Genomic DNA, 56,508 nt, shown 5'->3' on the forward strand with positions numbered 1-56,508 from the left:
ATCGGGTGTGATCGGGCGTGATCGTCAGGCGAGCTGGGCGGCTTGGAGGCGGGCGTACGCTCCGGAAGCCGCGACCAGCGACGAGTGGGAGCCGACTTCCTCGATGACGCCGTCCTTCATGACGACGATGCGGTCGGCGGTGCGAATGGTCGACAGCCGGTGGGCGACGACGAACACCGTGCGCCCGTGGACCAGTCGTTCCAGCGCCGATTGGATCAGCGCCTCCGTGTGCGCGTCGAGGGCGGACGTGGCCTCGTCGAGGATGAGGACGCGCGGATCGCGGATGAGCGCGCGGGCGATGGCCAGCCGCTGGCGCTGGCCGCCGGACAGGCGGGCGCCGCGTTCGCCGACCACGGTGTCCAGGCCGTCGGGGAGGCGCTCGACGAACTCCCAGGCGTTGGCGTCGACGAGGGCCTGGCGCAGGCGCTCGGGCGGTACGCCGTCCAGCCCGTACGCGACGTTCTCGGCGATGCTGCCCTCGAAGAGGATGGGCTCCTGCGGGACGATGGACAGGAAGCGCCGGTAGGTACGCAGGTCCAGGCCGGCCATGTCGGCCCCGTCGAGCAGGATGCGGCCGCGGGCCGGGCGCAGGAAGCCGTTGACGAGGTTGAGGACGGTGGACTTGCCGGCACCGGACGCGCCGACGAGCGCGATCGTCTCCCCGGGGCTGACGTCGAGGGTGAAATCGCGTACGCCGTAGGAGTAGCCGACGTTCTCGAAGCGGAACGCTCCCCGCACCGCGGTGACGGGCGCCTTGCCGGCGTTGTCCTCCAGATCGGGTTCCTGGAGCACTTCGCCGACCGAGCGGACCGATTCGAGGCCGCGTACGATCACCGGGCCGAGGCTCATCAGGGTGGTCATCGAGCCGGTGAGGGTGCCGAAGAACGCGCTCAGCATGACGACGTCGCCGGCGGTGATCGGCACCCAGCCGTAGTACGCGGTGAGGGCCGCACCCGCGAGGCAGCCGACGCCCAGCACGTTGAGCAGGGTCCAGGCGAGCGCACCGAACCGGCCGTTGAGGATGTCGAGCCGCAGGCCGGCCGTCATCACGCGGGCCAGGGTGCCGTCGACCCGGCGCAGCGCGTCGCGTTCCAGCCCGTGCGCGCGGGTGATCGGGATCAGGGTCGTCATCTCGCTGATCCGCGAGGACAGCTTCTCGACCTCCCGGCGGAAGCTCTCGTTGTCCGTACGCATCCGGGTACGCAGGCGTACCACGAGGATCGCGGCGACCGGGACGACGACGAGGAAGACGGGCAGGAACGCCGGTGCCCGGAAACCGATGATGACCAGGCCGCCGACGAGCATCGTGGTCGCGGCCAGCCCGGTGTCGCCGGCCTGCTGCACCATCTGCTCGACGTTCTCGACGTCCCGGATCACCTTCGACTGCAGCACTCCCGCGTTCGTCCGCGCGTGGTAGCCGATCGACAGCTGCTGCATCCGGTGGCAGAGGGCCGAGCGCAGCCGGGTGCCCATCCGGCGTACGGAGCCGGACAGGCAGCGGACGAACAGGATGTGGAACGGGTAGTTGAGGCTCAGCAGGACGACCAGCAGCCCGGCGTTGAGCCACAGCTGCGCGACCGGCTTGTGCTGCACGACGACGTCGATGATGTTGGCCGTGACCAGCGGCAGCATCCAGGTCGGGCTGTGCTTGACGATGAAGGCGCCGACGCCGCCCAGCAACCGCCAGCGGTCCTCGCGAAGCAGGTAGCCGACGGTCCGCAGGGGATTCTCGCCACGGTAACGATGATCAAGGGGGTTCGAGGCGACCACGAACGCCCAGCCTAATCGGGTACCCCGCCGGCTGTTGTGCGCGGCCGATACCTAACACTACGATGCATAACGCTTCTAGGTATTCGTCGAAGGGGAGCTTGCCGATGGCCGACGACGGCATCGTGGTCAGCGGACTGACCAAGCTGTACAAGAACGTGCGCGCGGTCGACGACCTGTCGTTCACCGTCAGCCCCGGCCGGGTCACCGGCTTCCTGGGGCCCAACGGCGCGGGGAAGACGACCACGCTGCGCATGGTGCTCAACCTGGTCCGCCCCACGGCGGGAACCGCGACCATCGGCGGGCGGCGCTACGCCGACTTCGCCGACCCCAGCCGGGAGGTCGGCGCGATCCTCGAAGCCTCGGGCGCGCACCGCGGCCGCACCGGGCGCAACCACCTGCGCATGCTCTGCGACGCGGCGGGGATTCCGGCCGGCCGGGCCGACGACGTGCTGGCCATGGTCGGCCTGACACCGGCCGCGAACCGCAAGTTCAAGGGCTACTCGCTCGGCATGCGCCAGCGCCTGGGCATCGCCGCGGCGCTCCTCGGCGATCCCGACGTCCTCATCCTGGACGAGCCCGCCAACGGCCTCGACCCCGAGGGCATCCGCTGGATGCGGGAGCTGCTCAAGTCGCTGGCCGACGAGGGCCGCACGGTCCTCGTGTCGAGCCACCTGCTGTCCGAGATGGAACTGCTCGCCGACGACGTCGTCATCATCGCGGCCGGCAAGCTGGTCCGGCAGGGTCCGATGGCCGAGATCGTCGACGCGACCGGCGGCGCGCAGCTGCGCGTACGCACACCGCGCCCGGACGAGCTCCTCGCCGAGCTGGGCACCGCGGTCACGGTGACGCGGACGGCGGACGGGGCGCTGCGGATCGTGGGCGCGGACGGGCCGGCGGTCGGGGCGGCGGCGATGCGGGCCGGCGCCGAGATCCACGAGCTGACCGTGGAGCGGCCCGACCTCGAGAACGTGTTCCTCCAGCTGACGGCCGGAAAGGCGGACATCCGATGAGCACCACCGTCCAGGCACCCCCGGCCACCGGCCGCCCGGTGATCCCGCACGTCGGCGTACCGGGGCTGCGGCTCGTGCGCAGCGAGATCAGGAAGATCACCACCACCAACGCGTGGTGGCTGTTCGGCATCGCCTCGTTGGCGTTCACCGCCTTCGCCCTGCTGATCAATACGGCGCAGGCGTCGGACGACATCTCCCATGCGCGGGACACCGCCGAGGTGTTCAAGCCGGGCCGCGGCCTGAGCCCGGCCGAGATCGCCGAGGCGAAAGCCGCCTTCGCGCAGCAGCACGACCTTCATCTCCAGGTGGTCAACGCGGCCGGCAACATCTTCACCAGCGGCCAGTTCTTCGGCCTGCTGCTCGTGATGCTGCTGGGCGTCCTGGTCATCACGAACGAGTTCCAGTACCAGACGGCGACCGCGACCTTCATCATGACGCCGCGGCGTACCCGGGTGGTGTTCGGCAAGCTGATCGCCGTCCTCGGCCTCGGGATCGTCTTCTGGCTGGTGGCCCGGATCGTCTCGCTCGTGGTCGGACTGCTGTTCTTCCACAACCTCGGCCTGACGAACGCGCTGGGCGAGTGGCCGGTCCAGCGGGCGATCATCTTCAACCTGATCGCGTACCTGCTGTGGGCGCTGCTCGGCTTCGGGCTCGGCACACTGCTGCGCAGCCAGATCGGCTCGGTCGTCACCTCGATGATCGTCTACCTCGTGGGCTTCGTGGGGGCGATCGGCGTGTTCGGCTTCATCCGGGCCCACCTGATCCACGGGGACTGGGTGCTGACGTCCGCGGTGAGCGTCCCGACGATCGCGTCGGAGGTCATGGTCACGCCGGAGAAGCTGTATCCGCAGGCCGCGCCGTGGTGGGTCGGCGCGCTCGTCATGCTCGGGTGGTCGGTGGCGGCCGGTGCCGTCGGCATCGTGCTCAACCGCCGCCGCGACATCAGCTGACCCGCCCGGTCGCACCGCGGTCAGCCCCGCAGCGGCACGACCAGATAGGCGAGGCCGGCCGGATCGTCCGTGGCCGCGAAGGAGGTCGGGGCGATGCCGGGCTGGAGGGCGACCGCCACCTCGCCGTCGAACGCCCGCAGCCCGTCCTGGAGATAGTGCGCCTGGTAGGAGGCGGTCAGCCGGTCGCCCTGGACGTCGGCCTTGACCTCTTCGCGCGACTCCCCGGCCTCCTCCGAGCCCGCCCGGACCACCACCACGCCGTCGGTCGCCTCCAGCGTCACCGCGGTCGCGAACGCCGCCGCCCGGGCGACGGCGGCGAGCAGGGCCGGCGCGTCGACGGTCAGCGTACACAGTGGAGAGACGGTCAGCAGGCGGTCGATCTGGGCGTCCGGGAACGGCAGCGCCAGCGACGAGGTGGCCAGGCCGCCGTCGGGCCAGTCCAGCCCGAAGGCGCCGCCGGAGGCCCGCAGCGTCACCGGACCGGCGGCGGGAACGCTCCGCACCGCGTCGGCGAGGATCCCGGCCGGCACCAGCACGTCGATCCCCGGCCCCGTGTACGCGACGGCCGCCGAGGCCATCCGGAACCGGTCGGTCGCCACCAGGCGCAGTACGCCGTCCGCCGACCGCAGCCGCACACCGGTGAAGATCGGCAGCCCGTCCCGGGAGGCGGCACCGCAGACGGCGAGGGCGGCCGGCCGCAACCGCTCGGCCGGGACCGTCCCGGCGGCGGCCGGCCAGCCGGGCGCGGGTGCCGGGGCGGGAACGATCGGGAGCGCGAAGCGGCCGGACGGCGTACGCACGGCCAGCCGGGAGCCCTCGACGGACAGCCGCACCTCGGGCGCCTCGACCCCGGCCAGGACGGTCGCGAAGGATCGGCGGGGCACGGCGGCGGCACCGGTCGCGTGCACCTGGGCCGCAACCGAGCCGCGGACGCGCAGGTCACCGTCGCCGGCAGCCAGTTCCAGTCCGGTGCCGGCCGACAGGTGCAGCGGCGCCGCGGACCGCCCGGGCAGCAGCCGGTCGGTACGCGACGCGACACGGGCGAGGGCGGCGGTGGCCACGACGAGGTCCATGCCGCGGACCCTAGCCACCGCCTACGACACTATCGCCAGATCCCGCGGCGAGTTGTTGAACCGGGCGCCGCCGGTCTCCGTCACCGTGACGATGTCCTCGATGCGTACGCCGAACCGCCCGCTCAGGTACACGCCCGGCTCGATCGAGAAGCACATGCCGGGCACGAGCGGCCGCTCCTCGCCTTCGACGATGTAGGGCGGCTCGTGCGTACTCATGCCGATGCCGTGGCCGGTCCGGTGGATGAAGTGGTCGCCGAAGCCCGCGTCGCGGATCACCGCCCGGGCGACGCGGTCGATCTCCTGGCTCGGTACGCCCGGCCGGACCGCCTCGAACGCGGCCTGCTGGGCCCGGCGTACGACGGCGTGCACCTCGGCCACCTCGGCGGACGGCTCCCCGACCGACACCGTACGCGTGGTGTCCGATCCGTAGCCCTGGTAGGAGCCGCCGAAGTCGAGGACGATCGCGTCCCCCTCGGCGATGACCCGGTCGCCGGGCCGGTGGTGCGGGTTGGCGCCGTTGGGCCCGGAGCACACGAGCGTGAAGTCCACCGAGGAGTGCCCGTGCTCGACGAGCGCCCGCCCGAGATCGGCGGCGACCTGCAGTTCGGTGCGGCCCGCGAAGCGTACGCCCAGGATGTCGGCGAACGCGGCGTCGGCGGCGGCCCCCGCGGCGGCGAGGCGCGCGAGCTCGGCGTCGTCCTTGACCGCGCGGAGCATGGGCAGGGCCCGGGTCATCGACGTGTACGCGACGCCCGGCGCCGCGGCCTGCAGCCCGAGCAGGTGCAGCGACCAGGCCGAGTCGGAGATCGCGAAGCCGCCGGTGCCCGGCAGGATCTGCGCGGCGACGGCGTAGGGATCGCGGCCGTCGGGCCAGTCGACGAGCCGCAGCTGCGAGCCGCCGGGGCATTTCTCGGCGTCCGGGCGTTCGAGCCGCGGGACGACGAGGACGGGTTCGGCGCCGGTGGAGACGATGAGCGCGGTGAGCCGCTCGTTGATCGGCGGCTCGTACCCGCACAGGTAGGCGAGGTCCGGGCCGGGCGTGACGATCAGCCCGTCCAGGCCGGCGCCGGCCGCCGCGCGGGCGACCCTCTCCATGCGCAGCGCGAAGTCGTCGGCGGTGAACGGCGCGCCCATGCGGACCTCCCGTGGTCGTCAGCAGGCACTGTCGTCAGCAGGAGCTGTCGTCAGCAGGCGCCGAACCCCGTCTCGAACAGGCGCCGGACATCCACAGCGTAGCCCGCCACCTCCTTCTTCACCGTCTGTCCGTCGTGCAGGAACAGGAAGGCCCGGTCGCCGTTCTCGACGAGGATGCCCGGATACGTGTGGCTGCCGGCCGGCGGGCTCAGCTCGACCTCGTTCGCGTAGGCGGTCCGCACCGCGCCGACCGCGCTGCCCTCGGCGATGCCCTCCGGCGTGTGCAGCGGCGCGTGGGCCCACAGCAGGACCAGCTTGCCGTCCCGGAAGACCGGCCCGGCCCCGGCCACGTCGGCGAACGGCTGGTTGCAGCCCTGCTGTGGGCTCAGCCCATGCCGCGCGACGAGGTCGGCCTTCGCGGTGCCGAACGTGATGCCGTCCACGCCGTCGAAGGTCACGGTCCGCTCGTCCAGCGGGGCGGCGGCCGCCGCGGCGCGCGGCCGGTCCCGGCCGTCGCCCAGCAGCAGCCCCGCCACCACGGCGAGCGCCGCGAGGCAGCTCATTGCCGCCGTCGCCGCGATCGTGCCCCGTCCGTGCGTGTCGCGCATCGTCGTCTTCCCCCGTCCGCGACCCCCCGTTGGGCCCGCGCAAGGCCACCACCTTACATAACGTGACGACTCATGTCGCAAGAGTGACGACCGAATCCGCGTGCTACCTACCCGGAAAGACGGGAAAGCGCCGTCTGGGCGATATGCTGCGCCGCCGCCGCCAGCACCGCCGGCTGTCCACCGGGAACATCCAGCCGTACGCCGAGGACGAGGTTGCCGTCGCGTACCCAGATCATGGCCAGGCCGGTCGGGGCGGTGAAACCGGTCGCGGCCTCGCCGAGCGCCGGAATCGCCGCCGTGTCGACGTTCGCGGGCGGGTGGGCGGTCGTGTCGGCGTACCGGGCGGTGGCGGCGTCGGCCCGGGCGAAGACGAGGGCGCTGACGGTCAGCCGCACCCCGTCCGCGTGCCGGTCGCAGGTGTACGCGACGTAGCCCGTCTTGTCGCTGTGGTCGCCGGCCGGTGGCGCCTGTGAACCGCCGAACGGGTCGGCGAGGGTGAAGTCGACGGCCGCGCACAGGTTGCCGCGTACCGAGTGGACACGGGGATCGCTCTCGGATCCGGGGCTCGCCGGCGCGCTGGTTCCAGGGCTCGGCGTGGCGTTCGCCTGGCTGCTCGGGGCGGTCGAGTCGATGGTCGCGGGGCTGGGGCTCGTTCCGGCCGCGGTCACCCCGGGATGGCGGACCACCAGGACGATCACGAGGAACCCGGCGGCCAGCCCCGCGGCGGCCACCAGCGCGACGCCGAGCTTGCGACGCGTACCGAGGTCGGGCATCGGGGCACCTCCCGGCGATCCGGCCGCCCGCGCCCTCCACGGAGGACGCGGGCGGTACTTCGGGATCAGTGTGTCAGTTGTTGCTGAGGAACGTCGATGCCAGCGACTGGCCGAGCGTCACGGCGTTCGTGTGGTTCTCGATCGGCGAGACCCGCTGCGAACCCTGGAACACGATGTAGGTGACCCCGGAATCGGTGCCGCCGTTGCTCGGGTCCGGGTTGATGCCCAGGTCGCTCGCCGTCTTGTAACTCGACTCGCCGATGATCGCCGTGGGTCCGGTGTCACCGACCACCGCGTACTCCACCTGGTTGTTGTAGATGACGGCCACCACGGTGCCGCAGCCGATCGAGTAGTTGCGGTAGTCCCAGATGCTGCTGGCGCTCGGCACCACCACGTACGGCAGGTTCGCCGCGTTCAGCGGGCTGTCGCCCGAGGTGTGGCAGAAGGTGTCCGCCTGGAAGCAGCAGTCGGTGTTCTCGTTGCACTGCGTCGTGCGTACGCCGTCGCAGTCGATGTCCATGTCGCCCTTCCAGAACACCGCTCCGGTCTTCTGGCAGACGGCGACGGTGGCGGTCGCGACGTCCTCGTCCGTCTTGTACTTGCCGTTGGAGATCTGGTTGCAGGTGCTCACCTTGGCCAGCAGCTGCGCGGCCGTCGGGGCGCCGCCGCCACCGCCGCCCGCGGTGAGGTTGATCCGGTCGAGGTTGGGGCCGCCGTTGGCGGTCGTCGCGGTCGCCCGGATCGTGTTCGACCCGGCGTTGAGCGTGGCGGTCACCGTCGCCGTGGCCCACGTGTCCCAGGTGGACGTGGAGTTGAACGCGACGCTCGTCGCCACGTTCACGCCGTTGACCGCGATGGTCATCGGCCGGTTGACGGTGGTGCCGTTGGCGTAGCGCAGCACGATGTTCGTGCTGCCGGCGTTCGCCGCCGACACCGCGAACTGCACGTAGCTGCCGGTCGCGTTGTCGTAGTTGACGAACCCGGTCCCGGTGAACCCGGTGTGGTTGGACTCCACCACGCCCTGGGAGATCGCGGCGTCCTCGGCCTGGTACTCGGTGGCCGGGGGCGGCGTACTCGCGACCTCGAAGTCGACGTAGTCGAGATTGGCGTTGCCGTCGGCGGTGGTCGCGGTGACCCGGATCGTGTTCGACCCGGCGTTCACGGTCGCCGTGATCGTGTCGGTGGTCCAGGTGTCCCAGCTGCCCGTGCCGTTGAAGGCGTGGGCGGCCGACACCGTGGTCCCGTTCACGGCGATGTCCGCGGCCCGGTTGGCCGCGGTCCCGTTGGCGTAGCGGATGGCGATCGTGGCGCTGCCCGCCGTGGCCGCGTCGACCGTGAACTGCGTGTAGCTTCCGGCGATGTTGGTGCCGTCGACGAAGCCGGTCCCGGAGTATCCGGTGTGGTTGGTAGCGACCGCTCCCTGGGAGATGGTCGCGTTCTCCGCCTCGTAGCGCGTGGGCGCGGCGCTCGCGGGCGAGGCGGGCAGGAGCATGCTGAGCGCCAGGCCGGCCGTCGCCACAGCGGCGGTGACCAGGCGCGGAGCGCGGGGGGATCTCTTGACGAGCACTGACAGCTCCTCCTGTCCGACTGTTAGTAAGCTTGACTTACTGACGTACGCCGATCGATGCTAGACGCCGCCGGATCGGCCGGTCAAGAGGAGTCCACAACGGACGAAAAAGCCGCTCAGCCTTGCTGCGGCGGCGGATTGCCCTGCCCATCGGGCTGGGGCGCGCCGGCCGGTGGGGGCGGCGGGCGGAAGCTCACGTGCACGAGGTCGAACAGCGAGGTGCTGGGCTGGAAGTCGAGCTCGTCGGTGGCCCAGTACACGACGAAGGTGTTCACCGGATGCACGACGACCAGCGCGTCGGCGTGCCGGCGCCGCTCGGCCGAGCCGAACGTGAACTCCCACAGCACCGACGGCGGCCCGTACGTCAGCCGCTTGACGCCGACGCTCTCGTACGCCGGCAGCCGCCCCGTGCCCAGCAGCCGCCGCTCTTCGTCGCGGGCGGCCATGCCCGGATCCTGCTTCGGCGGCCCGGCCGGGTCGACGGCCAGCACCCGGCCGCCCCGGGGATCGGAGAAGCACTGCGTCGAGCCGTCGCTCCAGTGCTTCCAGCCGACCGGCACGGCGATCCAGAAGCCGGTGGGGCCGGCGTACCAGGTCCAGTCGCGGGGCGGCATCCAGTTGCCGGGCGCTCCCGCCATGGACGTCTTCGTCACCAACTCGGTGATCGTCGCCGGCTGCTCGCACCCCAGTACGCCCAGCGGGACCGTCACCGCGGCCGGGCTGTTCGATGTGGACGGCGTACCGGTGGAGCCGAGGTGGTTGGCCGCGACGGCCGCCGTGCTGACGAGGATCGCCGCCACGGCCGTCGTCATGACGATCAGCCGGCGGTGCCGGCGGATCGCCCCGGCCGCGGGGGACGAGCCGGCCGCCACCGACTTCAGGATCCGCTCCACCTCGGCGGGGGCCATCCGCTGGCGGGGGTCGCGCCGCAGCAGGCCCTCGATCACGGGCTTGAGCGCACCGGCCCGGGTCACCGGGTTCGGCGGCTCGGTCGCCAGGGCGGTCAGCGTCTCGACGACCGTCTTGCGGCCATAGGGCGTACGCCCTTCGACCGCCGCGTACAGGGTGGCGCCCAGCGACCACATGTCGGCGTCCGGAGTGGACACACCCCGGCGGGCGCGCTCGGGCGCGAGGTACTGCGGCGTCGCGATCAGGCCCGGCCGGCTGACGGCGTTGTCGGTGTCGAGCGAGGCGAGGCCGAAGTCGGTGAGCACCACCCGGCCGTCGGTGCCGATGAGCACGTTGTGCGGCTTGACGTCGCGGTGCAGTACGCCGGCCGCGTGCGCGGAGCGCAGCGCGTCCAGGACGGCGAGGCCGATGCCCGCCACCCGTTCGGGCGCCAGCGGTCCCTCCTCCTCCAGCACCGCCTGCAGCGAGCGGGACTGCACGTACTCCATGACGATCCACGGCCACTGCTCGGTGTGCACGACGTCGTAGATCTTGACGACGTTCGCGTGGTTGAGCCGGGCCGCGGCCCGCGCCTCGCGCAGGGTCAGCTCCCGCAGCTCGCCGCGCTCGGCCTCGGTCAGCCACTTCGGCGGCACGACCTCCTTGATCGCCACGTCGCGGTGCAGCAGCTCGTCGCGGGCCAGCCAGACCCGGCCCATGCCACCGCTGCCGACGGAGCGCCGCAGCACGTACCGCCCGGCGATCAGGGCCTGCTCAACCGTCATGGCCGCTCTTCGGGGGTGTCGGGGGGTGAGAACTCCACCGTAGACCACTCATGGGCATACCTCAGCCCTGCCCGGACGTTGTTCTGGCCAAGGTCGCGTACACGACAAAGTTGTCCACATAGGAACCCTCCGCCCGGTCGAAGGTCCCCCCGCACGTGATGAGGCGAAGCTGGGCGTCCGGCGTCGGACCGTAGACCGCGTGGGTGGGGAACGCCGTCTTGGCGTACCGGCCGGTGGCGGTGACCACGAACCGCAGCCAGGCGTCGCCGCGCTGCACCTCGACGGCGTCTCCCGCGCGCAGCCGGCTGAGCTCGTAGAAGACGGCCCGGCCCAGCCGCGAGTCGATGTGCCCGGCGATGACCGCGGGCCCCGCGTCACCGGGGACGGTCCCGTCGGCGAACCAGCCGGCCTCGGCGTACTCCACGGGGGCCTGCAGAGCGCCGGTGTGATCCAGGTGCAGGGCCTCCAGCGGGCTGTCCACGCCGATCGCCGCGATGCGCAGGCGCCGCGGCCCGGTCCCGCCCGGCGCGCCCACCGGCAGCTCACCGGGGCGCGCGGGCCCGGCCAGCCAGCCCACGAAGGGCACCTGCCGGGCCAGGCCCGCGCGCACCAGCCCCGCCGCACCCCCCGCGGCGAGAGCGGCCACGGCGGCCAGCGCCGCGACCGCGAGGCGGGCTCGCGACCGCCGGTTCACAATGTCTTCAGGCGTCGCCGGATGCCCCAGGCGGCACCGGCGGCTACCAGCACGAGCAGCGCCGCGCCGCCGTACAGCGGCCACGCGCCGGACCCCGCCAGCCCGCCCGCTCCGGTGGCCACCCCGCCCGCCGGAACCACGCCGTCACGCGTCGCGTCGGTCCGCAGCTCCGTCTTCAGAGCGCCCGCCGCACCGTCCAGGATGAGCAGCGAGTAGACGTTCCCCGCCGCCAGATCCGCCTGTACGCCGGTGTCGGACCGCCCGTTCGCCGGGTGGATGACCAGGTTGAACGTTCCCGGCCGGACGGTCTGGTACGCCGTCGTGGTGGCGAACGCGACGTTGTCGGCGATCGTCTGCCCGTCCGGAAGGGACACACCGAGCACGGGTGCCTGCACGGAGGCCTGGATGACGCGTACCTTGGCCTGGTCGCCCGGGGGCATCGAGAGATCGTCGCGCAGGACGCGCAGACCCAGATCGGCGTACTTGCCGACGCCGGCGACCGTGTACGCGCCGCCCGGCTCGACGGTGACCAGCGTGGTCAGGATGACCGGCGAGCCCGGCGGCTTCGACGGGGCCATCCCGACCTCGTAGCCGCCCACCGGCAGGGCCAGGTACGCCGACATCACGCCGTAGCCGACACCCCGGAAGACCTGCTCCTTCATGGTTCCCGACAGGGCCTTGAGGTGCACGTCGACCTCGGGGGTGTCGGGCGAGAGGTGGGCCAGCCGGACGTAGCCCTTCCCGTCGCCGCCGGCGGCTTCCCGGGCGTGGGCCGGTGCCGCGACCGCCAGGGGCAGCGCTAGGGCGAGGGCCGCCGTGGCGAGCCTGCGCATGTTCACTCGTGCCTCCCCTGGGTTGAGTCCACGCCGAAGGCTGCCGCTCCGCATAGATCAACGCCATTACCCGTTCGGGTGAGGCTGTGTAGCTTGTGAGTGAAAAATGACCGGGTCTTGAGTACCCCGTCAGCTATCTCGCCCTGGTCGTCAGTGTCGCCGGCCGGCCGTCCTGCCAGGCGAATTGCTCCATGGTGGACGGCCGGCCGGTCCGCTCAGTCGACTTCGGCCAGCGCCTGGGCGAACTGGGCTGAGTAGAGCCGCGCGTACGCGCCGCCGGCCGCGATCAGCTCGTCGTGCGTACCCTGCTCGACGATGGCACCGTTCTCCATCACCAGGATGGTGTCGGCGTCGCGGATGGTCGACAGCCGGTGGGCGATGACGAAGCTGGTCCGCCCGGCCCGCAGCGTGTTCATGCCCCGCTGGATCAGCACCTCGGTACGCGTGTCGACCGAACTGGTCGCCTCGTCGAGGATGAGGATCGACGGCTCGGCCAGGAACGCCCGGGCGATCGTCATCAGCTGCTTCTCGCCGACGCTGACGTTCGAGCCCTCCTCGTCGATGACCGTGCCGTAGCCGTCGGCCAGCGTACGGATGAACCGGTCGGCGTGCGCGGCCTCGGCGGCCCCGACGATCTTCTCGTGCGTCGGCTCGTCGGCCCCGTACGCGATGTTCTCCTCGATCGTGCCGCCGAACAGCCAGGTGTCCTGCAGCACCATGCCGATGTTCTCGCGCAGTTCCTCGCGGGACATCTCGGCGATGTCGACGCCGTCGAGGGTGATCCGCCCGGCCGTCACGTCGTAGAACCGCATCAGCAGGTTGACCAGCGTCGTCTTGCCCGCACCGGTCGGGCCGACGATCGCGACGGTGTGTCCCGGCTCGACGGTCAGCGACAGGTTCTCGATCAGCGGCCGGTCCTCGACGTACCGGAACGACACGTTCTCGAAGGCGACCCGGCCGCGTACCTGCGCGGGACGGGCCGGCTCGACCGGGTCCGGGGTCTGCTCGTCGGCGTCGAGCAGCTGGAAGACCCGCTCGGCCGAGGCCACACCGGACTGCAGCAGGTTCGCCATGCTCGCGACCTGGGTCAGCGGCTGGGTGAACTGGCGCGAGTACTGGATGAACGCCTGCACGTCGCCCAGCGACAGCGAACCCGAGGCGACCCGCAGGCCGCCGACGACCGCCACCAGCACGTAGTTCACGTTGCCGATAAAGAACATCGCCGGCTGGATCAGCCCGGAGATGAACTGCGCCCGGAAGGACGAGTTGAACAGCGACTTGTTGTGCCCGGCGAAGGTCTCCTCCGCCTCGTTCTGCCGGCCGAACACCTTGACCAGCGAGTGCCCGGTGAACATCTCCTCGATGTGCCCGTTCAGCTTGCCCGTGGTCGCCCACTGCTTGATGAACTGCGGCTGCGCGCGCTTGCCGATCTTCGCCGTCAGCCAGACCGAGACGGGCACCGTGACCAGCGCGATCACCGCCAGCAGCGGCGAGATCACGAACATCATCACGAGGACGCCGACGATCATCAGCAGCGACGTGATGAGCATGGCCAGCGTCTGCTGGAGCGTCTGGGCGATGTTGTCGGTGTCGTTGGTCGCCCGGCTGAGCACCTCGCCGCGCGGCTGCTGGTCGAAGTAGCTCAGCGGCAGCCGGCCCAGCTTCACCTCGACCTGCTCGCGCAGCCGGTAGATCGTGCGCTGCACGACCGAGGTGGTGAGCCGGCCCTGGATCACGCCGAACAGCCACGAGCACACGTAGATGCCCAGCACCCACAGCAGCACCGTGCCCAGCCGGTGGAAGTCGATGCCCTGGCCGGCTACGACGTCGGGGGTGTTGGCCAGCATGTCGGCGAGCTTGTCCTGGCCGGTCGCGCGCAGCTGGTCGATCGCCTGGGCCTTGGTGACGCCGGCCGGGATCTTCGCGCCGATGATCCCGCCGAAGATGACGTCGGTCGCCTTGCCGAGGATCTTCGGGCCGAGCACCGACATCGACACGCTGGCGATGCCGAAGGCCAGCACGGCCGCGATGACCGCCCGCTCCGGCTTCAGCATGCCGAGCAGCCGCTTCATGGAGCCGGCGAAGTTCATCGGCTTCTCGGCCGGACCGGCGCCCATCATCATCCGGCCGGGGCCGAAGGCGGGGGGCTGCGGACGGCGTACCGGGGCGGCGGCGGGCGCCTCCCCTTCAGGCCGCTCCACCGGAGCTTTCGCGTTGGGGCCGTGGCCGTTCGGACTGGGGCTCTGCCCGTTGGGGGAGCTCACGCGTTCGCCTCCTGCTCCGTCAGCTGGGAGAGCACGATCTCCCGGTAGGTCTCGTTGTCCGACATCAGCTCGGCATGCGTACCGACGCCGACGACCTCGCCCTCGTCGAGGACGATGATCCGGTCCGCGTCGCGGATGGTGCTGACCCGCTGGGCCACGATGACGACGGTCGCGTCGGAGATCTCGGTGGACAGCGCCCCGCGCAGGGCGGCGTCGGTCGAGTAGTCCAGGGCCGAGAACGAGTCGTCGAACAGGTAGATCTCCGGCCGGAGCACGAGGGTACGCGCGATCGCCAGGCGCTGGCGCTGTCCACCGGAGACGTTCGTGCCGCCCTGGGCGATCGGGTAGTCGAGCCCTTCGGGCAGCGCCGCGACGAAGTCCTTGGCCTGCGCCACTTCCAGTGCCCGCCACAGCTCGTCGTCGGTCGCGTCGGGATTGCCGTAGCGCAGGTTCGACGCGACCGTCCCGGAGAACAGGTACGGCTTCTGCGGCACGAACCCGACGGTCTTCGACAGCAGGGCGGGGTCGAGGTCGCGGACGTCGACGCCGTCGACGAGCACCTCGCCGCCGGTCACGTCGAACAATCGCGGCACCAGGTTGAGCAGCGTGGTCTTGCCGCTGCCGGTACTGCCGATGACCGCCGTCGTCTCACCGCGCTGGGCGACGAGGTCGACGTTCTTGATGACCGGCTGCTCGGCACCCGGGTAGCGGAACTCGACGCCGTTGAGCCGCAGCTCGCCGTGCACGGGCAGCTCGGTGACCGGCTTGCTCGGCGGCACGACGCTCGACGAGGTGTTGAGCACCTCCTCGATGCGCTCGGCACAGACCTCGGCCCGCGGGATCATCATGAACATGAAGGTCGCCATCATGACCGACATGAGGATCTGCATCAGGTAGCTGAGGAACGCCGTCAGCGCGCCGATCTCCATGTGCCCGCCGGCGATCCGGTGGCCGCCGAACCACAGCACCGCGACGCTGGAGATGTTGACCACCAGCATCACCGTCGGGAAGGACAGCGCCATCAGCTTGCCGACCCGCAGCGACACGTCGGTCAGCGAGGTGTTCGCCTCGCCGTACCGGCCGCGCTCGTGGTCGTCGCGGACGAACGCCCGGATCACGCGGATGCCTGTGATCTGCTCGCGCATGACCCGGTTCACGCGGTCGATGCGTACCTGCATGGTCTTGAAGAGCGGGCGCATCTGCATGATCAGCAGCGTCACGAAGGCGACCAGGACCGGCACGATGACCAGCAGCAGGCCGGAGAGCGTCACATCCTGGTTGAGGGCCAGGATCACGCCGCCGACCATCATGATCGGCGCCGACACCATGAGGGTGAAGGTCAGCAGGACCAGCATCTGGACCTGCTGCACGTCGTTGGTCGTCCGCGTGATCAGCGACGGCGCGCCGAACTGGCCGACCTCGCGGGCGGAGAACGTCTGCACCCGGTGGAAGATGGAACCGCGCAGGTCACGGCCGACCGCCATGGCCGTACGCGCGCCGAAGTACACCGCCCCGATCGAGCAGGTGATCTGGAGGAGCGTGATCGCCAGCATGTAGCCGCCGATCCGCAGGATGTAGCCGGTGTCGCCGGTCACCACGCCCTTGTCGATGATGTCGGCGTTGAGGGTCGGCAGGTAGAGGGTGGCGAGCGTCTGCACGAACTGCAGCAGCACCACGAGGGTGATGTCCCCGCGATAGGGCCGCAGGTGCGCACGCAGGAGTCTGATCAGCATCAGTCGGGTTCTCCCGGTTTCGGACGGATGGCGATGCCGAACGCCTGCTCGCGCAGGTGCTCGTTCAACACGTTGTTCATGATCGAGTCGAAGGTGCCGGTGTCCTCGCGCTCGACCGGCAGGAGGAGGCCGTCGAGGAGCAGCGTCACGATCAGCTCGGGGGACATGGCCGGCTCGTCGCCCCCCGCGTGCGGGCCGAACCCGCGCCGGGACACGCCGAAGATGAGGTTGAGCAGGTACTGGGCGGCGCGTTCGGGGCTCAGCCGCAACTGGTCGCGGTCGGACCCGATGACGTCGACGATCGCCTCGACGTTCTGCACGTGGGCGTTCATGAACCGCTCGCGGATCGCGCCCGCGTCCTCGTCGACGTGCGACTTGGAGTTGCCCCGGATCAGGTGCAGCAGCTGCCCGTTCTCCTCGATCCGGCGCTGCATGATCCGCGTGACGTCGGTCAGCCGCGTCCGCAGGCTCGCCTCCGGGTCGACGGCCCGGATGCTCCGGAGCGAGGGCGTCGGGTCGAGGGCTGCGAAGATCGCCTCCCGGACGAGCGTGGGCTTGTCCGGGAAGACGCCGAAGATGGTTCCCTCGGCCACTCCCGCCGCCTCGGCGATCTGCCGCGTGGTCACGAGCAGGCCATGCTCGCGCAGCAACGGGATCGTCGCCTCGATCAGGGCGGCCCGACGATCCTCCGGCGCCATGGCCGGTACGCGTCGCCGCCGGGCGGGAGTTCCGTCAGGTGTGGAGATCGTCTGCACGGGGGCGAGTCTACTGAGTGAGTGCTCGCTCATTCAACGGGGTTTCGCTCACAGCATGACCGGCGTGTCGTTCTGCCCCTTTTGTCGGCACTCAGCCCCGCTTGAGGATCATCCCCTGCGTCTGGGGCAGGCGTCCTTCGCGGCGCAGTTCGCCGAGGTGCGAGTGGGCCAGCAGAGCCAGGCAGGCCGGCATCGACGGGAGATACCGCTTCGAGACCCGCCCCCACATCCGCGGGCCGTTGAGATCGTCCAGCGCCCTCGCGAGCAGTACGCGGTGCAGCGCCCGTGCCGCGTCGCCGACCAGTTCGGCCACCAGCCGGTGGCCCATCCACTCGTCGAACGCGTCGAAGTACTGGTTCCCGGCCAGCGGGGCCTGGTCGCGCCACAGCACGCCGCGAGCGAGCAGATCGACCACGGCTTCCATGAGGTCCGGGTGCAGCGGTCCCCCCGCGTCCGGCGGCTCCGGAGGAGTTCCGGGCTGCGGTGTCTCGCCCGGCGGCACCGGCCCCCCGGCAGCGAGCGCGTTGTACAGCACATGCGCCGCGAGGCAGGCCGCGTCCCGGGCGCTCCGGTTCCGGAAGTCCTCGCCGACGAGGTTCTCCAGCCAGACCCGCGCCGGACCCAGCTGGCCGGACCTGATCGCGGCGCTCCACTCGTCGCCCCGCGAGTCGCACCGGACGGTGTACTCGATCGGCAGGGACCGGATCAGGGCGAGGTCACGGGCGTGCCGTTCGCGGATCTGGCGTTCGAGGTAGTGCGCGTAGTCGGGCGACACCGAGGCCGGCGTACCCGGCCACGGGCGCAGTTCGATGCCGGCGTCCGCCTGGATCCAGACCTGGTCCACGGTCTGGGGCCGGCTCGCGGCGAGCACCTGGAGGTCTCCGGCGGACGGCAGCGAGACGTCGATGCCGTGCCGGCGGAGAAGGTCGAGGACGCTGCGGGTACGCGCCGGCGAGATGCCCGTCGACGGTTCGTCCGCTCGCGGCGGCGGATCAGGCAGCCGCGCGTCCGGCCAGCGATACCCGAACGCGTCCAGATCGGCGATCGCGGCGAGGTCCCCCACCGTCAACGGCTCCGGGCAGAGGAAGCCGCCGCTCGGCGCCCGCACGACGGTACGCAGTTTGCGCTCCAGCCGCACGACCGGATAGCCGGCCAGGATCGCGACCGCTTCCGCGCGTACGCCGGCGTCCACCTCGCGGGCCTGTTCGACGAGGTCGGCGGCGAGCAGATGCCGGTCCGACCGTTGCTCGGCCGACTCCGCGCCGGCCAGGACCGCACGGACGAACTCGGTCGCGTCGGCCGAGGCGGCGTACAGCAGGACGACTTCCCGCCACCACACGTCGTGCACCCTGGCGAGCAGGAACTCCCCCGTCCCCGTCTCTCTGACGTGGACGGCCGCCAGGTACTCCTGGAACGTCAGATGGGCGAAGGCGTACAGGTCCTGGTCGCGTTCGAGCACCAGGCCCGAGGTCTGGCCGATCTCGGTGAGGAACGCGAGTCCGCCGCCCTCGTGGCCGACCCGCCGCAGCAGCGGCGCCACCACCGCCCACGCGTCCTCGCGCGGGATCACGCGGATCCGGGCCTCCATCATCGCGTACGCGAGATGCCGCAGCACCAGCAGTTTCTGCTCGACCGTCAGCGAACTGGGCAGGCCCTTCATCTCGATGCGGCGGGCCAGGAAGACGAGGAAGATCTCGTGGTACAGCTCGGCCCGGTTGCGGGGCAGGGCGCTGCGGAACTGGTGCACCGAGGCGATCATCGTCAGCAGCAGCGGATTCGTGGCGAACGCGAGCAGCACCGGGGTGGTGTAGAGGCTGCCGAGGAGCTTCTCGGCACCGTCGCGCGCCTTCTCGCGTACGCCGATGTCGGAGCGGTCGGCGTCGCGCCGTTCGACGGCGAGGTACCAGCCGCGGACGAACCGGTCGATCTGCGCGTCGGTGAAGCCGCGGACGCCGACGACCGTGGCCCGCAGCAGCGGCGGGTCGAGGAAGCCGAACGGGCGCGAGGTCAGCAGGAAGCGGTTGCCGGGGTGGCGGTCGATCTGGTCGCGGACCCATTTCATGATCACGGCGCGGTCCTCGCGGCGGGCGACCTCGTCGAGGCCGTCGAGCATGATGACGCAGCGGCCGCGCAGGCGGCGCTCCCAGTACCCGGCGGGCTCGGCGCGCCGCAGGCCGGACAGCGACGAGCGGACGACCGCGGCGAGCGTGACGCCGGGGTCGGCGACGATCGCCGTGACGTGCTCGCGCAGGGCGAGGAGCACGGGGGTGTGCCGCCGCCACTGCCGCGGGAGCGGGGCGCGGCCGCACAGCGCGAGCGTCACGTGCCGCAGCAGGGTGGTCTTCCCGCTGCCGGGCGGCCCGAGGATCGCGATGGTCTCCTCGGCGTGCGCGTCGAGCAGCTGCCAGATCGTCTGCCGGCGGCCGTTGTCGGCCGCCGCCGCGTCCACCGGGCCGCCCGGCACGCTGTGCGGCACCTGCCGCATCAGGCTGAGGTCGACGAAGACCTCGCTCATGGCCAGCGTGTGCATGCCCCAGGTGGACAGTCCCCGCAGGTCCACGTCGTGGTGCACCCGGGAGAGGAAGTACCGGTAGTGCCGGCCGTACCCCGACAGCGTGCGCCGCAGCGCCGCGTCGGCCACCTCGGCCAGCCGGGCCGCCCAGCGGTCGCGCAGCTCGCCGCCCACCTTCGCCAGAAAACCCAGCACGAGTACGCCGAACTCCCAGGCGACCGTTCCGGCTACCGCGGCCGCCGTGCCGACGTGCCCGCGCAGCACGGTGGCCAGACCGACGACGGGCAGGGCCGCGGCGGCGGCGAGGATCGTGGCGGCGGCGAATCGGCGCATCGATGGTCCCCCGGTGTGCTGCTCGTACGGACCCGCAGCTTAGGGCCGTGCGAACCTGCCGGGGAAGGCCGTTCAGTCTTTTGTGGACTGATCAATGACACTTCGGATGAACGGGGCCTTCCCGGCCCGGTAGCGCGGCCGGTCCTCCGCGTCGGCCGCCGCGAGCTCCTGCTTGATCCGCGCGTACGCGGCCGTGGCCTCGGGGTCCTGGCGCAACCGGTCCCGGAAGATGATCCAGGTCGGCCAGTCGGGCGAGAAGCGCTCGACGACGTGCAGGTGATGCGTACGGTGCTCCACCGACGGGAAGCAGTACGAGTATTTGCGCCGGTCGGCGTCGCCGGGTTCGGGGGCGGCCACCCAGCCGATCCCGGCCAGCGCCGCCCGCGCCTCGGCGGCCGGTTCGAAGGCGCGTACGCGGGCGAGCATGTCGACGATCGGCTTGGCGGGCAGGCCCGGCACCGCGGTGCTGCCGATGTGCTCGACGTCGCCGACCAGCCACGGTCGCAGCGCGCCCGTGACGCGGGCGGCCTCGCGGGCGAACAGCTCCGGCCAGGCGGGGTCGTAGGGGACGATGACGATGGGGTCGCGGCGCACCCGCCCACGATATTCGCTCCCGATGGGTGATTCGGCCCGCAACCGTCAGACCCCGGCCTTAGGCTGCGGAAGGTCGGCCGAATTCGATCGGCGATCCGAGAATCACTCACCTTGAGCAGGGGGAATCCAACATGGCCTCGCGCCTCAACCCGTACGTCAACTACCCCGGCACCGCCCGGGAAGCCATGGAGTTCTACCAGAGCATCCTCGGCGGCGAACTCAACGTGAACACGTTCGGCGAGTACGGGCAGACCGATGCGTCCATCGCCGACAAGGTCATGCACGCCCAGCTGGAGACGCCGGCCGGCTACACCATCATGGCCTCCGACCTGGCCCCCGGCATGGACTACCAGCCCGGCACCAACATCACCATCAGCCTCAGCGGCGACGAGCCGACCCTGCGCGGCTACTTCGAAGGGCTCGCCGAGGGCGGCAAGATCACGATGCCGCTGGAGAAGCAGATGTGGGGCGACGAGTTCGGCGCCCTCACCGACAAGTACGGCGTGAACTGGATGGTCAACATCGGTCAGCCGCGCTGATCCCAGCGCACCTCGGCGGGGCCGCGCTCCGGGCGCAGGCCCCGCCAGCTCGGATGGCGCAGCCGGTTGTCCGGCGTCACGTTGCGGTAGACCACCTCGCCGACCAGCTCGGGCCGCGTCCAGTGGGCCTTGCGGGCGTACTCGCGGGGAACCGGGCCGGCATAGGGCGAAGCGGAGGTCTCCAGTGTGGTCAGGCGCGCGTACAGGTCGTCGAGCACCTTGTCGGTGAAGCCCGTCCCGACGTGCCCTAAGAAGATCAGCTGGTCGTCCTCGTCGTAGGCGCCGAGCAGCAGCGCCCCGATCGTGCCCGCGCGGCGCCCCTCCCCGAGCGTGTAGCCGCAGACGATGGCCTCGGTCGTGGTGAACAGCGGCGTCTTGATCCAGGTACGCGACCGCCGGCCGGGTTCGTACAAGCCGTCGACCCGTTTGGCGACCACGCCTTCGAGACCCTGCGTACGCGCCGCTTCGAGCACGTCTTGCCCGTCGCCGTCGAAGGCCGGGGACAGATCGTCCACACCGGAGTCGTCGAGCAGCTTCCGGCGTACCGACCAGGGCCGATCGAGCAGGCTGGTCGACTTGCGGTGCAGCAGGTCGAACGCGAAGAACCGGACCGGGACCGCGGCGACCAGGGCGGCGGGCGGATTGCGGATGTGCATCCGCCGCTGGAGCAGCGCGAACGACGGCGCCCCGGTACGCGGATCCAGCGCGACGATCTCCCCGTCGAGGGTCAGCGACCGGTAGCCGCTCAGCGGGCCGAGATCCGGGAAGCTCGACGTGATGTCGAGATCGTTGCGGCTGGTGATCCGCAGCCCGCCCCGGTCGCTGGTCGTCACGATGCCGCGGATGCCGTCCCATTTGAACTCGTAGACCCAGCCGGGCCCGGACGGCACGGAACCGGCCGTCGCCAGCATCGGCGCGACAGCCGGCGGCCAGGTCGCCGCGCGCTCCCCCACCCGTCGAGCATGCCTCATGATCGGCCGTACGCGGGCCCGAACCGCTCAGCGGCCGCGAAATCCGCATCTCCGTGGTGGACGGATCAGCGGCTCAGTGCGAGACGGCCTGCATCGCCATCAGGATCGCCACCGGCACCGGGAAGAGCAGGAGGAAGAACACCGGCAGCCGCATCGGCGGGGCGGGCGGCGGGTCGACCCGATCGGCGTACCGCGAACGGGCGTGCAGCAGGCCGGCGGTCAGCGAGGCGGCCGTGCGGCCACCGCGCCGGGCCTGGGCGGGCAGCAGTACGGCCGCCGGTCCGGCCACGACCACCACCGAGTCGTCCTGTGTGCTGACCGAGGTCACGTCCGCCCACGACGAACGCACCGAGCCGAGCACGCCGCGGGCCGCGATCCCGCCGCCGTTCCAGGCCGCGGCCGGTCGCAGCCAGATGCGGTAGCCCGCCGCGAACGACGCCAGGGTCAGGAGCACGGAGAGGACGAAGGCCGGGGTCGTCGGCAGCCGCCGGACGAGTTCGACGAGAGCGAGCGGGAGGCAGGCGCTCAACGCGTACCCGATGAGGGCGGGCTTGCGGTAGCGGAAGACCTGCTCGGGAGCGGCGGTCAACTCCGCGGCCGGTACGAGCGCGGCGACCTGTCCGGGTAGCGCCCCCCGAGGCTGGTCCGGAGCCGGCCCGGTGCCGTGGTCGCCACCCGCCACGGGGCGGAACCTGCCGAGCCCCGACGGCGGCCGTACGCGGGCCGTGGCGACGACCGGGCCGCCGGCGATACCGACGATCACCGTCGCGCCGGGAGCGGGTACGCCGTACAGCGTGATCCGCTGATCCTGCCACCGGGACGGCGTCGCCAGGCCGCCCATGTCCTCCCGGTGCGGCTGCCCGTCGCGGACCAGCGCCTCCTCGCCGAGGTCCAGGCGGGCGAGCGGTTCGGCCCCGGCGAGGGCGTCGCCGGCGTACAGGTTGCCGTCCTGGTAGTACGCCTCGGTCATCGGGTACGCGCCGCTCAGCATCCGGCGGCTGCGGACGGCGTACCCGGTGGTGATCAGGGCGAGCGCGCCGAGGGCGAGCAGCACCGCGAGCAGCTGCCAGGGCGTGGCGTCGTAGGGTTCGGCGAGCGGCTGGGCGAGCCCGCCGTCGTCGACCCGCAGCCGGATCTCGCCGCCGACGCGATAGCTCGCGGGCGACACGACGTCGATGACCCGCGTCGGGTCGGCCACCGTCACGGTGTAGCCGGTCGCGTCCACGGCTGTGATCGCCGCCGACTCGGTCCGGGCGGCGGCCTGCCGGGCGTCCATCGTGGACTGCCGCAGCACGCCGGCCGTGCTCACCGCCGCGCCGACGAGCAGCAGGGCCAGGCCGAGACCGATCCGGATCCGGCCCCGCCGCGGCGTGAGCCGGACGGCCGTCAGGTTCCCGCGCGGTGTCCGGTCGGCGAACTCCCGCTCGGCCGGCGACGGGGACCTGCGCGTACGCAGCCACGCGAGCAGGATCGTCACCAGCGCGTACGCGATCAGGGACAGCTCGGCGACCAGGGAGGCATCGGCCGGGTGGAACTGGTCCCACAGCGGACCGGCGACGGCGACGACCGCGGCCGCGAGCGCGGCCAGGCGGGGCGTCGACCAGCCGAGGATCAGCCACGAACCGACGAACAGTCCGAGGGCGATCACGTTGACCGGTTCGGGGCCGCACGGCCGCGCCTCGGTACACGGGACGTCCGGCTGCGCGTTGACGGTGATCACGGTCGCCGCGCAGCCGACGAAGAAGATCGCCCAGCGCAGCACGTGTGCCCGCCACCGGCTCGGCGCGGCGTCCCGCAGTGCCCACGCGTCGGCGGTCGTCAGGATCGAGGCCATCCCCGCATCGTGCGGACACCGCCGCCGATGATCCATCGGCCGAGCGGTTCAAGCTCGGCGGTGCGACCATCGACCCCATGAAGGTGCTCTACATCGGCGGCGCCGGCTACGTCGGCCGCTTCCTCGTCCCGCTGCTCGCCCGGAAGCACGAGATCCGCGTGTTCGACCGGACCGATCCGGACCTCGCGGAGGCGGAGTTCCTCCGCGGCGACGCCACCGACTACGAAGCCCTGCTGGCGGCGATGGACGGCATCGACGTCGTGCTGCACGGCGCCATGGGCGACATCGACTGGAGCACGCCGGCGGCCGTCGCGCAGGCGTACGACGTGAACGTGAAGTCGGTGCACCTGACGCTGCTGGCCGCGCACGCGGCGGGAGTGCCGCACGCGGTGCATTTCAGCAGCCTGTCGGTCTTCGACGACCTGATGCACCGGCCGTGCGCCGAGGACGACGTCCCGGACGCCACCGACCTCTACGGGCTGACGAAGCGGCTCGGCGAGCAGGTGTGCCGGGCCGCGTACGCCGAATGGGGCGTCACGGTCACGATCCTGCGCCTGGTCTGGCCGACCTCGGACGAGGACTGGCCGGAGTGGACCCGGCACGGCGAGCCGGAGGCACTGGTCTCGCCCGCCGGTGAGGTGATCGAGGCGACCGCGGCGAGCGACCTGGCGAGGGCGGTGCTGGCCGCCCTCGACCACCGCGACGGATGCGACGTGTTCACGCTGTCCGGTGACCGGAAGGCGCGCCTGTGGAGCGTCGAGAAGGCGGCCCGGCTGCTCGGCTGGACCCCGCTCGGCCCGGTCCCTAGTCCTTGAGCAGGTGGGACAGGTCGGCGACGAACGCGCTCTCGGCCTCGCTGACGACCGTGCCGCCGAGGCCGAGCACGCCGCCGGAGGAGGCCGCCTCGACGACGGTCTCGGCGATGGTCACCAACCAGTGCCGGTACGCGTTCGCGTCGGCCGCCTCGGCCTTGCCGGCCAGCAGGTCGAGCGCGGCCCGGGAGCGGTCGAGAACGTCCGTGACCAGGCTCTGCGGATCGGCCGGGGTGAACACGGGCAGCTCGGCCTCGTGCAGCCGGCCGACGATCTCGGCGGCGACGGAGGACACGAGCTTGCTCGGCGACTCGACGCCGTCCGTGATCGCCTCCATGCCCGCCTCGTTCTCGGCCGCCGTCCGCCGGGTGCCGTCCGGCTCGACGGCGCTGGCCGCGAGCAGGACCGACTGCGGGAGTCCGACGAGCAGACCCCATTCGGCGTCCGAGAAGCCCAGTTCGGCGAAGACCGGCTGTTCCGTCACGGTGTGTTCCCCCTCTGACTTGGCACTACGTGCGTAATCTAACGGACCCCGGTGATCACCGCACGACGGTGAGCAGCTTCTGCGCGCGGACGACCGGCACCGACAGGGTCTTGTACCCGACCTCGTCGAACAGCACGGTCATCTTCTCCCCCTCGTAGCCGAGGACCATGCCGCTGCCCCACTCTCCATGCTGGACGGTGCTGTGCACGGGGAACGGCGTCGCGTCGGAGGCCGGCTCGGCGGGCTGGGCCGCGACCGGCGCCCGGCGGCAGTTGTCGCAGTGGCCGCAGGCCGTGCCCATGTGCTCGCCGAAGTACGCCAGCAGCGCCTGGCTGCGGCAGGCCCGGGTCTGCGCGAAGCCGCGCATCATCTCCCGGCGGGTCGCCTCGACCGCCTGGCGGCGGGCCACCTCGGCCACCGCCGCCTGGGCCGCGGGGACGGGATCGGGCGCGTGTTTCGGCGTACCGAGGCGGTTGCTGGGCAGCGTGCGCACGGCACCGACCTCTTCGAGCAGGCTGAGCAGCTGGCTCAGCTTGCGCTGACTCAGGCCGCTGCGCTCGCGCAGCTCCGACTTGGTCACGCCGGCCGCGCGGGCCCGCTTGGCGACCTTCGTGTCCTCGGCCTCGATCGCCCGCAGCAGCGCCACCAGGTCGCGCAGCTCCCGCTCGTCGGGCGCGCCGCCGGCGAAGAACCGTTGCAGCGCCTCGTCCTCGGCCCGCCAGAGCAGCAGCGTACGCGCGGGTTCGCCGTCCCGGCCGGCGCGGCCGATCTCCTGCAGGTAGGAGTCGGGCGAGTCGGGCAGCGCCACGTGGGCCACCCAGCGGATGTCCGGTTTGTCGATGCCCATGCCGAAGGCGGAGGTCGCGACCATGACCGGGATGCGGCCGGCGAGGAACTCCTCGTGCCGCTGCTCGCGGGGGCCGGAAGCCATGCCGCCGTGGTAGAAGTCGGCCTTGAACCCGGCGTCCTTCAGCCGGCCGGCCAGTTCCTCGGCCGCGCGGCGGGTCGGCACGTAGACGATGCCGGAGCGGCCCTCCTCCTCGCGCAGGAACTCCAGCAGCCGCCGGTACCGGGCGTTCTCGTCCGAGCAGTAGCCGACGTGCAGCAGCAGATTCGCCCGGTCCAGCCCGGACACCACCGTACGCGGCTTGCGCAGGCCCAGCCGGGCGACGATGTCGTCGCGGACGGGCGGGCTGGCGGTGGCGGTCAGCGCGACGACGGGCGGCCGGCCGAGCTCCCGGATCAGATCGCCCAGGTCGAGGTAGTCCGGCCGGAAGTCGTAGCCCCAGCCCGAGATGCAGTGCGCCTCGTCCACCGCGACCAGGGCCGGCCGCAGTGCCTTGATCTCGGCCAGCCGCTCGGGGTTGGCCAGCGACTCCGGCGTGGTGAACAGGAACCTCGCCCGGCCCTCGCGCAGGTCGGCCAGGGCCGCCGCCTGCTGCTTGGGGGTCTCGGCGGAGCTGATCCGGACCGCCCGCAGCCGCGGCACGCCCCGGTCGTTGAGGTTGCCGATCTGATCCTGCTGCAGGGCGAGCAGCGGGGAGATCACGATCGTGGGACCGTCGAGAAGCGAGCCCGGGACCTGGTAGACGGCCGACTTGCCGCCGCCGGTGGGCAGCACGACCAGGGCGTCTTGCCGGCCGAGCAGGGCCTTCATCGCCGTGAGCTGCTCCGGACGCAGCCGCGGCCAGCCGAAGTCGGTACGCGCCGCGGCACGCAGCCGTCGCGTACCGCGGAAGGAGCGCAGGAAGCTGAAGAGTGATCGCATCGCCGCCGAGGCTACCCGTCACCCCTGACACTCAAACCGTCGCGACACCCCGGCGGTCGGCTACCGTTCGCGCATGACTTCGACCGCCGACTCAGATCCGTCCCCGGCCGCCTCCCCGGACAGCGCGCCGGTAGCCGCCATCACCGGTGCCGCGCAGGGCATCGGTGAGCGCATCGCCGAGGTGCTCGCCGCCGAGGGCTACCGGCTGGCCCTGTTCGACCGCCAGGAGATCACCGCGTTCCCGGACGCGGTACGCGTACGCGGGGACGTCGCGAACCAGTCCGACGTGCTGGCCTTCGCGGGGGCCGTGAACGAGGCGTACGGCCGGATCGACGTGCTGGTCAACAACGCCGGGATCGCCCTGATCAGCCCGGCCGACGAGACGCCGGCCGACATGTGGCGGCAGGTCATGGAGGTGAACCTGACCGGGCCGTTCCTGATGTGCCAGGCGTTCGGCCGGCAGATGCTGGCCACCAACTCCGGTGCGATCGTCAACATCGCCTCGGTCGCGGGGCTGTCCGGTGTGGCCGACCGGTCGGCGTACAACGTCAGCAAGCACGGGCTCATCGGGCTGACCAGGACGCTCGCCGTGGAATGGGGCGGCCGCGGCGTACGCGTCAACGCCGTCTGCCCCGGCTGGGTGAAGACGCCGATGGACGACGCGTCGCAGGGTGAGGGCGCCTACGTCGACGGCGACATCATCGACCACGTGCCGCTCGGGCGTTTCGCCACGCCGGACGACATCGCGCAGGCCGTCGCCTACCTCGCGGATCCCGCCAAGGCCGCCTTCGTCAACGGCATCACCCTGTCGGTGGACGGCGGTTGGATGGCCGACGGATCCTGGCAGTCGCTGCGCCTCGACGCCCGCCACCGCTGAGCCCGGCCGGCCCCGCGCACACGAAAGGGGGCGGATCGCCGCCCGCGCAGCGATCCGCCCCCTGGCAGGTCTACATATCGGGCTTATCGGACTTGTCGACCATGTCCTTGGCCATGTCTCCGCCCTTGTCGACCTGGTCATCGAACTTGCCGCCGGTCTTGTCCTTGACCATGTCGGTGCCCTGATCGACCTTTTCCTTGGCCTTGTCGGAGCCGCCGAGCTTGTCCGTGACCTTGTCGGTCATATCACTGATCTTGTCCGTGATGCCCATTTCCTACCCCCGTGTTCCGGGACCGCGTTCGGGCCTCGGTCTACAGAGAATCCTAGTGAGAGCAACGGATACGGCGTGGCGGAACGGAAAATCGCACGCCGTGTGCGCATTCGCGCGACTCGGGCATGGGAGCCTGCCCACGGGAGGCGACCATGCGGACGAGATTCTGGGGATCGACGGGGGAACGACTGCTGCAGGAGGCCACCGGCAGCACCACGCGGGCGCGCCGGTTCTACGACGGACAGGTCCTCGACCATCTCAACCGCAGGATGCGGGAGTTCATCGCGTACCAGGAGATGTTGTTCGTGGCGACCGCCGACAGCCTCGGCGAGTGCGACTGCACGTTCCGGGCCGGACCGCCGGGATTCGTGCACGTACTGGACGATCACCGGCTGGCCTGGCCGGAGTACCGCGGCAACGGCGTCCTCGCGAGCCTCGGCAACCTGACCGAGAATCCGCACGTCGGGCTGTTCTTCGTCGACTTCTTCCAGAACACGGTCGGGCTGCACGTCAACGGGCGGGCCGACATCCTCGACGAGCTGCCGGGCGTACCGGTCGATCCGGTACCGGGCCGGCGCGCCGAGCGCTGGGTGGTCGTACGCGTCGAGGAGGCGTACATCCACTGCCGCAAGCACATCCCGCGGCTGCAGAAGCGATCCGAGGGCCGGCGCGACTGGGGCAGCGACGATCCGCGCAGCAAGGGCGGCGACTTCTTCGGGGTGGCCGCCGAGCGCGACGGGCGCTGACGGGCCGCCCTGGCCCGGCATGGGTACGCTCGGGAGCATGCGCGCCATCCTGGTCCGCCTCGGCCTCGCCGTGACGGCGACCGCCCTGCTCGCGGGCTGCGGTCCGGTGACCCTGGCGACCCCGACGCCCGCAGCGTCGGGGTCGGCGTCGAGGATCGCCGCCCTCAGCGTGCCGGACGTGACCGGCAAGCGGCTCAACGAAGCCGAAGCCGTGCTGCAAGGGGCCGGCATCAAGACCGTCAAGACGACCGACGCGACCGGCCAGGGCCGGATCGTGATCGACCCCAACAATTGGTTCGTGCGGCACCAGACGCCCGCCGAGGGCACGAAGATCGCCGTTGGCGACCCGGTCACGCTGGACGTCGCGAAGCCGACCGACGGCGTCGGCCCGTCCACCGTCGCGAAGGGCGTCGTGCCGAACGTCGTCTGCATGGACCTGCAGGCCGCGCAGGACACCCTGCAGTCGGCCGGGTTCTACCTGCTGTCGTCCAAGGACGCGCTCGGCGACCGGCACCAGATCCTCGACCGCGACTGGGTCGTGATAGGACAGTCGGCCGCGGCCGGCTCGACCGCCTTCCCCACCACGAAGATCACCCTCACCGTCGTGAAGTACGGCGAGCCCACCGGCGAGTCGGGGTGTCACAGCTGAATCCCGAACCGCCCGCGCCGCCCGCCGTCCGGGCGCTGTCCTGGCTGCTCGCCGTCACGGCCGCCGCCACCGTCGTGGTCGAGGTCCTGATCTGGTGGTACGCCGACGGCGCCGACTACGGCATGTCCGTGCGTACGGGCTGGGCGGTCCTGCGGGCCCTCGGTTTCCTGCTGCTGATCAGGCACGTGCGGATCGGCCGGGCGAGCGCGCGACCGTTCGGGCTGATCCTCAGCGTGACGACGCTGTTCGCCGTCGCCCGGCTCGTCGTGCCGAAACACGGCCTGCCCGGCGTCGTCGGCGTGCTCGGATTCGTCCTGCTGCTCGGGCTGTGCACCGCCGTCATGCTGATGCTCTACAAGTCCCCGGCGGTCGAGGCGTACCTGAAACGGCACCCGCGGCGGCTGACGTTCGACCGGGACGGCATCCAGCTGCGCGAGGTCGCCCCGAAACGGCCCCCGATCCCCGGCTGGCTGCTCACCGTACGCGTCGCCGGACTCGCGTACGGGCCGCTGATGCTGGTCGCGGCGGCGGTCGCGGTCGGCGTGCTGTTCCACGGGAAGCCCGCTGCCCTGCCGATCATCGTCGGCTGGTTCCTCGCCGGCTTCGTGACCGCGTACTTCATGGGGCTCACGACGTTCTTCCTCGTCCGGGGCAGCCGCTGGCCGCGGCTCATGCTCGTCGCGCTGACGGCGTTCGCGCTGGTCGTCCAGCTGAGCCTGTGCGCGTTCCTGCTGGGCCTCGACGCGGTCGTCCGTGACGGCGGCCCGCTGCTGGTCACCGCGGGGCTTGCCCTCTACGGGCTGTGGCGGACGCGCCGCCGGGCCGGCGCCGCGTGATCCGGTCCTGGCCCGATCGCTTACCGGCCAGTAGCATGCGGGCGTGACTGGACCGCTTTCCGGGCTGAAGGTCGTCGAGCTGGCCGGGATCGGACCCGCCCCGTTCTGCGGCATGTTCCTGGCCGACCTCGGCGCCGACGTCGTGCGCGTCGACCGCCGCCGCAGCCCCGGCATCAGCCCCGTCCCGCCCCGGCTCGACCTGCTCAACCGGGGCAAGCGCAGCATCGCGCTGGACCTCAAGGAGCCGGCCGACCTCGCCGTGGCCCTCGACCTGGCGGCCCGCGCCGACGTGCTGCTCGAAGGCTACCGCCCGGGTGTCGCCGAGCGGCTGGGCATCGGGCCGGACGCGTGCCTAGCCCGCCAACCGCGACTGGTCTACGGCCGGATGACCGGCTGGGGCCAGGACGGCCCCCGCGCGCAGACCGCCGGCCACGACATCACGTACCTGGCCGTTTCCGGTGTGCTGCACGGGATCGGGCGCGCCGACGGGCCGCCGCAGATCCCGGTCAACCTGCTCGGCGACTTCGCGGGCGGCGCTATGTACCTGGCCGCCGGGGTCCTGGCCGCGCTCTGGGGCGGTGGCGGCCAGGTCGTGGACGCCGCGATCGTGGACGGCGCGGCCCACCTGTCGACCATGCTCTGGGGCTTCATGGCCGGCGGCGCCTGGCGGGACCGCCGCGGGATGAACCTGCTCGACTCCGGCGCGCCCTTCTACGACGTGTACGCGACCGCCGACGGCCGGCACATGGCGGTCGGCCCGCTCGAACCCCAGTTCTTCGCCGAGTTCATGACCCGGCTCGGACTGCCCGCCGAACCGTCCTATCTCGACCCTGCCGGGTGGCCGGTGCTGCGGTCCGCGCTGTCGACTGCTTTCGGCACGCGTACGCAGGCGGAATGGGCCGAGGTGTTCGCCGGGTCGGACGCCTGCGTCGAACCCGTGCTGCCGATGCGGTCCGCCGCGCGTGACGAGCACCTCGCCTCCCGCGGCACGTACGTCGAGCACGACGGCGTCCTGCAGCCGGCGCCGGCGCCCCGGTTCTCGGGCACGCCCGCCGCGCTGTCCCGGCCGCCCGCCGAGCCCGACGAGCACCGGGCCGAGATCCTGCACGACTGGCTCGGGATCACTCCTCCGAAATCGTGAGGGGTCACTCCTCCGAGATCGTGATCTGTATGGCGAGCAGGTCGCCGTTCTCGGCGTACTCGGCGTGCACGGGGAAGAAGCCGTCGTCCGCCGAGGTCATCGCGAACAGCACCGACGCGCCGCCGACCTCGATCGTGGCGGCCTCGTCGGCGGAATCGCGTACGTCCTCCATCACCCGCCAGTGATGCGAATGCGGCCGGAAGTCGGCCTCGATCCCGCGGCCGTCCAGGTCACGGGCCAGTGCGGCCGCCTCCTCGACGGGCAGGTCGAGCCGGCCGAAACTGTCCTCGTCCACCGGCTCCCCGCCCACCTCCTCGGCGCCCGGTCCCCAGAACACGACGTCGGCCAGGCCGTCCAGCGACCGCGAGTGCACCCACGAGTTCAGCGCGTCCGCGTCGGCGACGGCGAACCGGGCGTGATCGACGCCGAGGAATCCCGCGTCCTTCCAGTACGCCGCCCGCCCCGGCCGCACCTCGACCCGGATACGCAGCCAGCCCCCGTCGTCGCCGGGTATCCCGACGACCGGCGAAGGCCGATCGGTGACGAGGCCGTTCATCACCACGACCGGCACCCCGTTGACCGACAGCCGCCGATCACCCCGGGCGAGGGCCGCGCGTACGCGTTCCCGGTGCGGGACCTGCCGGTCCAGCAACCGCAGGCTCGCATCGCGACCGCGGGCGGCGCAGTGCTCCGCGAACGACCCAGTGATCTCAGCGACCCGGTCGACGGGGATGTCGAACAGCATCGTGCCGGTCTGCCGCCCGAAGGTCCGCGCCGCCATCACGGCGTCCGGCCCGACGATCTCCAGGTCGACCGCGGCCGGGAAGTCGGCCGGCCGCTCCGCCTCGGGAGCGCGATCACCGGACCACAGCCGCAGATATCCGCCGTCGATCAGCACCAGTTCACCGGAGGGGCAGGTGATCCGCCCCAACTCCACGCCATCCGTCACGCCGCCATTCTCCCGTCCCCCCTCCCCGCCCCGTCCCCGCCCCGACTCCCGTCGCCGTTCGCACTTCTTTCCTCGGCCCTTGTCGAGACTGTCCGACTCGCGCGGCGGCCTTCCAACGATCTTGCGCGAATGTCTCGAATTTCGTCCGGAACACCTACAAATGCCCGAACATTCGTGCAAGATCGTCGCAACGCTCAGGGGTGGAGCGGCGGTCCAGTTCGCCCTTGTCGCGACTGTCCGAGTTGTGTACTCGGCGGCGGCGGGCACAGTGATCATTTACGGCCGAGGTGTGAAGATGCCCGCCGACCGCATGATCAATTACGGTTCTGGGGCGCGTTGACCGGCCATGGCTGCACCTGACGCGTAATCGATCATGCAGATCGAGCCGGATTCACACCTCGGCCGTAAATGATCAGGAAATCGGCAGCCGCAGCCCACCGTGCGGAAGATCGTTCCCGCATCACGGACGACAGCTGGCGCTGGGGCGGCTCAGTCAGGATCCACAGCGGCCGAGATGCAGAAGTCGCACCCTTATCCAAGATCCAAAGCGGTCCGATTTCCCAGGCTTCGCGGCGATCTTGCACGAATGTCCGGGCTATTCGGGTAATCCGGACGAAATTCGAGACATTCGCGCAAGATCGTTGGGCGGCCTGCTTATTGGGCGGCCTGCTTGTTGGGCGGCCTGCTTCAGGATTTTCCTTCGAGGATGGCGGTCCCCAGACGAGTGACATGGTGGACCATGCGATTCCCGTCGCGACGGCTGGAGATGAGGCCGGAGTCGCGCAGGATCGTGGTGTGCTCGCTGACGGAGGCGGCCGAGATGCCGATGCGCCGGGCGAGGTCCGTGGTCGTACGCCCCTCGGCGATCGCGGCGAGGATGGCGGCCCGGGTGGCGCCGAGCAGGGTGGCGAGGTTGCGCCGGGCGGCCCCGTCGGGCAGGCCGGCGAGCAGGTCGGGCGGGCGCTCCGAGGGGTAGACCAGGACCGGCGGCAGGTCGTCGTCGAACATGGTCATCGGGTGGTTGACGCAGAAGTAGGCGGGCACCAGCAGCAGTCCGCGTCCACCGAGGAAGATCTCCTGATCCGGGTGGCTCGGTACGCGCAGTTCCCCGTCCGAATACTCGATGTGCGGCCGGAGGCTGGCGAGCAGGCCCTCGACACCGCAGGCGGCCATGGCCCGGATGCGCAGGCGCCGATCGTGCTCGACGGCGGCGTCGACGACCCGCCGGTGCGGCACGACGGCCACGTCGTAGAAGGCGTGCATCGTGGCGGTCAGCTGCCGCAACGCGTCCGGCTCCCCGGCCGCGAGCGCGCGCATCGCGGACGGCACCCCGTATCCGAGAGCGTCGGCGAGTCGGTCGAGGTCCCGCTCGAGCGTGCCGATCGGCGTCCGGCGGATCCGCTCCAGGCCGGTCTCCAGGCGGAAGTCGGGGGTCACCGGGTTCAGGAAGTCCGGGAAGTAGCCCATCGTCGGGGTGAGCGCCGACAGCAGGCCCATCCCGCCACCCAACGGCGTCTGCCGCACGGCCGTGGCCGTCGCCCGCCGCCAGTCGGTGTACAGCAGGTCGCCGGGCTGGCCGCGGAGCATGTGCACGGCGAGGACCAGCTCCCACAACGGATCGGGAGCCGTCGCGAGGCGCGTACGCGCGATGTCGTCGCTCGTGAAGTAGATCCGCAGCATGCCGGCTACCGCAGGTAGGCGAGCACCGCCAGGACGCGGCGATGCTGATCGGCGTCCTGGGGCAGCTGCAGCTTCGTGAAGATGTTCGTCACGTGCTTCTCGACCGCACCGTCGCTGACCACGAGCTGCTTGGCGATCGCGGTGTTGGAGGCGCCCTCGGCCATCAGCCCCAGCACCTCCCGCTCCCGCGGCGTGAGCGACGCGATGGGATCGTTGCGGCGGCGCATCATCAGCTGGGCCACCACCTGCGGATCGAGCACCGTGGCGCCGCCCGCGACCCGGTCGAGCGCGTCCAGGAACGCGTCGACGTCGACCACGGCGTCCTTGAGCAGGTAGCCGATCGCGCCCGCGCCGTCGGCCAGCAGATCGTCGGCGTAGGCGAGCTCCACGTACTGCGACAGCACCAGGATCGGCGTACGCCCCCGGGTGCGGCGGATCTCGACGGCCGCCCGCAGGCCCTCGTCGGTGTGCGACGGCGGCATGCGTACATCCACGACCGACAGATCCGGCTGGTGCTCGGCGACGGCGGCGACGAGTGAGGGCCCGTCCCCGACGGCCGCGACGACCTCGTGGCCGGCCTCGGCCAGCAGGCGTACGAGACCCTCGCGCAGGAGGACCCCGTCGTCGGCGACGACTATGCGCATCGGCCAACCCTATGACACCCGTCAAACTGCAAGATCAAAATGGCGGGTTTGCGACAATGCCACGATCGTCGTAGCATCAAGGCATGCTGTACGCGACGCCCACGCTCACGGCCGACGACCAGCGGGTTCTGGCCGAGATCGATGATTTCTACGCCGACTTCCACCGCTCCACGGGCGGATCGCGGGCCGGTGAGTGGCTCGGCGGCGTCCGCAAACGCCTGGTCGCCGGAGCGATCCGCGGCTCGAACACGATCGAGGGCTACACCGTCGAATTGAGCACCGCCTCCGCGATCGTCAGCGGCGCACCGGTTCCGGCGAGCGTCCCGGAAGAATCCAGAGAGGCCGTCACCGGCTACCGTGACGCGCTCACCTGGGTCATGCAGACGCCCGACATGGGCTTCTTCGTGCACAGCGAGATGGTGCTGTCCGCGCTGCACTTCATGATGACCAGGTTCTGGAAGGACAAGTCACCGGGCCGGTACCGCCGCAAGGGCATCGTCGTCACCGGTTCGGATCCACTCGTGCCGGCGTACATCGGTCCTGATGCCGACGAGGTCCCGGTCCTCATGCGCGAGCTGGCCGACTGGCTCAACGAGGGCGACCTCGACGCCCCGTTGCTCGTGCGGGCCGCGATGGCCCACCTCAACCTCGTGGCGGTCCACCCTTGGCGGGACGGGAACGGGCGTATGTCCCGATGTCTTCAGACGCTGGTCATCGCGCGGGGCGGCCGGGTGTCTCCCGAGTTCTGCTCCATTGAGGAGTGGCTGGGCCACGACATCAACACGCTCGACTACTACCGCGTCCTGCGCGAGACGAACCAGGGTTCCTACCAGCCGCGCCTCAGCGCGGGCACGTGGGTGCGGTTCTGCCTGCGGGCCCATCACCTCCAGGCCCAGCTGGTGGGTAAGCGGCTCCGGCTCGGGCGGGACGTATGGACGGCGGCCGAAGAGCTGGCCGTCCGGCTCGGCCTGCACGACCGTACGGTGTCCGCGCTGTACGCGGCCGCGACCGACCAGCTTCGTCGGGACACCTACCGTGAAGCGGAGGGGCTGTCTCGGGACCAGGCCATCCGGGACATCCGGAGCCTGGAGCACGCGGGCCTGGTGGAGGCGGTCGGATACGGGACCGCTCTGTACTACGTGGCCGCCGGCGAGCTTCGACAGCTCGCCGGCGGGATCACCGCTGCGTTGACCGCCCCGCCGGTCGAGCCGTACCCGGCCGGCTGACGGATGGTCGGTCAGGAGGCTTCGGGGACTTCGGCGATGACGACCGTCGGACCGCCCGCCGGCGAATCGACCGCGAGCTGGCCGTCGATCGCGCTGAGCCGGTCGGCGAGGCCCGCGATGCCGTGCCCCTTGGCGATGTGCGCGCCGCCGGCGCCGTCGTCGGTGACCATCAGGTAGATCTTGCCGTCGCGGCGGGTCAGGGTGATCTGGGCGGAGGTCGCGCCGCTGTGCTTGGCGACGTTGGACAGCGCCTCGGCCGCCGCGAAGTAGAGCGCGTTCTCGATCGCCGGAGCCAGCCGGCCGGGTACGTCGGCGGCGAGTTCCACCGGCACCGTCGAGCGGCTGGCCAGGGTGGTCAGCGCGGCGGGCAGGCCGCGGTCGGTGAGGATCGGCGGCGCGATCCCCCGGGACAGGGCCCGCAGCTCGTCGAGGGTCTCGCGGGCCTGGCCGAGGGCGTCGTCCAGGGTCGCCGAGGCGGCCGCCGGGTCGTCGCGCAGCTGCTTCTGCGCCCGGGAGAGCTCCATGGCCAGCCGGATCAGCCGCTGCTGCGGCCCGTCGTGGATGTCGCGCTCCAGTTTGCGCAGCGCCGTCGCCTCGGCCGAGACCGCGGCGGCCCGGCTGGTCGTGAGGTCCTCGATCCGGCCCTGCAGCTGGGCCAGCCGGGTCAGCATCGCCTGGGCGAACGCCCCGTGCAGGGCGGCCATGCCGCGCTGGACGGCGTACACGGTGAGGAGACCGAACACGCCGATGAAGGTGTAGAAGATCACGCGGTTGTGCTCGGTGTCGGCGCCCATCAGCTTCTCGAGCACGATGTCGTGCTGGTCCGGGCCGTACGGGATGAACCGGCCCCAGATCCAGTAGGTCAGGCCGCCGAGCGTCAGCGCCCACCACACCACCGGGAACACGAACGTGATGATCGCGATGGGCAGGTTGATGACCGCGTACAGCAGGTCGAGCCAGCCCTGCCCCTGCCGGATCGGGGTGGTCACCCTCCGGAACCACCCGGCTCCCTCCGGCGCCGGCCGGTAGCGCGGGCGCGGCAGCACCCGGCCCGTCAGATGCTCCAGGCGTACGCGTTCCAGATCGGCGAAGCCGCGCGCGATGAGCAGGGTGAGCGCGAGCAGGGGGATACCGACGAAGACGACCAGGGTGCCGATGCTCGCGGCGAAGAAGGGAACGAGGATGCCGAAGCTGACCACGGCGAGCGGTAGCCCCAGGAAGCAGTACGCGAAGTCGATGCCGAGCCGGCGGATGATCGTCATGTGCTCCACGCTAGATTTCGACGGGCCCGGACCCCATCCTGCCCGCTGGCCTCTTCGCCCTGGGGATAACCCCACCCCGGCCGGGCCGGGCCCCGACGTGCGAGGCTACCGCGTATGAGTGTGACGCGCGTGCTCGTGACGGGGGCGGCCGGGCGGATCGGACGGGCGGTACTGGCCGCGCTGGCGCGGGCCGGTGTCGCCGCGCACGCGCTCGTCCTCGAGGACCCCGGCGACCTGGCCGCCGAGGCGGTCTTCGCCGGCACCGCGGCCGACCCGGATCTCGTACGCGCCGCGCTCATCGGAGTCGACGGTGTGATCCATCTCGCCGCGATCCCCGACCCGCATCACGGTACGCCGCTGGAAGTGTTCGGCGGCAACGTGACCGCCACGTTCACGGTGCTCGACGAGGCCGGCCGGGCGGGCGTACGCAACGCGGTGATCGCGAGCAGCTACAGCGCGACCGGGCTGCCCTTCGCGCGTACGCTGCTGCATCCGGCGTACCTGCCGGTCGATCCGGAGCTGCCGGACCTGGCCGAGGACCCGTACGCCCTGTCCAAGCTGACCGACGAGCTGACCGCCCGGATGGTCGCCCGCCGGTACGCCTCGACCGTCGTCGCCCTGCGCTATCCCTACATCGGGGGCTTCGCCGACCGGCTGCCCGCGTTCGCGGCGCGGATCGCCGCCGATCCGGAGCTCGGCGCCCGGGACATGTGGTCCTACCTGGAGACCCGCGACGCGGCCCGGGCCGCCCTGCTCGGTCTGGGCGTCGAGGTGCCCGGTGCGCACGTCGTCTACGTGGCCGCCCCGCGGACGATGGTCCCGTACGCGACCGCCGACCTGCTCGACCGCTTCCATCCCGGTGTCGAGCGGCGGGCGGAGCTGCCCGGGCGGACGGTGGCGATCGACCTCCAGCCGGCCCGCGACCTGCTCGGCTTCACCGCCGAGCACGAACTCGACCTGCCGCTGCTTCCCCTCCCCTAGTACGGGCGCGGTACGCGAGCGGCGTCAGCGGGAGAGCGGATCCGCGACTATGGCGCCGGAGCCGGGCGAGACCTGGGCCGTCCACAATGTACCGTCCCAGTAGCGGTACATGTTGCGGCCGGTCGGGTCCGGGTACCAGCCTGCCGGGGCGCTCGGCGCGGGCAGGTCGAGCGGCGCCCGTTCCTCCTCGGCCAGGCGCAGCAGTTCGGCGGCCCGCTCCGGCGTCAGCACGCGTACGCCGAGTTCCTGGGAGCGCACGGCCTTCGGCTGCCGCTCGTCTCCTTCGGCCACGACCGCGGCGACGACGGTGCGGGTGATGTTCACCGCGAACAGGTAGCCCGCGTCCTCCAGCTGCGTGCGTACCTTGGCGGGGACGCGAGGGCTGCACCAGACGCGCGGACCCCGGCGGCGCTTCTCGACCACGTCGGCACCGTCGGGTGCGAGCACGTCGGCGAAGTAGTCGGGCAGGTTCAGCAGCTGCGCGGCCGTGGTGAGCTGGCGGTACTCCGACGCGGTCGGCGGCCCGTCGCCGAGCGCGGCGTCCCGCAGCGCGTCCAGGAAACGCTGGTGCAGCCCGGCCACCTGCGCCGCGCCCATCCCGGCCCGGCCCGCGAGCCGGCCCAGCCGCCGGGTCTGCTCGCCGGTCAGCCGCCCGTCCGCGAGCGCTTCGCCCAGCGCGTCCAGATACGGCTCCGCGCCGACCGGGTCATGGTCGTCCATCGAGTACGGCAGCTTCGCCAGCAGCGAGCTCATCCAGCCGGTCTCGCCCTTGCGCAGGTTCGTCACCCGCGTACGCGGGCCGCGGCTCGACGGCACCTTCGGCAGCGGCACCGGGGCGACCGGGTAGCGCGGGCTGGCCCCGCCGGACAGCAGTTTCGGCAGCAGGATCGCGGTCGCCCGGACGTCGCCGAGCGCGGTGTGGGCGTCGTCGAGCGGCGTACCGGTGATCTCGCAGCAGGTCGCGAGCCGGTAGTTCGGCGAGGCGAGCACCAGCCGGGACACGATGAGCGTGCACAGCGCCGGGATCGGCGGCGGCGTCACCCCGATCCGGGCCAGCTCCGCCTGCAGGAAACCCTCCTCGAACGCCGCGTTGTGGGCGACCACGACGGCGCCGTCGAGCCGCGCCAGGATCTCCCCCGCGATCTCCCGGAAGGTCGGCGCGCCGTCGAGCATGCCCGCGCTGATGTGGTGCAGGAACGTCGGCCCCGGGTCACGCTGCGGATCGATCAGGGTCGCCCATTCATCGACGAGTACGCCGTTCTCGACCCGCCCCATGGCGATCTCGACGATCCGGTCCTCGTCGGCGGCGAGACCCGTGGTCTCGAGGTCGATGACGACGTAGGGCGTGTCCGGCAGGGCGATGCCGTCGCCGGAGAGGTAGCCGTAACCGAAGAGCCCCTGCATGATTCACTAGCGTGACGTCCCGCCGGTCGTGGTGCATATCCGACGAACAGCTACATTTCCCGCACAGGTTCAGTTCCGGCCGGTGAGCGTCGCGTACACGATGATGTTGTCCAGGTAGGAGCGGGCCTGGTAGTCGAAGCGGCCGCCGCAGGTGATCAGCCGCAGCAGGGCGGCGGGGCCGCCCTTGTGGACCTCCGCGGCGGGGAACCGGTCCTTCGGGACGACCTCGGCACCGTCCACGGTGAACAGGGCGGTCGAACCGTCGTCGCGCTTGACGCGGACCTGGTCGCCGCGGCGCAGACTGCCGATCGAGAAGAACACCGCGGGCCCGGTCGCCCGGGTGTCGACGTGGCCGACGATGATCGCGCTGCCCGCCTCGCCGGGGCTCGGCCCGTAGCGGTACCAGCCCGCGAAGCCCGGCGAGCTCAGCGGCGGCACCTCGATGGAACCGTTGTCCGCCACGCCGGTCGGCACGACGGGCGCGTCCACGCCGATCTTCGGGATCTGGATCTCGACCGGCGTCGAGCGGGTCAGCAGCCGCCCGTACGAGTCGCGCAGGTAGCCGGCCGGCGCGTCGCCGAAACCCGGTGCCGGTGGCCGCCTGGGCATCAGCAGCAGCGCCAGGGCGATGCAGAGTACGCCGGCCACAGCCGTCACGAACAGCACGGACTTGGCGAAGCGGCGGGTGCGGGCGCGCGTACGGTAGATCGTCATGCCCGCCGGCGCAGCAGGGCGAGCCCGCCGGCGCCGGCCGCCCCGAGCAGGGCCATGCCGAGCACGAGCAGCCGGTGGTCCGGCCCGTTCATCGCCCAGCCGCCGCCGCCCATCGGCCCGGTGGTGGTCGCCACGACGACCGTCGCGGTGAAGCCCGATCCGGTCTGGCACGTGCCGCCGAGGTCGTAGGTTCCCGGCGGCGTGTTCATCGGCACCGTCAGGGTCACCGTCCACTCGCCGGGGTTCTTGGTGGACGCCAGCATCGGTACGTTCGAGGCGCCGCCCAGCGTCGCGGCCGAGATCGAGGCGCTCGTCGCGTTCGCGTCGCATTGGGCCACGATGTCGACCTCGTCACCCGCCTTGACCGGTGACGGCGAGACCTGCGCCCCGCCCGCGTACGCCGGCGCCGACCAGAGCACCGCGGCGGTCCCGAGGGCGGCGATCGAGAGGGCGGCCCGTGCCCGGAAGCGTGTGCTCAGCATGGGATGCGTCCTTTCGCTGCGGCCCAGGAGCCGAGTGAGGTGACACATCCGACGGTAGAGAAGAATCCCGCGTGCTGAGGCCGATTCGCGAATATGACCGCGCCTGCGGGTTTCCCGTGCTTCGGCCGGGCCGCCGCGAAAATCCCGGTGCGCCCGGCTCGCCGCGCCGGTACGCTGCCGCCGTGCCGCGTACCGTGACCCTGGTCCTCGCCGATGCCACCGGACGGGTGCTCGGCGCCCTGCCTCCCTTCGAGGTCGAGCTGCCCTGGTGGCAGGAGTCCGCCCAACTCGTCGCGGGCGCGAGGGAACTGCACGGCGCGGAGGTGACCGTGCTGCGCCTGCTCGACGGCGACCGGCCCGCCCCGCCCGGCGGCGCGGTGCGCTACCTGGCCCAGTCGGCGGCACCGGTCCCGGGACTGTCCCCAGTGGATCTGGAACTCACGTCCGACCCCCGCCGCACCGCGTACGCGGAGATCGGCGGGCCGGCCCGGACCCTGGACTGGGCGCGCGGCGTGATCGGCCCGTTCGAGGCGCGGCAGATCCGCACCTGGAACCTGTCGGCCATCTGGCGCCTCGACACCGCCGACGGCCACCGCTATTGGATCAAGGAAGTACCCGGGTTCTTCGGCCACGAACCGGCGATGCTCGGCTGGCTGGCCGACCGGGGCTTCGGCCCGGCCGTCCCCCGCCTCGTCGCGGTCGACGGCCACCGGATGCTCCTCGAGGACATTCCCGGCGAGGATCTCTACTCGGCCGGACCCGGCGTACGCGAGGCGATCGTCGCCGCCGTCCACCCGATCCAGCGGGTCGCCCTCGACGCCGCCGACGAACTGCTGGCGCTCGGCGTACCGGACCGGCGGTCGGCGGAGCTGATCAAGGTAATCACGGCGGTCGTCGACGAGCACGGCGACGATCCCCGGCTGACCGACCTGGTCGCCGGGCTTCCGGAGCGGTTCGCGGCGGTGGCCGGCTGCGGGGTGCCCGAGACGCTCCTGCACGGCGACCTGCACCCCGGCAACGCCCGCGGTGACGCCGGTCACCTGACGATCCTGGACTGGGGCGACTGCTCGCTCGCCCATCCCGCCTTCGACATCCTGCGGCTGACCGAGCGTACCGGTCCCGAGGAAACCGCCGCGCTCATCGGGCAATGGGCGGATCTGTGGCGGGAAACGGTGCCCGGCTGCGAACCGGAGCGCGCGGTGGAACTGCTGCGGCCGGTCGTCGCGCTCCGCCATGCGGCCGTGTACGCGGAATTCCTCCGCAACATCGAGCTCAGCGAATGGCCTTATCATGTCGAAGACGTGCCATTCTGGCTCTCGCAGGCGGCCGGGCTCGCCTGATACAGTGGCGGCATGCGAGTAGCCCGGTCCATCCTGCGCGCGCAAGGCCTGCGTTTCCGCGCCGGCGCGCGATGGTGCTGAGCTTCCGGGTTCGCCCTTCGGGCGAGACCGGGCATCCGGCCTTTTAGCCGGGCTGTAGAACCTTCAAGATCCTGCCCTTCGGGCTTGACGGATCTTGAAGAACCTGCGCCCGGCGGCCGGACGCCGTGGCTCTCACCCACTTTTCCATTGGTTTAAAACCACCTTCTTGGCAGCGCTCTGTCCTTGGGACAAAGCGCTATTCGTGTACGCCTTTATCAGGGCGCGGAAAGGAAAGTCATGTCTGGCGAGAAGATCATGCTGACTGGGGATCGGCCTACGGGGCAGCTGCATCTGGGGCATTATGTGGGCAGCATCGCCAATCGTGTGCGGCTGCAATCGGCGTACAAGTGTTATTTCATCATCGCGGACCTGCACATGCTGACGACGAAGAACGCTCGCGAGGACATCGAGGCGACCGCGGCGAACGCGCGGACGATGGTGCTGGACATGCTGTCGGCCGGGATCGAACCGGAGCATGCGACCTTCTACCTGCAGTCGGCGATCCCGGAGGTCGGCGACCTGAACACGTTGCTGCAGAACCTCGTCAGCGTGCCGCGCCTGGAGCGGGTGCCGTCGCTGAAGGAGATGGCGCGCGCGGCGGGCAAGGACGAGATGCCTTACGGCCTGCTGGGCTACCCGGTGCTGCAGGCCGCGGACATCCTGTGCGTGAAGGCGCACGCGGTGCCGGTGGGCAAGGACAACGCGGCGCACGTCGAGGTGACGCGGGAGATCGCCCGCCGGTTCAACCACCTCTACGGCGACGTCTTCCCGGTGCCGGACCTGGTCCAGGGCGACGTGCCCACGCTCGTCGGGACCGACGGGCAGGCCAAGATGAGCAAGAGCCTCGGCAACAGCATCCTGCTGTCGGACTCCGCCGCCGAGGTACGCCGCAAGATCATGGGCATGTACACCGACCCGAACCGTGTACGCGCGGACGTGCCGGGCACGGTCGAGGGCAACCCGGTCTTCGTCTACCACGACGCGTTCAACCCCGACGACCGCGAGGTCGCCGACCTCAAGGAGCGCTACCGCGCGGGCACGGTCGGCGACGTGGAGGTCAAGGAGAAGCTGGCGGCGGCGCTCAACCGGTTCCTGGATCCGATGCGGGACCGGCGGGCCCGGTTCGAGGCCGAACCGGGCCTGGTCGACCGGTTGATCGTCGAGGGCACGGAGCGTACGCGCGAGGTCGTCCGGGAGACGGTGGCGGACGTCCGGCGGGCGATGGGGCTGACGTCGACCTACAACCGGCTGCGCCGCAAAGCCGCCCGTTAGTGGTGCAGGGCGGTGAAGTTGACGAAGAACGGCGAGTCCGCCGCCGCCCCCGTGACCGCCGAGCGGCACGAGACGTCCAGGATCTCGGTCGTCTCGGCGGTGCTCCACGAATCCACCGAGCAGTACGTCGCGATGTCGTTGGTCGCGTACGCGTTGGCGAACGGCTCGTCGCTCGTCATCACCTTGGCCAGCCGGACGGTGTAGCGCCCGGTCGCGGTGTGCGTCGTGGTGAGCGCCGAGGTGCCGGTCAGTCCCGTCGACGAGTACGCGTACAGCGTCCGGGCGTCGTCGGTGACGTAGCCGTAGGTGTACGGGACGCCGGTCACCCCGATGAACGCCCGGTGGTACGCGAACCGCACGTCGAAGTACGCGTCGACCGGGCTGCCGTGCGTGTCGTCGCAGGCCACCTCCTGCCACCCGTCGTCGTGCAGCGGGCTGGACAGCTGGCAGTGCGCGGGAGTCCAGCCGTATGCGGTGACCTGGAACGATTCCGGGGTCACCCAGCCCAGTCCGACGCTGGCCGGCAGGTAGACCCAGTAGTGCCCGGCCGACCAGCGGGAGATCTGCGGCGTGCCGCCGGTCGAGTCGTACGCGTACTGCGGGGACGGCGTGTACGTCGCGGTGTTCGTCGGCTGGTTCGCCCACAGGTACGCGTACTGGCCGCCGGTTCCGGAGCGGTAGACGTAATCCGCGGACCAGCCGATGTCGGTGGCCACGCCGGCGCCCGTGTAGCAGTAGACGGTGAAGACTTCGTCCACTCCGGACTGATACCACCCGCCCGCCTGGCAGTACGCGTCGCCGGTGGTCACCGCCATCACCTGGACGTTGCCGCCGGGGTTGCCCCGGCCGAGGAGCGTCACGGTGTAGGAACCGGTGCCCGACCGCACGATGTGCGCCGAGCGGCCGCCGGCCGTGAACCACTGGTCGGCCAGGGTCGGCACGGCGTCCCAGACGAGACCGAAATCGCCGCTGTCGGCGTACGCGGGACTCGGGACGACGAGTGCCGCGGCGGTGAGGGCGGCCGCGGCGAGCAGGGAGCGCAGCTTCATGTCCGGACGATAACGTGTACGCGCACCGGGTCGACCGGTCCGCGGTCCGGCATCGGCTGGCAGTTGTCGGGGCCGGAGCGGTAGCAGTATTGGAACACGAGTTCGGCCTCGCCCGCCTTCCGGGCCGCGAACTCGTATTTCAGGGAACCCCCGCAACCCGCGACGTTGCCCTGACAGTCCGATGTGTACTGACGTTCGCCGGCGGCGAGGACCCGGCCGTCCCCGTCCTGCACGATGTACCAGGAATCCCCGATCGAGCCGTTCACCTTGCCGAAGTCGATGACGAGGGCGTCTCCACGCTGGACGGTCGCGGTGGTGTCCTTGTAGGAGATCGTGGTCTCGTGCGAACAGCCGCCGAGGGCGAGGACCGCCCCGGCGAGCAGCGGGGCGAGAAGAACCGAAGTCAGCCTGCGCATGCCGGAAAGTGTGCGCCCGCGCGTCAAGGAGGCACACCGGGCACGCGCCGGGCGGGCATCTTCAGGCCGAACGGCGGACCACGAGGGTAGGTTCGAAGATGACCGACGTCGTCCGGGCGCCCGCGTGGTCGATCTGACCCATGATCATCCGAGCCATCTCGGCGGCCATGTCCTCGACCGGCTGGCGGACCGTGGTCAGCGGCGGCCGGCTGGCGACCGCGGCCGAACTGTCGTCGAAACCGATCACGGCGACGTCGTCGGGCACGCGGCGGCCGCTGTCCCGCAACACGTGCACGGCTCCCTGGGCCATCACGTCGTTGGCCGCGTACACGCCGTCGATGTCGGGGTGTTCGGCGAGCAGCCGGGTCATCGCCCGCTCGCCGCCTTCCTGGGTGAAGCCGCCTTCCACGGCCGGCACGTACGCGTACCCGTTCTGTGCCATCGCGGAGCGGAAGCTGACCAGGCGGTCGTGGCCCGCGGGCATGTCGAGGGAGCCGGCGATGGCGGCGATGGTGCGGCAGCCGCGGGCGAGCAGGTGCTCGGAGGCGAGCTTGGAGGCGGTCTGCTGGGCGATGTCGACGTAGCTGATGGGAATCGGCTCGGCCGGCCGCCCGAACAGCACCGCCGGTACGCGTGCCTCGGTGAGCAGCCGGGGCAGCGGATCCTGCGGATGCAGGGAGAGCACGAGGACGCCGTCCAGCTGCCCCTGCCGGAGGTCGCCCACCAGTTTCGTGCGCGCGGTCTCGGATCCGACGAGGGTCAGCGGCACGTGGACACCGGCCGGGTTGAGCACGCTGAGGACACCGCCGAGGACCCGGCCGAAGAACGGGTCACCGAGGAAGCGGCTGTAGAACGGGTCGTCCTCGTTGCGGCTCTCACCCTCGGAGACGACCAGCGCGACGGACCCCGCACGCCGGGTGACCAGCGAACGGGCGGCCCGGTTGGGGACGTAGCCGGTGGCCTCGACCGCCTGCCACACGGTCTCGTGCAGGGCCGGGTCGACGTTGCGGGTGTTGTTGATGACGCGCGAGACGGTCGCCCGGGAGACGCCCGCGACCTGTGCCACGTCCTCCAGAGTGGGGGCACGCGGTGGGGTGTGGGGGGCCTCGTTCGCCATAGGGCCTTTTATAGCACGTCAGCCGGAGAGCGCTCTCCCCCACATTTGGACGAAAAGGGAGCGGCGGACAGGTGCGCTACCGCCCGTAGCACACCCGCCCGCCGCCGTGGTGAGGGAGTCTCCCCGCCCGAGAGACCCCCTCGGTGCGGGCCGGCACCGATGGCCCGGTGCCTGCCCGCGGGGAGATCAGGGCTTGTAGACCCCGAACTCCCAGAGCGAATACCCGTATGTAGTCGCTCTCGCGGTTCCGTTCATCCGTACGTACCTCGCCGAGGTGTTCAGGTTGATCTCGTCGAAGCCGCCGTCGCCTGTGGTGGTCGCGTACGCCTGCGTCCAGTTGGTGCCGTCGTTCGACACCTGGATCTGGTACGCCGTCGCGTACGCGGCTTCCCAACCTAGCTCGATATGGTTGATCGCCGTAACCGCCCCCAGGTCCACCTGAATCCAGGCGGTCGGTACCCATTCGGAAGCCCAACGGGTGGTCCAGTTGCCGTCGACCGCGTACGCGGGCAGCTGGGGACCGTTCGTCCCGGTCGGCTGGTAGGTCGACGCGGTGGCCGTCTTGCCCAGGGCCACGTTGGTGCCCGGGATGCTCGGCGGGACCACTTTCAGCGACTTCTCCTCGATGCCCACGTTGCCGTGGCCGTCGAAGGCGTACACGTAGATCTTCCACACCCCGAGCTGCTGGGGCGCCGTGACGGTGAACTGGCCGTTGCCGGTCTGGGTGAACGTGACGTTGCTCAGGCCGGTGCCGCCGGAGATGTACTTGTCGCTGTACATCAGGTTGTAGCGGATGGCGTCGCCGTTGGGGTCGCTGGCCGCGACGTTGACGGTGAAGGTGCCGCCCGCGGGGACCGCCGTCTGGTTCGACAGCGTCATGCTGGTGATCTCCGGCGGCGTGTTGGCCGCCGCCACCCCGGTGTACGCCTTCTGCAGCGCGTAGAAGCCGAGCCGGTGCCAGCCGCCGGTGTAGGTGTTCAGCCAGATGCCGCCGAAGTCGTTCTCCAGGCCGTAGTGGAACTCGGTGCCGCCGAGCGCGACGCCCGGGTGGCCCTTGATCGCGTTCCAGCTGGCCGTGTACCCGTCGCGCTTCTGCAGGTCGGTCGGCTCGGTCGGCACCCCGTTGACGTCGTTGGGCACCTCCCACTCGCCGGCCGGTCCGCCCTCGGTGATGATGTACGGCTTGGTGTAGCCGCCGTCGATCCAGGCCTGCTTGACCCCGGTGATCGCGCCGTAGGAGTTCACGGCGAGCAGGTCGAGCGCGGGCGAGTACTGCTTGTAGTACGGCCAGGCCCCGGTCCACGCGTCGGTCGAGGTGACCGGGTGGTTGGGGTCGGCCGCGTGGATCGCCACCGCGAGGTCGTTGACGTACTTGGCGTACCCGACCCGGCGGGCCTCCACCTCGGCGGCGGACAGGCCGTGGTCCTGCATGGTGAGGATGACCTCGTTGCCGACGTCCCACATCAGCACGCCCGGGTTGTTCTTCAGGGCGTTGACGCGGTTGATGATCTCGGTCTTGGTGTTCGCCATGTAGGTGGTGTCGTTGACGTAGTCGGCACCCTGGTTGAGCCAGTGCCCGACGATCACCTTCTGGCCGAACCGGGCCGCCGTGTTGAGCAGCGCCGGGGTGTTCGTGTCGTCCACGCCCCAGGTGCGGATCGTGTTGACGCCGGCGTTCTTCAGGTCACGCATGTACCCGTCGGCCGCCTGCTGCGGCGGGCCGTAGGTCAGACCGCGTACCTCCCACGGCTGGCCGCCGACCTGCAGCTGCCAGTTGCCCTGGGTGCCGGTCACCTTGACGACGCTCGGGCCGGCCGGGATCGCCGGGTCGGTCATCGCCGCCGGCGTGCCGCCGGTCTGCTTCTGCACGGTCACCGAGTCGACGCTCATGACCCCGCCCGACGTGGTGTCGGCCGTGGGCACCGTCTTGCCGGCGATCGCGCTGGCGTACGAGCCGCCGATCGGCAGCTCCAGGCGCAGGAAGAAGCCGTGGTGCACGGCCGCGTCCCAGGCCGCGACGCCCACCTGCGACTCGCGTACCTGCCAGGTCTGTACGCCGTCGAGGTACCAGCGGATCTCCTCGTCCGTCTTGGTCCGGTCGATGACCTGCGCGTACTCGTGGAAGGCGGTCTGGCAGCCCGAGCAGGTCGCGAGGCCGCTGGTACGCCCGTTGTACTCGCCGCACGGCCCGTCCGGGGCCGATCCGCAGTGCAGCGTCTGGGACAGCTGGCTGCGCCCGTTGACCCCGCTCATGATGTCGGTCTCGCCGACGGAGGGCCAGTTGTTGTAGTTGCCCCGGTACGCCGCCCCGGTCGCCCGGAACGCCGGCCAGTAGCCGAGCTGGTTGGCCACGTTGGGCTGCTGGATGACGGCCGCGATGCGCAGCTGCTCGCCGGGGTTGGCGGCGAAGTCCGTCCGCTGCGACTCGATCCGGCCCGACGTCCAGTTGCCGGCGCCGTCGCGGATCGCCTTGATGTTCAGCTTGCCGCCGCCGTCGAGGTAGACGTTCGCGGTCGAGGCACTGGCGGTCTCCACCTCACCCGTGCCGAAGTTGGCCGCCCCGCCCGGGTAGCTCGTCCCGGTACGCAGCAGCCAGTTGGCCGCGGCCGGCGAGGTGTTGGCGGTGCCGGCGAAGTCGTCCGACCACACCGTCGTCCAGTTGCCGGACGGTGACGGGCTGGTCGACGGCTGCGTGCTCGGCGAGGCCGACGGCGACGTGGGCGTACCGCCGAGGAAGACCTGGAACTCGAACAGCGAGTAGCCGTAGCCGGTGCCCCGGACCGTGCCGTACATCCGCACGTAGCGGCCCGAGCCGGACAGGCCGGTCAGGTTCTGCGTACCACCCGTCCCCGTCGTGGTGGTGTAGATCGACTGCCAGTTCGTGGAGCCGTCGTTCGAGACCTGGATCTGGAACGACTTGCCGTACGCCGCCTCCCACTGCAGCTGCACGCCGCAGATGCTCTGCACGGAACCGAGGTCCACCTGGATCCACTGCGGGTCGGCGAAGGCGCTCCCCCAGCGCGTACCGGTGTTGCCGTCGAACGCGGACGCCGCCGTGTTGCCGCCCTCGACCGAGGACGCCGACGACGGCTTGTTCAGCGCCGCGTTGGTGGTGCCGCACGTGGGCGGCGGGGTCGAGCCGATCGAGCCGAAGACCTGGAACTCGAACAGCGAGTAGCCGTAGCCGCCGACCCGGGCCGTGCCGTACATCCGCACGTAGCGGCCGCTGCCGGTGACGGTCAGCGTCTGCGTCCCGCCCGTGCCGGTCGTGGTGGAGTAGATCGTCTGCCAGTTCGTCGAGCCGTCGGCCGACGTCTGGATCTGGAAGCCCGTCGCGTACGCCGCCTCCCACTGCAGGACGACCTTCGAGATGGTGGCGGTCGCGCCGAGGTCGACGCTGATCCACTGCGGGTCGCTGAACAGGCTCCCCCAGCGGGTGGTGGTGTTGCCGTCGACGGCGTACGCCGCGGCGGTCGAGGCCCCCTCGCTGGACGAGGCGGTCACCGGCTGGCCCTGGGACAGCAGGGTGTCGGCGGCGGTGGCCGAGGTGAAGGGCACGATCACCACGGCGAGGGCCGCGACCAGCGCGGCGACGGCGGCGGAGAGGGCGCTCCGCCGGTGTCTGGTCCCACGCAGTCGCGTGACCAGGGAACGGGGATTCATGGGTTCTCCTGACAGGGGTGGGAGTCAATGTTGGAGAGCGCTCTCCGTTTGTTACGCCCAAATAACGCCGCTGTCAAGACACCCCCACCCCGACCAGCGCATCCCCGGTAACACAAACCTCGACCCCGCCAAGATCCGGTCCGCGTGCTGGCCAAGATCCGGTTTGGATCAGGGTTTCGCACGTAATCTTGGCCCAAGATTCGGGTGATTTCCCTGATCCAAACCAGATCATGGGGCCGGCGCCGAAGGCGCGGGTGAGAAGGGCGGGGTTGACAGCGGGGGTGCGCTTCGCGACTCTGGACCGCGGGTGGAGAGCGCTCTCCAAGCATGATCCCGAGTGGACCGAAAGGCAGGACGATGACGCAACGGCGCTTCCCGGCGGGCTTCTGGTGGGGTGCGGCGACCGCCGCCTACCAGATCGAGGGCGCGGTCGACGTGGACGGCCGCGTACCGTCCATCTGGGACACCTTCTGCGCCGAGCCCGGCCGCGTCGCCCACGGCGACACCGGCGCCGAGGCCGCCCAGCACTACCGCCGCTACCGCGAGGACGTCGGCCTGATGCGCGAGCTCGGGCTCGGCGCGTACCGGTTCTCGATCTCGTGGGCCCGCGTCTTCGGCGGCGAGACCCGCGGGCTCGACTTCTACGACCGGCTCGTCGACGAGCTCTGCGCCGCCGGGATCAAGCCCGTCGCCACCCTCTACCACTGGGACCTGCCGCAGTCGCTCGAGGACGGCGGCGGCTGGCTCGCCCGCGCCACGCCCGAGCGCTTCGCCGACTACGCCACCGCCGCCGCCGAGCGCCTCGGCGACCGCGTCGCCCTGTGGTGCACCGTCAACGAGCCCTGGTGCAGCGCCTTCCTGGGTTACTCCTCGGGCGCGCACGCCCCGGCGCGGGCAGAGGGCGCCGCGGGTCTCACCGCCGCGCATCACCTGCTGCTCGCCCACGGCCTGGCCAATCTGGCTGTACGCGCAGCCGCCCCCGACGCGCTCGTCAGCTGCGCCCTGAACCAGGGTGCCGTCCGGGCCGTCTCGGACTCCCCCGCCGATCTCGATGCGGCGCGGCGGATCGACGGGCTGCTGAACAGGCTGTTCGTCGACCCGATCCTGCGCGGCGCGTACCCGGAGGATGTCCTGGAGGACACGCGGACCGTGACCGACTGGTCGTTCGTGCAGGACGCGGACCTGAAGGCCATCAGTACGCCGATCGACGTGCTCGGCGTCAACTACTACCAGCCTGACCTGGTCGGTGCCGCCGCCGAACCGCAGACCGGGCCGTGGCCGTTCCCGGGGTCGACCGGGGTGGCCTTCCACAAGACGCCCGGCCCGCTCACGGAGATGGACTGGACGGTCGACCCGAGTGGCCTGTTCGAGCTGCTCACGCGGCTGAAGCGGGATTACGACGTGCCAGTGATGATCACCGAGAACGGTGCCGCGTACGCCGATGTCGCCGCGGACGGCCGGGTCGCGGACCCCGACCGGATCGCCTACCTCGACGGGCACCTGAAGGCGGCGCACGACGCGATCACGGCCGGAGTCGACCTGCGCGGATACTTCGTCTGGTCGTTGCTCGACAACTTCGAATGGGCGCTGGGCTACGGCAAGCGGTTCGGCATCGTGCACGTCGACTACGAGACGCAGCGGCGGACGCTCAAGGACAGCGCCCGGTGGTACCGCGACGTGATCGCGGCCAACGGGCTATGAGCTCGGGTAGTCGTCGCGGCTGCTGAACACGCCGACGACCGTGCCGTGCGGCACGTCGAACCCGATCGTGAGGAACCGGCCCGGGGCGATCTCGACGCTCGACGGGTTGGCCTGGTCGTAGTGGCCGGAGTCGTACAACTCGATGTCCGGCCACCCGTTCCAGGTCTCGGCCGGCCGCGGCACCACCCGGGCGACGGTGTTGCGCCGCGGCGAGAACCGCCGGGACGTGTCCCCGTACGCGACGAGCACCCCGCCGTCGCCCAGCGTCAGGACGTGGTGGGAGGAGGCCGGCAGATCGGTTTCGGCGGGCGGGCTCCAGGTGTGCCCGCGATCCGCCGACCGCGACAGGTACGCGTGCTTCGCCGTCGTCCGGATCAACGCGACGATCCCGCCGTCGGGCAGCACCGTCAGGGTCGGCTCCTGGAAGTGGAAGGCGTGCCCGGACGCGACGACGGCGGCGGTCTCGGCCGGCCAGGTACGCCCGCCGTCCAGGCTGCGCACGACGACCGCCCGTTCGAGCTTCAGCGCGTCGCGTACGTGCACCTCGGCGGCCGGATCGAGCAGCCGCTCCGGGTCGGTCCCGTACACCGGCAGCAGCAGGTCGCCGCCGGGCAGCTCGACGGGCGCGCCGTGCGACACCGCCCAGCGCATCTGGTCGCCGCCGACGAGCACCGGCGCCGACCAGGTCCGGCCGCCGTCGGCGCTGCGCACGACATAGGTGCCCCAGACCCGGAACGGCCGGCCGGCCTCGGCCTTCCATTCGAGGACGAAGTAGCTGAGCAGGACGGTACCGTCCGAGAGTTGCACGAGTTTCGGATCGCGGTCGTCGTGCTCGCCGTCGACGGCCACCCGCGGCTTCGACCAGGTGGCACCGTCGTCGGCGGACTCGACGAGCATGACGCGCCCGTCGGCCCGGACGTGACCGGTGCTCTCCCGGTACGCGCACAGCACACGGCCGTCCGCGAGGCGTACGGCGTCGGGAAAGTGCGGCAGGGTGCCCGGTGTTGCGCGGGCGACGATGACGGACGGAAAGGTCACCATGACCTCACCGTAGTCCTCGGTTCCGGCGGCAGCACGACACCCGCCCGGCGTTGCGTACCGGGTTCATCCTTGTGCTGCGGGCCTTTGTTAGGGAACGGTGCGTTCGATCGCCGCGGGGCCGAGTTCGGCGAGTTCCCGGGCGGCGCGTTCGATGTTGTGCGGCGTCGGATCCCAGCCCTTCGCCATGGCCAGGTCCACCGGATCCCACGGCTGGTCGGCCCCGGTCCGCAGGACCAGGTGATCTTCCCGGGCGAAATCAGCGTCTTCGGTCATCATCGACCTCCTTCTCGCTTCGCCCAATCTCCCACAGGTCGGACCTGGTCTCAAGCACTCCCGCCGAGGCACTCTCGTGTCATGACAACTGCCGCGGTCTTCGACCGCTTCGGACCGCCGGACGTGCTGTACTTCGCCGAGATGCCGGATTCCGAGCCCGGCCCCGGCGAGGTACGCGTCCGCGTCGCGGCGGCCGGCGTACAGCCTTTCGACGTCAAGTTCCGCTCCGGCGCCATGTCCGCCTTCATGCCCGCCACCTTCCCCCAGCGCCTCGGCAACGAGTACGCCGGAACCGTCGAAGCCGTCGGCCCGGACGTCGCGGAGTTCTCGGCCGGCGACGAAGTGCTCGGCTCGGCGATGCTCTGCGCGTACGCGACCCACGTCGTCGTGCCCGCCGCCACCGTCGTGCGCAAACCGGCCACTCTCGACTTCCCCTCGGCGGCCGCGCTGGTGGCGGCCTCGCAGACCGCGTCCGGCGCCCTCGACGAACTGTCCGTCGGCGCGGGCGACACGCTGCTCGTGCACGCGGCGGCCGGTTCCGTCGGCACCGTGGCCGTCCAGCTGGCCCGGTTGCGCGGCGCCACCGTGATCGGCACGGCCTCCCCGGCCAACCACGACTACCTGCGGTCGCTGGGTGCGATTCCGGTGGCGTACGGGGACGGCCTGCCCGCGCGCGTGGCTTCCGCGGCCGCGGGCCCGGTGACCGTCGCCCTCGACGCGATCGGCGGCGACGCCATCGCGCAGTCCACCGAGATCGTGGCTGACCGGCACCGCATCGGCACCATTGTGGACGACCGCCTCGCCGCCGAACACGGGATCCGCGTCGTCCGCGCCGGCCGGTCCCCGGAGCGCCTGTCGCAGGTCGTCGCCCTGGCGGCCCGGGGCGAACTGGTCCTGCCACCCCGCGCGTACGCCTGGAAGGACGTCGTCGAAGCGCACCGCGACCAGGAGACCGGCCACGGGCGCGGAAAGATCGTTCTGGTGATGGAGTGAGCGGATGCCGCCCGGGTCGTCCCGGGCGGCATCTCCTTCGGGTCTGGTGACCTAGTCGGCGTCGGCCAGGCGGTGCTTGCGGGCGCGCCAGCCCTCGCGCAGTTCCAGCGGCACGAAGACGAGGGTGACCACGATGTCGGCGACGACCGCCCACACGATCACGTTCGTGGGATTGAGGTGGGTCAACCCGGCGTCCGCGGCCCAGCTCGGCTTCAGGCCGAGGGGCGGGAAGCCCTCCCAGAACAGGAACCACAGCAGCGGAATGATCCCGAGCGCGATCCCGTACGCGGTGAAGTGGCCGGCCTTCGAGAACAGCACGCCCACGACGGCGGCGACCACCAGGTAGAGCACCACGGCGACGCGGCCGCCCGTGTCACCGGGGAACCGGTCGCCGACGAAACCGCCGACCGACTTCGCGCCGTCGAGCGTCTGCCGCCAGAACACCGCCAGCAGAACGATCACGGCGACGATCAGCACCGCGAACAGCAGGCCGCGGACGAAGCGCGCGCCGCCGCCCTCCCTCTCCGTCGTCATCGACGTTCCCTCCCCTTGATCAACGGCCCCCGCTAAGCCGATCGATTTTCGCATCGAGGTCCATAATGGGCGCCACCCGCAAGCACGGTGTTCCCCGCCGAAAAGCTGACCCCGCGCTGAGAAGGTCATCCCGATCGATCGCGCCTTGGGCAGGCCCGGCATTTGTCGTCATCGACTCTCCGGCCCCACGTGTGGGCGGGTCGCCGCACGCTTGGCCCGTTCCGATTGTGATCGAGTGCCCGGAAGCTGTAGTGATTGATCTACATTGCTTGATCAAGGGCCGGGGAGCTGCAAAAACGGGTCGATTTTGACAGCATGTGGGTACTTGATCAAGCCTTCGCGTCACGATGAAGCCCAACGCCCCAGCGGTCGGTGATCGTCTTCCGCTATAACGGCATTCCCGGCCATCTCGGCGTGATCAAATACCGCTAATTCGGCAAGAAAACGCTCTCCTGCCGTATGAGCGGTACTCGATCAAGGGAATCGGCATCGCAGTGCCGTCATAGCGGTATTCGATCACGCTGACCGTGCCGCAGCCCCGACCTACGGCGTCCCCACATACGCGTACCGGGGCTGCGGTCGAATCCAGGTTCTCGAACCCTTGTCGGGGATCAGCGGCGGCCGGTACGCGACGACGTGCGCATGCGTACCGGGAAGAGACCTGTCCGGAGTGGAGGGATGGAGTCGAGCCGCAACCGGGCGCCCCGACGAGCGGCCGGGTGCAGCCATCCGTCCGTGCGAGCGTGCGCCGACTGCCATTCGGCCAGCCAACGAGCGAGGACGAGCCGCGCCCCCATGGTTCCGCGCATCATGCGATCACGGTAGCGGCGACCGGCGACACTTCGCGCGCCATATTCGGCCGCGACAGTCCCGCCATCCCGCCGCGAGGCGCGACCATCACGCCTGGCTGAGGTGACCATTGCCGCCTGGCGGAGGTGACCATTGCCGCCCGGCCGAGGTGACCATCGCGTATGGCGGGCGCGACTGTCGCGTATGGACGGTCAGGTCCGGGACTCCTCCAGCGCGTCGGAACCGTTGCGCGGCAACGGGATCCCCTGGAGGCGGGACAGCTGTTCGCGGATCTGCTCGTCGCGGCGGCGCTGCTGCTGTTCGTCCGCGAGCCGGGCGGCCCGTTCGCGCTGGCGGGCTTCGAGGTGCATCTGCTTGGCGCGCAAGGCGGCCGCCGCGGCGATCTGCCGGGCGCCCGAGCGGACCGACGCCTGGGGGTCCGTACGCCGAGCCGCCAGCTCGGCCCACTTCTCCTGTTGCGCCCGCTGCCGGGAGTGCATGCGCTCGCGGCGTACCTCGGCTTGCTGGGCGGGCGACAGCAACGGGTCTCCGTTCTCGTCGCACCAGGCCGACAGCAGGTTCAGCACCCGCCGCTGTACGCGGTCCGCCGGGTCTTCGGCGCTGGGCGCGAACCTGACCAGGCTGCCGTCCGGGTCGAAGTCGAGGGCGTGCACGATGTCCATCGGCGACCAGCCGGCCTCGAAGAACTTGCGGGTACGCCGGCGCAGCTCGTCGGTCGGCAGCGCGCGCAGGCTCACCAGTTCGTACGCCAGCCAGCGGGCCGCCTGCTCCTGCTCGGCCCGGCCCACGGGCACCCGGCGGGGTTCGACCGAGTCGTGACCGAAGGCCCAGTACGGGTGGCACTGCGCGCAGCGCCGTTCGCTGTCGCCCAGGTCGAACCGGCGGGTGTCGGGGTCGCACTCACCGCACCACGGCGGCATCTCCACGGCCATCGCGTCCTCCCCACATTCATAGTCGCACCGACTAGTGACATCCAGGAGTACCGAACGCCACCACCGTAGCCACGGGGTATGACATTCCGTGTCGGTACGCGTACGAACGCCTGTTCGCCTGGGCAAACGTCGGCCATCGATGATCTAGGCTGGCCGGATGACCGGGTACGCCTTCCTCGCCGAGACCGCCGACTCCTACAGCCGCCTGATCGCCGCCGACTCCGGTGGCGACATCGTCAGCGTCATCTGTTCCGATCCGGAACGGCAGCCGTGGGACGTCGCCCTGCTCGGCGTGTTCGCCCGGCGGATCGGCGGGGCGCGGCGCGTACTCGACGTCGGGTGTGGACCGGGGCAGATGACGGCCCTGCTGGCCGGGCTGGGCGTGGACGCCTTCGGGATCGACCTGGCGCCGGGCATGGTGGAGCGGGCCCGGCGCGACCACCCGGAGCTGCGCTTCGAGGTCGGGTCGATGCTGGACCTCGACCTGCCCGACGCCTCGGTCGACGGGATCCTGGCCTGCTACTCGATCATCCATGTGCCGCACGAGCTGCGGCCTCAGGTGTTCGCCGAGTTCTTCCGGGTACTGGCGCCGGGCGGCGGGCTGATGCTCATCTTCCAGGTCGGCGACGAGGTGTCACGGCGTACGGAGGCGTTCGGGATGCCGATCGCGATCGACTGGTACCGCCAGCAGCCGGCCGACCTGGCGGAGTTGCTGCGGTCGGCCGGGTTCGAGCTGTCCT

General features: G+C 71.1%; 51 protein-coding genes (1 of these 51 running past the window's edge). 16 read left to right on the forward strand and 35 right to left on the reverse strand.

Features of this window, described 5'->3' with window-relative positions:
- Positions 1-24: 24 nt before the first annotated feature.
- Entirely contained in the window at positions 25-1,770 is a 1,746-nt protein-coding gene (locus G401_RS0117470) for an ABC transporter ATP-binding protein (RefSeq protein WP_027343528.1), read from the reverse strand.
- 104 nt (positions 1,771-1,874) lie between these two features.
- On the opposite strand from G401_RS0117470, the gene G401_RS0117475 reads away from it, so the two are divergent.
- Both G401_RS0117475 and G401_RS0117480 read left to right on the forward strand, forming a co-directional pair.
- The gene (locus G401_RS0117475) at positions 1,875-2,780 is read left to right on the forward strand and encodes an ABC transporter ATP-binding protein (protein WP_034591936.1); all 906 of its coding nucleotides are present in this window, start codon (positions 1,875-1,877) and stop codon (positions 2,778-2,780) included.
- Positions 2,777-3,730, forward strand: a complete 954-nt coding sequence (locus tag G401_RS0117480; protein ID WP_051366764.1) for an ABC transporter permease subunit — start codon at positions 2,777-2,779, stop codon at positions 3,728-3,730. The genes G401_RS0117475 and G401_RS0117480 overlap by 4 nt, the downstream gene beginning before the upstream one ends.
- 20 nt (positions 3,731-3,750) lie before the next feature.
- On the opposite strand, the gene G401_RS0117485 is transcribed toward G401_RS0117480, so the two are convergent.
- The 13 genes from G401_RS0117485 to G401_RS0117545 form a co-directional block, all read right to left on the reverse strand.
- A complete protein-coding gene (locus tag G401_RS0117485) occupies positions 3,751-4,803 on the reverse strand; it encodes a DNA polymerase III subunit beta (protein ID WP_027343531.1) in 1,053 nt (350 codons plus the stop codon).
- 21 nt (positions 4,804-4,824) lie between these two features.
- A complete protein-coding gene (locus tag G401_RS0117490; RefSeq protein ID WP_027343532.1) occupies positions 4,825-5,937 on the reverse strand; it encodes an aminopeptidase P family protein in 1,113 nt (370 codons plus the stop codon).
- 50 nt (positions 5,938-5,987) lie between these two features.
- Positions 5,988-6,545, reverse strand: coding sequence for a hypothetical protein (locus tag G401_RS46375; protein ID WP_051366765.1), 558 nt, complete (start codon positions 6,543-6,545; stop codon positions 5,988-5,990).
- A 107-nt stretch (positions 6,546-6,652) separates the two neighbouring features.
- The gene (locus G401_RS0117500) at positions 6,653-7,318 is read right to left on the reverse strand and encodes a hypothetical protein (RefSeq protein WP_027343533.1); all 666 of its coding nucleotides are present in this window, start codon (positions 7,316-7,318) and stop codon (positions 6,653-6,655) included.
- Between the two features lie 73 nt (positions 7,319-7,391).
- A complete protein-coding gene (locus G401_RS57720; RefSeq protein WP_245601745.1) occupies positions 7,392-8,885 on the reverse strand; it encodes a glycoside hydrolase family 75 protein in 1,494 nt (497 codons plus the stop codon).
- Between the two features lie 116 nt (positions 8,886-9,001).
- Complete coding sequence (locus tag G401_RS57115) at positions 9,002-10,558, reverse strand: serine/threonine-protein kinase (RefSeq protein ID WP_051366766.1); 1,557 nt, start codon at positions 10,556-10,558, stop codon at positions 9,002-9,004.
- A gap of 61 nt (positions 10,559-10,619) precedes the next feature.
- Positions 10,620-11,252 (reverse strand): class F sortase, encoded by a 633-nt coding sequence (locus G401_RS0117515; RefSeq protein ID WP_051366767.1) that lies wholly within the window; start codon positions 11,250-11,252, stop codon positions 10,620-10,622.
- Positions 11,249-12,085, reverse strand: coding sequence for a DUF4397 domain-containing protein (locus G401_RS46395; protein ID WP_034592063.1), 837 nt, complete (start codon positions 12,083-12,085; stop codon positions 11,249-11,251). The genes G401_RS0117515 and G401_RS46395 overlap by 4 nt, the downstream gene beginning before the upstream one ends.
- Positions 12,086-12,300: 215 nt before the next feature.
- Positions 12,301-14,208 (reverse strand): ABC transporter ATP-binding protein, encoded by a 1,908-nt coding sequence (locus tag G401_RS0117525; protein ID WP_027343535.1) that lies wholly within the window; start codon positions 14,206-14,208, stop codon positions 12,301-12,303.
- A gap of 137 nt (positions 14,209-14,345) precedes the next feature.
- Positions 14,346-16,082 carry an ABC transporter ATP-binding protein gene (locus G401_RS0117530; protein WP_027343536.1) on the reverse strand — a complete coding sequence of 579 codons (1,737 nt, stop codon included), beginning with the start codon at positions 16,080-16,082 and terminating at the stop codon, positions 14,346-14,348.
- Positions 16,082-16,837 (reverse strand): TetR/AcrR family transcriptional regulator, encoded by a 756-nt coding sequence (locus G401_RS46400; RefSeq protein WP_245601746.1) that lies wholly within the window; start codon positions 16,835-16,837, stop codon positions 16,082-16,084. Before G401_RS46400 ends, G401_RS0117530 begins: the two co-directional genes overlap by 1 nt.
- Positions 16,838-16,928: 91 nt before the next feature.
- Positions 16,929-19,682 (reverse strand): NACHT domain-containing protein, encoded by a 2,754-nt coding sequence (locus G401_RS52855; protein WP_051366770.1) that lies wholly within the window; start codon positions 19,680-19,682, stop codon positions 16,929-16,931.
- A gap of 72 nt (positions 19,683-19,754) precedes the next feature.
- Positions 19,755-20,276 carry a GrpB family protein gene (locus G401_RS0117545; RefSeq protein ID WP_027343537.1) on the reverse strand — a complete coding sequence of 174 codons (522 nt, stop codon included), beginning with the start codon at positions 20,274-20,276 and terminating at the stop codon, positions 19,755-19,757.
- Positions 20,277-20,407: 131 nt separating this feature from the next.
- On the opposite strand from G401_RS0117545, the gene G401_RS0117550 reads away from it, so the two are divergent.
- The gene (locus G401_RS0117550) at positions 20,408-20,815 is read left to right on the forward strand and encodes a VOC family protein (protein ID WP_027343538.1); all 408 of its coding nucleotides are present in this window, start codon (positions 20,408-20,410) and stop codon (positions 20,813-20,815) included.
- Here G401_RS0117550 and ligD read toward each other — a convergent pair.
- Both ligD and G401_RS0117560 read right to left on the reverse strand, forming a co-directional pair.
- Positions 20,803-21,768, reverse strand: a complete 966-nt coding sequence (gene ligD / locus G401_RS0117555; protein WP_245601747.1) for a non-homologous end-joining DNA ligase — start codon at positions 21,766-21,768, stop codon at positions 20,803-20,805. The two genes, G401_RS0117550 and ligD, sit on opposite strands and share 13 nt — an antisense overlap.
- A gap of 91 nt (positions 21,769-21,859) precedes the next feature.
- Positions 21,860-23,620 carry a hypothetical protein gene (locus tag G401_RS0117560; protein WP_027343540.1) on the reverse strand — a complete coding sequence of 587 codons (1,761 nt, stop codon included), beginning with the start codon at positions 23,618-23,620 and terminating at the stop codon, positions 21,860-21,862.
- 77 nt (positions 23,621-23,697) lie between these two features.
- On the opposite strand from G401_RS0117560, the gene G401_RS0117565 reads away from it, so the two are divergent.
- The gene (locus G401_RS0117565; protein ID WP_027343541.1) at positions 23,698-24,435 is read left to right on the forward strand and encodes an NAD-dependent epimerase/dehydratase family protein; all 738 of its coding nucleotides are present in this window, start codon (positions 23,698-23,700) and stop codon (positions 24,433-24,435) included.
- Here G401_RS0117565 and G401_RS0117570 read toward each other — a convergent pair.
- Positions 24,425-24,916 (reverse strand): hypothetical protein, encoded by a 492-nt coding sequence (locus G401_RS0117570; RefSeq protein ID WP_027343542.1) that lies wholly within the window; start codon positions 24,914-24,916, stop codon positions 24,425-24,427. The two genes, G401_RS0117565 and G401_RS0117570, sit on opposite strands and share 11 nt — an antisense overlap.
- Before the next feature lie 55 nt (positions 24,917-24,971).
- Complete coding sequence (locus G401_RS0117575; RefSeq protein WP_051366771.1) at positions 24,972-26,684, reverse strand: RecQ family ATP-dependent DNA helicase; 1,713 nt, start codon at positions 26,682-26,684, stop codon at positions 24,972-24,974.
- 73 nt (positions 26,685-26,757) lie between these two features.
- Here G401_RS0117575 and G401_RS0117580 point away from each other — a divergent pair, with 73 nt between their 5' ends.
- Positions 26,758-27,561 carry an SDR family NAD(P)-dependent oxidoreductase gene (locus G401_RS0117580; RefSeq protein WP_051366772.1) on the forward strand — a complete coding sequence of 268 codons (804 nt, stop codon included), beginning with the start codon at positions 26,758-26,760 and terminating at the stop codon, positions 27,559-27,561.
- A 70-nt stretch (positions 27,562-27,631) separates the two neighbouring features.
- On the opposite strand, the gene G401_RS0117585 is transcribed toward G401_RS0117580, so the two are convergent.
- Entirely contained in the window at positions 27,632-27,832 is a 201-nt protein-coding gene (locus G401_RS0117585; RefSeq protein WP_027343545.1) for an antitoxin, read from the reverse strand.
- Positions 27,833-27,984: 152 nt separating this feature from the next.
- Between G401_RS0117585 and G401_RS46410 the strand changes: the two genes are divergently transcribed.
- Genes G401_RS46410 through G401_RS46425 form a run of 4 tightly spaced genes read left to right on the forward strand, consistent with a single transcriptional unit; the run spans position 27,985 to position 31,204 of the window.
- Positions 27,985-28,578 carry a pyridoxamine 5'-phosphate oxidase family protein gene (locus tag G401_RS46410; protein ID WP_034591938.1) on the forward strand — a complete coding sequence of 198 codons (594 nt, stop codon included), beginning with the start codon at positions 27,985-27,987 and terminating at the stop codon, positions 28,576-28,578.
- 37 nt (positions 28,579-28,615) lie between these two features.
- A complete protein-coding gene (locus G401_RS52860; protein ID WP_169734203.1) occupies positions 28,616-29,227 on the forward strand; it encodes a PASTA domain-containing protein in 612 nt (203 codons plus the stop codon).
- A complete protein-coding gene (locus G401_RS0117600; protein ID WP_034591939.1) occupies positions 29,215-30,063 on the forward strand; it encodes a hypothetical protein in 849 nt (282 codons plus the stop codon). The genes G401_RS52860 and G401_RS0117600 overlap by 13 nt, the downstream gene beginning before the upstream one ends.
- A 43-nt stretch (positions 30,064-30,106) precedes the next feature.
- Complete coding sequence (locus G401_RS46425; RefSeq protein WP_051366774.1) at positions 30,107-31,204, forward strand: CaiB/BaiF CoA transferase family protein; 1,098 nt, start codon at positions 30,107-30,109, stop codon at positions 31,202-31,204.
- Positions 31,205-31,208: 4 nt separating this feature from the next.
- On the opposite strand, the gene G401_RS0117610 is transcribed toward G401_RS46425, so the two are convergent.
- The 3 genes from G401_RS0117610 to G401_RS0117620 all read right to left on the reverse strand — a co-directional run bounded on the left by G401_RS0117610 (position 31,209) and on the right by G401_RS0117620 (position 34,477).
- Positions 31,209-32,153, reverse strand: coding sequence for a hypothetical protein (locus G401_RS0117610; protein ID WP_027343547.1), 945 nt, complete (start codon positions 32,151-32,153; stop codon positions 31,209-31,211).
- A 687-nt stretch (positions 32,154-32,840) separates the two neighbouring features.
- Positions 32,841-33,833: an ArsR/SmtB family transcription factor gene (locus tag G401_RS0117615; RefSeq protein WP_027343548.1), complete on the reverse strand. Its 993-nt coding sequence runs from the start codon at positions 33,831-33,833 to the stop codon at positions 32,841-32,843.
- 5 nt (positions 33,834-33,838) lie between these two features.
- A complete protein-coding gene (locus G401_RS0117620) occupies positions 33,839-34,477 on the reverse strand; it encodes a response regulator (protein ID WP_027343549.1) in 639 nt (212 codons plus the stop codon).
- Positions 34,478-34,560: 83 nt separating this feature from the next.
- On the opposite strand from G401_RS0117620, the gene G401_RS0117625 reads away from it, so the two are divergent.
- Positions 34,561-35,703, forward strand: coding sequence for a Fic family protein (locus G401_RS0117625; RefSeq protein ID WP_027343550.1), 1,143 nt, complete (start codon positions 34,561-34,563; stop codon positions 35,701-35,703).
- An 11-nt stretch (positions 35,704-35,714) separates the two neighbouring features.
- Here G401_RS0117625 and G401_RS46430 read toward each other — a convergent pair whose 3' ends face one another.
- A complete protein-coding gene (locus G401_RS46430) occupies positions 35,715-36,965 on the reverse strand; it encodes a sensor histidine kinase (RefSeq protein ID WP_034592073.1) in 1,251 nt (416 codons plus the stop codon).
- Between the two features lie 114 nt (positions 36,966-37,079).
- Here G401_RS46430 and G401_RS0117635 point away from each other — a divergent pair, with 114 nt between their 5' ends.
- The gene (locus tag G401_RS0117635) at positions 37,080-37,946 is read left to right on the forward strand and encodes an NAD-dependent epimerase/dehydratase family protein (RefSeq protein ID WP_027343551.1); all 867 of its coding nucleotides are present in this window, start codon (positions 37,080-37,082) and stop codon (positions 37,944-37,946) included.
- 24 nt (positions 37,947-37,970) lie between these two features.
- Here G401_RS0117635 and G401_RS57120 read toward each other — a convergent pair whose 3' ends face one another.
- The 3 genes from G401_RS57120 to G401_RS52865 all read right to left on the reverse strand — a co-directional run bounded on the left by G401_RS57120 (position 37,971) and on the right by G401_RS52865 (position 40,546).
- Positions 37,971-39,350, reverse strand: a complete 1,380-nt coding sequence (locus G401_RS57120) for an exonuclease domain-containing protein (protein WP_051366775.1) — start codon at positions 39,348-39,350, stop codon at positions 37,971-37,973.
- Positions 39,351-39,419: 69 nt separating this feature from the next.
- Positions 39,420-40,064, reverse strand: a complete 645-nt coding sequence (locus tag G401_RS0117645; RefSeq protein WP_027343552.1) for a class F sortase — start codon at positions 40,062-40,064, stop codon at positions 39,420-39,422.
- Complete coding sequence (locus G401_RS52865) at positions 40,061-40,546, reverse strand: hypothetical protein (RefSeq protein ID WP_051366776.1); 486 nt, start codon at positions 40,544-40,546, stop codon at positions 40,061-40,063. Before G401_RS52865 ends, G401_RS0117645 begins: the two co-directional genes overlap by 4 nt.
- Before the next feature lie 182 nt (positions 40,547-40,728).
- Here G401_RS52865 and G401_RS0117655 point away from each other — a divergent pair, with 182 nt between their 5' ends.
- Both G401_RS0117655 and trpS read left to right on the forward strand, forming a co-directional pair.
- On the forward strand, positions 40,729-41,886 hold the full coding sequence (locus tag G401_RS0117655; protein ID WP_027343553.1) for an aminoglycoside phosphotransferase family protein: 1,158 nt from the start codon (positions 40,729-40,731) through the stop codon (positions 41,884-41,886).
- Between the two features lie 336 nt (positions 41,887-42,222).
- On the forward strand, positions 42,223-43,239 hold the full coding sequence (gene trpS / locus G401_RS0117660; protein WP_407636882.1) for a tryptophan--tRNA ligase: 1,017 nt from the start codon (positions 42,223-42,225) through the stop codon (positions 43,237-43,239).
- On the opposite strand, the gene G401_RS0117665 is transcribed toward trpS, so the two are convergent.
- From G401_RS0117665 to G401_RS0117680, 4 genes are all read right to left on the reverse strand, one after another.
- Positions 43,236-44,288 (reverse strand): hypothetical protein, encoded by a 1,053-nt coding sequence (locus G401_RS0117665; RefSeq protein ID WP_027343555.1) that lies wholly within the window; start codon positions 44,286-44,288, stop codon positions 43,236-43,238. The genes trpS and G401_RS0117665 overlap by 4 nt on opposite strands.
- Positions 44,285-44,704, reverse strand: a complete 420-nt coding sequence (locus G401_RS0117670) for a protease inhibitor I42 family protein (protein ID WP_027343556.1) — start codon at positions 44,702-44,704, stop codon at positions 44,285-44,287. Before G401_RS0117670 ends, G401_RS0117665 begins: the two co-directional genes overlap by 4 nt.
- A gap of 61 nt (positions 44,705-44,765) precedes the next feature.
- A complete protein-coding gene (locus G401_RS0117675; protein ID WP_245601748.1) occupies positions 44,766-45,770 on the reverse strand; it encodes a LacI family DNA-binding transcriptional regulator in 1,005 nt (334 codons plus the stop codon).
- A 237-nt stretch (positions 45,771-46,007) separates the two neighbouring features.
- Positions 46,008-49,484 (reverse strand): discoidin domain-containing protein, encoded by a 3,477-nt coding sequence (locus G401_RS0117680; protein ID WP_034591940.1) that lies wholly within the window; start codon positions 49,482-49,484, stop codon positions 46,008-46,010.
- 357 nt (positions 49,485-49,841) lie between these two features.
- Between G401_RS0117680 and G401_RS0117685 the strand changes: the two genes are divergently transcribed.
- Entirely contained in the window at positions 49,842-51,185 is a 1,344-nt protein-coding gene (locus G401_RS0117685) for a GH1 family beta-glucosidase (RefSeq protein ID WP_211240764.1), read from the forward strand.
- On the opposite strand, the gene G401_RS0117690 is transcribed toward G401_RS0117685, so the two are convergent.
- Entirely contained in the window at positions 51,180-52,226 is a 1,047-nt protein-coding gene (locus G401_RS0117690; RefSeq protein WP_027343560.1) for an exo-alpha-sialidase, read from the reverse strand. The genes G401_RS0117685 and G401_RS0117690 overlap by 6 nt on opposite strands.
- 87 nt (positions 52,227-52,313) lie before the next feature.
- Positions 52,314-52,499, reverse strand: coding sequence for a hypothetical protein (locus tag G401_RS55895; RefSeq protein WP_245601756.1), 186 nt, complete (start codon positions 52,497-52,499; stop codon positions 52,314-52,316).
- A gap of 81 nt (positions 52,500-52,580) precedes the next feature.
- On the opposite strand from G401_RS55895, the gene G401_RS0117700 reads away from it, so the two are divergent.
- Positions 52,581-53,492, forward strand: a complete 912-nt coding sequence (locus tag G401_RS0117700) for an NADP-dependent oxidoreductase (RefSeq protein ID WP_027343561.1) — start codon at positions 52,581-52,583, stop codon at positions 53,490-53,492.
- A gap of 51 nt (positions 53,493-53,543) precedes the next feature.
- Here G401_RS0117700 and G401_RS0117705 read toward each other — a convergent pair whose 3' ends face one another.
- The 3 genes from G401_RS0117705 to G401_RS0117710 all read right to left on the reverse strand — a co-directional run bounded on the left by G401_RS0117705 (position 53,544) and on the right by G401_RS0117710 (position 55,768).
- Positions 53,544-54,026, reverse strand: coding sequence for a hypothetical protein (locus G401_RS0117705; RefSeq protein WP_027343562.1), 483 nt, complete (start codon positions 54,024-54,026; stop codon positions 53,544-53,546).
- Positions 54,027-54,637: 611 nt separating this feature from the next.
- Positions 54,638-54,838 (reverse strand): hypothetical protein, encoded by a 201-nt coding sequence (locus G401_RS55900; RefSeq protein ID WP_157545818.1) that lies wholly within the window; start codon positions 54,836-54,838, stop codon positions 54,638-54,640.
- Between the two features lie 189 nt (positions 54,839-55,027).
- The gene (locus tag G401_RS0117710) at positions 55,028-55,768 is read right to left on the reverse strand and encodes a hypothetical protein (protein WP_027343563.1); all 741 of its coding nucleotides are present in this window, start codon (positions 55,766-55,768) and stop codon (positions 55,028-55,030) included.
- A 157-nt stretch (positions 55,769-55,925) separates the two neighbouring features.
- On the opposite strand from G401_RS0117710, the gene G401_RS0117715 reads away from it, so the two are divergent.
- Positions 55,926-56,508: the 5' portion of a class I SAM-dependent methyltransferase gene (locus tag G401_RS0117715; RefSeq protein ID WP_027343564.1), read on the forward strand. The gene runs 80 nt beyond the window's last position; the window shows 583 of its 663 coding nt (coding positions 1-583); its start codon is at positions 55,926-55,928; its stop codon lies off the right edge, out of view.

The sequence above is a fragment of the Hamadaea tsunoensis DSM 44101 genome (genome assembly GCF_000428945.1).
Lineage (GTDB): Bacteria > Actinomycetota > Actinomycetes > Mycobacteriales > Micromonosporaceae > Hamadaea > Hamadaea tsunoensis.

Bases quoted from the DNA above. Each gene is read 5' to 3' on its own strand.
- G401_RS0117620 (WP_027343549.1), bottom strand. From the start codon at position 34,477: ATGCGCATAGTCGTCGCCGACGACGGGGTCCTCCTGCGCGAGGGTCTC.
- G401_RS0117525 (WP_027343535.1), bottom strand. From the start codon at position 14,208: ATGATGATGGGCGCCGGTCCGGCCGAGAAGCCGATGAACTTCGCCGGC.
- G401_RS57120 (WP_051366775.1), bottom strand. From the start codon at position 39,350: ATGCAGGGGCTCTTCGGTTACGGCTACCTCTCCGGCGACGGCATCGCC.
- G401_RS46375 (WP_051366765.1), bottom strand. From the start codon at position 6,545: ATGCGCGACACGCACGGACGGGGCACGATCGCGGCGACGGCGGCAATG.
- G401_RS0117575 (WP_051366771.1), bottom strand. From the start codon at position 26,684: ATGCGATCACTCTTCAGCTTCCTGCGCTCCTTCCGCGGTACGCGACGG.
- G401_RS0117530 (WP_027343536.1), bottom strand. From the start codon at position 16,082: ATGCTGATCAGACTCCTGCGTGCGCACCTGCGGCCCTATCGCGGGGAC.
- G401_RS46430 (WP_034592073.1), bottom strand. From the start codon at position 36,965: ATGACGATCATCCGCCGGCTCGGCATCGACTTCGCGTACTGCTTCCTG.
- G401_RS0117710 (WP_027343563.1), bottom strand. From the start codon at position 55,768: ATGGCCGTGGAGATGCCGCCGTGGTGCGGTGAGTGCGACCCCGACACC.
- G401_RS52860 (WP_169734203.1), top strand. From the start codon at position 28,616: ATGCGCGCCATCCTGGTCCGCCTCGGCCTCGCCGTGACGGCGACCGCC.
- G401_RS55895 (WP_245601756.1), bottom strand. From the start codon at position 52,499: ATGACCGAAGACGCTGATTTCGCCCGGGAAGATCACCTGGTCCTGCGG.
- G401_RS0117485 (WP_027343531.1), bottom strand. From the start codon at position 4,803: ATGGACCTCGTCGTGGCCACCGCCGCCCTCGCCCGTGTCGCGTCGCGT.
- G401_RS0117680 (WP_034591940.1), bottom strand. From the start codon at position 49,484: ATGAATCCCCGTTCCCTGGTCACGCGACTGCGTGGGACCAGACACCGG.
- G401_RS0117665 (WP_027343555.1), bottom strand. From the start codon at position 44,288: ATGAAGCTGCGCTCCCTGCTCGCCGCGGCCGCCCTCACCGCCGCGGCA.
- G401_RS0117500 (WP_027343533.1), bottom strand. From the start codon at position 7,318: ATGCCCGACCTCGGTACGCGTCGCAAGCTCGGCGTCGCGCTGGTGGCC.
- G401_RS0117700 (WP_027343561.1), top strand. From the start codon at position 52,581: ATGACAACTGCCGCGGTCTTCGACCGCTTCGGACCGCCGGACGTGCTG.
- G401_RS0117645 (WP_027343552.1), bottom strand. From the start codon at position 40,064: ATGACGATCTACCGTACGCGCGCCCGCACCCGCCGCTTCGCCAAGTCC.
- G401_RS0117705 (WP_027343562.1), bottom strand. From the start codon at position 54,026: ATGACGACGGAGAGGGAGGGCGGCGGCGCGCGCTTCGTCCGCGGCCTG.
- G401_RS52855 (WP_051366770.1), bottom strand. From the start codon at position 19,682: ATGCGCCGATTCGCCGCCGCCACGATCCTCGCCGCCGCCGCGGCCCTG.
- G401_RS0117560 (WP_027343540.1), bottom strand. From the start codon at position 23,620: ATGGCCTCGATCCTGACGACCGCCGACGCGTGGGCACTGCGGGACGCC.
- G401_RS55900 (WP_157545818.1), bottom strand. From the start codon at position 54,838: ATGATGCGCGGAACCATGGGGGCGCGGCTCGTCCTCGCTCGTTGGCTG.
- G401_RS0117635 (WP_027343551.1), top strand. From the start codon at position 37,080: ATGAGTGTGACGCGCGTGCTCGTGACGGGGGCGGCCGGGCGGATCGGA.
- G401_RS52865 (WP_051366776.1), bottom strand. From the start codon at position 40,546: ATGCTGAGCACACGCTTCCGGGCACGGGCCGCCCTCTCGATCGCCGCC.
- G401_RS0117585 (WP_027343545.1), bottom strand. From the start codon at position 27,832: ATGGGCATCACGGACAAGATCAGTGATATGACCGACAAGGTCACGGAC.
- G401_RS0117490 (WP_027343532.1), bottom strand. From the start codon at position 5,937: ATGGGCGCGCCGTTCACCGCCGACGACTTCGCGCTGCGCATGGAGAGG.
- G401_RS0117480 (WP_051366764.1), top strand. From the start codon at position 2,777: ATGAGCACCACCGTCCAGGCACCCCCGGCCACCGGCCGCCCGGTGATC.
- G401_RS0117580 (WP_051366772.1), top strand. From the start codon at position 26,758: ATGACTTCGACCGCCGACTCAGATCCGTCCCCGGCCGCCTCCCCGGAC.
- G401_RS46410 (WP_034591938.1), top strand. From the start codon at position 27,985: ATGCGGACGAGATTCTGGGGATCGACGGGGGAACGACTGCTGCAGGAG.
- G401_RS57115 (WP_051366766.1), bottom strand. From the start codon at position 10,558: ATGACGGTTGAGCAGGCCCTGATCGCCGGGCGGTACGTGCTGCGGCGC.
- G401_RS0117550 (WP_027343538.1), top strand. From the start codon at position 20,408: ATGGCCTCGCGCCTCAACCCGTACGTCAACTACCCCGGCACCGCCCGG.
- G401_RS0117565 (WP_027343541.1), top strand. From the start codon at position 23,698: ATGAAGGTGCTCTACATCGGCGGCGCCGGCTACGTCGGCCGCTTCCTC.
- G401_RS46395 (WP_034592063.1), bottom strand. From the start codon at position 12,085: ATGCGCAGGCTCGCCACGGCGGCCCTCGCCCTAGCGCTGCCCCTGGCG.
- trpS (WP_407636882.1), top strand. From the start codon at position 42,223: ATGCTGACTGGGGATCGGCCTACGGGGCAGCTGCATCTGGGGCATTAT.
- G401_RS0117690 (WP_027343560.1), bottom strand. From the start codon at position 52,226: ATGGTGACCTTTCCGTCCGTCATCGTCGCCCGCGCAACACCGGGCACC.
- G401_RS0117685 (WP_211240764.1), top strand. From the start codon at position 49,842: ATGACGCAACGGCGCTTCCCGGCGGGCTTCTGGTGGGGTGCGGCGACC.
- G401_RS0117670 (WP_027343556.1), bottom strand. From the start codon at position 44,704: ATGCGCAGGCTGACTTCGGTTCTTCTCGCCCCGCTGCTCGCCGGGGCG.
- G401_RS0117625 (WP_027343550.1), top strand. From the start codon at position 34,561: ATGCTGTACGCGACGCCCACGCTCACGGCCGACGACCAGCGGGTTCTG.
- G401_RS0117475 (WP_034591936.1), top strand. From the start codon at position 1,875: ATGGCCGACGACGGCATCGTGGTCAGCGGACTGACCAAGCTGTACAAG.
- G401_RS0117615 (WP_027343548.1), bottom strand. From the start codon at position 33,833: ATGCTGCGGATCTACTTCACGAGCGACGACATCGCGCGTACGCGCCTC.